The organism is Pseudomonas sp. BB438 (assembly GCF_057180225.1).
This window is the reverse complement of record NZ_CM170001.1, coordinates 3425279-3482287: the sequence shown is the minus strand read 5'-3', so window position 1 is coordinate 3482287 and position 57009 is coordinate 3425279. Positions and strand designations below refer to the sequence as shown.

Genomic DNA, 57009 nt, shown 5'->3' with positions numbered 1-57009 from the left:
CGTGCGTGGCTTGGGCACCGCGGGATTGCCGGGAGTCGCTGCCTCGGCCGGGCTGGGCTTGGGCTTGCGCTTCGCACTGGGCGTCACGGTCGGCGCACTTTTGGTCGGCTTGGCCTTGGCCGGGGACTTGCGCTCGGCCGCCGGCGGTGTCGGCGTCACGGTTTCGCCTTCGTCCTGGTTCGGCACTTCCGGGTCGGCCTTGGGCAGGCGCCCCTTGCGCCGAGGCGGCTCCTGAAGGAGGGCAGGCTTCTCCGGTTCCTTGTCCCCCTCGAAGCGGGGTTTCACCGGATCCTGCGTACCATCGGCATTTCCCGCCTCGGTTTCGGCGAGGCTGCGCGCCATGCGCCAGTGGCGGTCATGCTGGCCTTCCGGGCGTCCCTCGGACTCCCAGATCTGGTAGGCCAGTTCGCGGACTCTTCGCTCGTCGACCTTCATCGTTCACCTCCGGATATGAGCAGGTTGACCGGAACCTCAGCCAGCAACTCGGCCAGGCGGGGTTCCCCGTTGTGCGGTTCGACCGTGCCTGCCAGACCGTTCCAGCGGACAGCGGCCAGTGAGGAAGGCAGGTGCAGGCGTGTGTCCATCCAGCGCTCTGGCGGTACCTGCGGCAGTGGAGAATCGCCCAGCAGTGCGGCGACGCCGCGCGGCACTACCACCAGCAGGTGCTGGCCGGCGTGGCTGCGGACGAAGGCGACGACCTGCGCGGCGTGCTCGCCTCGCACCTCCAGCGGCAGGTAGTCGCCAGCCGCAAAGAGCGCCGGCCAGCGCTTGCGCAGCCCGAGGGCCTCGGCGAGCAGCGCCTGCTTGATGCGACCCGTGCGCCAGTCCTGGAGCAGCGCGGGCCAATCCGGCGGGCCGTCCAGCGCGGCGTCCAGGCTGGCGAAATCAGGGATGCGCCGGTTGTCCGGGTCCACCAGGGTGAAGTCCCAGAACTCGCAGCCCTGGTAGAGATCCGGGACACCCGGCGTGGTGTTGCGCAACGCGCACTGCGCCAGTCCGTTGAGCGCTCCGGCGGGCATCAGGCTGCGGGCGGCTTCGGCAAGGGCCGTGCGCAGCGGCGCATTGGCCTTGTCCAGCAGGATGCCGGCGAGGAAGTCGCCGCAGGCGCGTTCGTAGGTGTCGTTGGGCGCGCTCCAGTCGCTGTCCAGCTTGGCCTCGCGAATCGCTTTGCGCTGCCACTGCTCGATGCGCCGGTGATACTCGCGCATCCCGTCCGCGTCATCGATGTCGAGCTCCAGCGGCCAACTGCCGAGCAGACACTGATAGAGGATCAGTTCATCGCCGCCGCTGGGCGCCGGGCCGCGCTCGACGTGCTGGCGCAGCGGCGCGGCGAGTTTCCACCAGCTCCAGACCTGTTCGGCGAACCACTCGGCGCGTTCGCTGAGCACCGCCAGGCGAGCCCGGCAATCCTCGCCGCGCTTGTGGTCATGGGTCGCGGTGGCCAGCATCGCATGGGGAAAGTCGCGCAGGCGCTTCAGGCAGGCGCCGTGGAAGGCGTCCGCATCGCACCCCAGCGTCTGCGGATCGAAGCCGACATCATTGCGCCCCAGGGCTGCCGCCGAGCGGTAGCACGCGGTGTCTTCCAGGGACTTGGCGGCGATCGGGGGCGTTAGCTGCTGGAAGCGGTCCAGTGCCAGTTTGCGCAGCTGCCGCATCGGGCCGGGCGGTTGGCGACGCAGCGCCTCGCCGCCGAGCATGCGATCAAGCCAGCCGAGGGTGCGCTGGTCGCCCGGTTCCAGGTGTTGCCGGGCCTGCTCCAGCGCCTGGCTGAAGTAGTATTCGTCCTGCTCGGAGCGGCCCAGCGCGTCGGCGTACGTGCGATAGACGGGGAAGGCGACGAGCAACTGGAACAACGCGCGGCGGATCGAGCCCAAGGGAATGTCGCGGCTGGCCAGGGTGAACCGGGCGATGTGCCAGAGCTGCTGCGCAAGGCCCTCGACGTCGCCGGCGAACAGCGAGGCCAGCACATGTTTGCGCGCCTGGCGGACTTCCTCGGCGAAACCGTCCTGCCGGCCGCTGAGCTCCAACCACAGGTGATGCAACAGCGGCTCGCCACGGGCGTCGTGCAGCAGCTGCGACACCTGGTTCATGAAGTCATAGCCGGTAGTGCCTTGCACCTTCCAGTCCGCCGGTAGCACTTCGCCGGGCCCAAGGATTTTTTCGACGTAGACCGGCGCGCCGCGGGTGGCTCGCCATAGCCGTCGACAGTAGCCGCGCGGATCGGCGAGGCCGTCCACGTGGTCGATGCGCAGGCCGTCGATCAGCCCTTCGTTCATCAGTTGCAGCAGGTAGGCGTGGCTGGCCTGGAACACGTCCGGGTGTTCGGCGCGCAGGCCTACCAGCTCGTTGATGTCGAAGAAACGCCGCCAGTTGATGTCGTCCGCCGCGACCCGCCAGTTGGCCAGGCGGTAATGCTGCTGCTCGATCAGGCGGTGCAGGCTGTGCCAATCCTCGCGGTAGGACGCCAGCAGAGTGGCGAGTCTCCCGCTGTCGGCGAGCGGAGCAGCTGCTTCGCGACAGAGGGCCTGCGCCAGATGGCGACCCAGTGGATGGTGGTGCAACTCGACGAAGCGCGGCGCCAGGGCCAGCAACTCAGGGCATTCGGTGTGGCAGAGGATCATCCCGTAGCTGGAGGGGCAGACCGGGAAGCGTTGCTCGCCGTAGCGCAGCAGGAAGCGGGCGCTGGCGTTGTCGTAATCCAGGTAAATGCGCCCCGAGGTCACCTCGTCGATATAGTCCTCGCCCAGGCACGGCAGCAGCACCTGCTGGTCCAGCAGCGGGTCGTCACTGTGCCAGCGGATGTCGAAGAAGTGTGCGTAGGGACTATCCAGGCCCCACTCGAGTACGTCTTGCCACCAGGGATTGGCGTCGCCGACACGCATGTGGTTGGCCACGGTGTCGACGATCAGTCCCATGCCATTGTGCCGAAGGCCCGCCACCAGCCGGCGCAGTGCCGGCTCGCCACCCAGCTCCTCGCTGATGCGGGTCGGGTCCACGGAGTCGTAACCGTGCATCGAGCCTGGCTGCGCGGCCAGCAGAGGTGAGGCATAGAGGTGGCTGATGCCGAGCCGGGCGAAGTAGTCCAGCCAGGGCAGGGCGTCGTCCAGGGTAAACTCGCGGTGGAACTGCAGGCGAAGGGTGGCGCGGATCTCAGTCATGTTCGCGCCCTCCGTCACGTGCACGACGCAGGCGTTCCAGGCGTGCACGCACTTGCGGGTCATCGAGCATCTCTCCGGCGTTGCGCTCGAAGCGTCGTCGCCAGTTCGGATGCGCATCGCCGGGCCCTGGCAGGTTGGGCTGTTCGGTGCAGGCCAGGGCATCCTCCAGGGGGAGCAGGACCAATGGCGCAGGCGTTGCCCCGAGGAGCTCGATGGCGCCGTCCAGTACCGGGTCTGGCTGGATGTGGTTTTCGCCCAGCGCCCGACGCAGGGCGAACGCTTCGTGCTGGCGAGCGTTGCGCTCGTCGGCAGCGGCTTCGCGGGTGCGCTGGCCGAGCTGTTCGCGCCAGTCGATGTCACGGCCTTTCTGCCAGCCCTCCAGGGTCGGCAGGTCGTGGGTGGTGCTGGTGGCCAGGGCGCTGTCTGGCCACTGTGCCGGTGCGATGAAGCGGCCCTGCTGTTGCTCGAACAGCAGCACACGCATGCCCAGGATGCCCCGCTCGGCCAGTGCCTCGCGCAGTCCCGGTGGCACGGTACCGAGGTCCTCACCGATGACGATTGCCTGGGCGCGCTCGGCTTCCAGGCAGATCAGCCGCAGCAGGTCCTGGATCGGGTAATCGAGGTAGGCGCCGTCCTGCGGCTCCGCACCGGTGGGAACCACCCAGAGTCGGCGCAGGCCAAGGATGTGGTCGATGCGCAGGCCGCCGACATAGCGCAGGTTCGCCCGCAGCATTTCGATGAAGGCGCGGAAGCCGTTGCGCCGCAGGCCGTCCGGGGAGAAGGCGCAAATGCCCCAGTTCTGCCCGGTGCGGTTGAGAATGTCCGGCGGGCAGCCGACGCTGACGCCGGTCAGCAGTTCGTCCTGACGCATCCAGGCCTGACTGCCGGAAGGCTCGGCCCCCACCGCGAGGTCGGCGATCAGGCCGATGCCCATGCCGGCGGCCTTCGCGTCGTTCTGCACCTGCTGCAGGCCGCGGGCGATCAGCCACTGGCCGAACGCCTGTTGGCTGATCGCCTGTTCTTCGTCGACCATGAAATGGCCGAGTTCGGCGCTCCCGGCGTTACGGTAAGCCTCGGGCCAGAAGCGCCAGTCCTGGCCGTCGCCAGCTTCGACCCGGCGCAGCTGCAGGACCTGGAAGCAGCAATGCTGCAACAATTCGGCGCCACCGAGCTGGCGGAACGCGAGGAAATCGTCGTGCAGTTCGCCAGCCTCGTGCTGGAACTGTCCGTAGAGCTGCGCCAGCAGTCGGTCTCGCAGGTGGGCGACACCCAACCAATCGATCAGCGGTAGCGCTTGCAGCCGCGCCAGCTCGGCTTCCAGCCCGGCGCCAGCCACCGCCTGGCGCACCGGTTCGTCGCCCAGCACAAGGCTCGGCGCGGCGTAGAGTTCGTTGAACAGCAGCCGGCTGGACGGGGAATACGGGCTATAGATCTCCCGTGATGCCGGGAACATCGCGTGCACCGGGCTGATGGCGATGGCATCCGCACCTTGTCCGGCTGCCGCACGGACCAGCTGGGCGAGGGCGGCGATGTCGCCGGCACCACCGTCCTGCTCGCGGCGCAGGGAATACAGCTGCGCGGCAAGGCCCCAGACGCGCTGCCGTCCACCGCAGTACTGTGCCACCGACGGACAACGCGGGGGCGCCACGGCCAGGATGATCTCCCGCTCGCCCAGATGCAGCGGGTAGTAACCAGCGTGTTCGATCGCGGGTATCTGACCGTGTTCGTCGACGCGGCCTTCGCCGTGCCCGCTGTCGTCCTCGTTGAACAGTTTGTAGCGAGTCCCGGGTGGCACCGGAACGGCAATCGGCTGGCCACGGTCGGCGGTGATCAGCGGCGGCAGTTCTGCGCGGCGCTGCTCCAGCGCATCCAGGCTCTGGCGAATCTGCTCCGGGCTCTGCGCCGCAAAGCCGAGCGCTTCCAGCACAGCGCGCTGTACCTCGGCGGTCAGCCGCTGCGGTCGGTTGTCGGCATCCATCCAGTCGATGGCCAGGCCCGCTTCGCCTGCCAGGCGTTCCAGCTGCGCATCGCTCATCAGGTTGTCTCCAGGCTGGCGACCAGCGCGGCGGCGCCCAACCAGCCGTGGCGGTAGTGCGCCACACCCTGGCCACAGCAGAACAACACCTGGGCGCCTTCGCCCGGCGGTTCGATGGCGACGTCGTCCGAGCCGAGGTTGAGGTCGATGCGCCAGAGGCTGCCGTCGCCGAGCCGCCATTTCGCGCTCAGTGCACGCTCGGCCAGCGGTTGCGCATCCAGTGCGCAGCTGCCGGGCAGGCGGGGTGTCAGCCAGCGCTGGCGCAGCTCCAGCAACTGCCGGTAGTGTGCACGCCAGGTGTCATCACCCTGCTCGGGTCGAGGCCGGGAGGCCACGAAGGTCTGGTAGTCATTGGGATCGGGAATCCAGGCGGCTGCGCCCGGTGAGGAAAATCGACTGAAGCGCCGGAACTCTTCGCGTCGGCCTTCGGTGACAGCCCGCGCCAACTCCCCCTGATAGTCGGTGAAGAACAGGAAGGGCTGCTGCTCGCCCCATTCCTCGCCCATGAACAACATCGGCACCATGGGGCCGAGCAGTACCAGTGCACTGGCGGCGCGCAACGGATCCCGGTGGGCGAGGGTGGTGAGGCGCTCGCCCAGCGCTCGGTTGCCGACCTGGTCGTGGTTCTGCAGAAAGGCTACGAAGGCTTGTGGACTGAGCTGGCCGCTGGGTTCACCGCGCGCGATGCCGCGGTAGTCAGTCTCGCCCTGGAAGGCGAAGCCCTCGCGCAAGCAGCGGCACAACTGCTCGATCGGGGTGTGCGAGTAGTCGACGTAGTAGGCCTCGTCCTCCCCGGTGAGCAGGACGTGCAGGCAGTGGTGCAGGTCGTCGTTCCACTGGGCATCGAATCCACGCTCGCCCTGCAGCAGGCTGGCCTCGTTGTTCTCGTTCTCCACGATCAGGTGCAGCTCACGGCCTTCGGCGGCCTGGTGGGCGCGTTCGGCCAGTTCTCGCAGGAAGTCCTTGTCGGAGATGGCGTGCACGGCATCGATTCGCAGGCCGTCCACGCGGTACTCGCGCACCCACATTTCGGCGTTGCCAATGAAGAACTCGCGCACCGCCGGATGACGGAAGTCGATGGCCGGCCCCCAGGGCGTCTGCTGGTCGGCGCGAAAGAAGGCGCTGGCGTAGTGGCCAAGGTAATTGCCCTGCGGGCCGAAGTGGTTGTAGACCACGTCGACAAACACCATCAGTCCCAGACCGTGGGCCGTGTCGATCAGTCGACGCAGGTTATCCGGGTCGCCATAGGCGCAGGAGGGGGCGTACGGCAACACGCCGTCATAGCCCCAGTTGCGCCGGCCGGGGAAGGCATTGAGCGGCATCAGCTCGATGGCGGTGATGCCCAGCGCCGCCAGCTCTTCCAGTCTTCCCTGGAGTGCGGAGAAGCCGTCGAACAGTCCGACATGGACTTCGTAGATCACCGTTTCGTGCCAGGGCCGGCCGCGCCAGTCCGGGTACTGCCAGCGATAGGCGCCGGGATCGACCACCCGGCTTTCGCCTTCAACGCCGCCGGCCTGGTCCCGCGAGGCGGGGTCGGCCACCAGCAGTTCGTGGTCGATGCGGTAGCGGTAGGTCTGCCCGACGATGGACGGCACCTCGGCGCTGAACCAGCCATCATCGGTCTTTTCCAGGTCGTGGCGTTTGCCACCCCCCAGTTCCACCTCCACTCGCTGTGCAGTTGGCGCCCACAACGAAAACCGCACCTTGCCATCCGGCAGGATCACCGCGCCGTGCTGCAACGTCATCGCACGGCCTGCGCCGGCACCCGTTGAAGCAGGCGCTGGTAGAGGGACGTATAGGGACGCACGGCTTCGGCCCAGGGCAGCGGCGACTCCATGGCCTTGCAGCGCATCGCGTGCAGCAGTTCGGGGTAACGGTAGATGTTCAGTGCGCGGCGAACGGCGTCGAAGTAGCTTGCCGGGGTTTCGTCGCGGAACAGCAGGCCTGTGACGCCATCGATGATGGTGTCGGCCAGTCCGCCCGTATGCCGGGCGATGGGCAGAGAGCCAAAGCGCTGGGCGTACATCTGACTGAGGCCGCACGGCTCGTAGCGCGAGGGCATGAGCAGGAAGTCACTGGCAGCGTAGATGCGTCGCGCGGTGGTCTCGTCGAAACCGACCTGCACGCCGACCCGGCCCGGATAGCGCTCGGCCAGATCGCGCATCGCCTGCTCCAGCTCCGGCTCGCCGCAACCGATGGACACCAGCCGGCCACCGGCGGCAACCATCTCGTCGGCGATCGCCAGGGTCAGGTCGATACCCTTCTGGTGGACGAGGCGCGAGACCACCGCAAACAGCGGGCCGCGTCCAGGGAGCAGGCCGAACTGCTTCTCGACGTACTCGGCATTGCGGCGCTTGCCGGCCAGGCGCGTGGCATCGAAGCCTTCGATCAGGTGCGGGTCGGTCAGCGGGTCCCAGCCTGCGTCGATGCCGTGAGTGATGCCGCTGAGTTGGCCGCGATCACGGCGCTGTGCAAGCACGCCGTGCATGCCGCAGCCGAACTCCGAACCCGTGATCTCACGGGCATAGGTTTCGCTCACCGTGGTGATGTGACTGGCATGGCTGATGCCGGCCTTGAGGAACGACAGCTTGCCGTAGAACTCCATGCTGCCCGGTGACCCCGCGGCATCGGGCAGGCCCAGCTCGGTGCAGCAGCTCAGCGGACAGGAACCCTGGTAGCCAAGGTTGTGGATGGTCAGGACGCTGGGTGTGGCCTGACCGCGCCAGGCCATGTAGGCAGGAGCCAGCGCGGTGGGCCAGTCATTGACATGGAGCAGATCCGGGTGCCACGCCAGCTCGCTCATGCCGGCAGCGATGTCGGCGGCGGCCAGGCTCAGGCGAGCGAAGCGGATGTGATTGTCAGCCCATTCGTGGCCGTTCTGGTCGACATAGGGCGTGCCGGGGCGGTCGTACAACTCGGGGCAGATCACTGCGTACACCACCAGCCCGTCGGCCAGCTTCAGCTCACCGATATCGCAGGCCGGCAGCGCGGCGAGACCCGGCAGGCGCCCGACGATCTCGCAGGCAATCGCGCCCTTGAGTACCTGCGGATAGCCAGGGATCAGCACTCGGATATCGTGGTCGGCGAGCAGTGCGCGGGGCAGGGCGGCTGAGACGTCGCCCAGGCCGCCGGCCTTGACGAAGTCGCTGAATTCCGAGGTGGCGAAGAGTATCCGTTTGCGCCCTTGGGGTGGCGTACCATCGGCCGAGGGAATAGCAGTGAGGTTGACTGTGGCTTCTTCCAGGCGCACATCGGCCAGCTGGTTGCGCATCGGTAACTCCTCGTTTTCGTCAGGGGGACTGGCGTTTCCTGCCAACCCCGTGGTTCTCCGTGGTGTGTGTCCTGTCCTGTGGGGGACCTGCCCCCAACGAAAGACGCTTTGCATTTCTGCCGACGCGCGCTACCGACGTGGCGGAAACCCGGTTGGCGCGGGAGCCGCTCTGATCAGGGCATCAGGCAGGGCAGAAGGTGTGGCCGAAAACACGGCGGCCGACAGGCATTACTGCAAGCAGGGTCCGTACCAGCCTTCGATATCGGCGTAACTAATTGATCGACAAGGCAATTCAGAAGCGAGCGTGGCGATGTGCAACCAGCAGAATGCACGATGGGCCTCTGCGCCGGTTGCAATACGCCCTGCCGCTACGCTTCGCGGCGGGGGTTGCGCTTGCCCTTGTAGTCCAGCTCCTGGGCGCGCTCGACGGGCAGCGAATGGCCGAGATGCTCCTCGGCCATCTGCCAATGGCGAGCGGCCTGGCCGGTTGGTTTGCCTTCGGCGACCCACAGGTCGTAGGCCTTCTGGCGGATCTGTGCTTCCCGGTCCTGATCGCTGCGGCTCTGATTCATGGTCGGCTCCAGCAGTTCGTCATCTGTGTAGAACCGATGACCGCTCTGTCAGTCAGGTTGTTCATACAGCCTGACCGAGGGACGTTCCATGAACGATGCCGATCGCCCACGACTGCTCGTGGCCTGCTCGCTCGACCCGGATGCGCAGCCCGCCGACCGCCAGACCCATGAGGCGCTGAGCGCCTGGCTGGCGCAGATACAGGGCCTGGATTTCCGCGCCGAGCCGCCCTCGCACCGGCAGCCGGGCCAGCAGTTCTATTGGGTACCCGACGCTACGGTGGTGGGTCGCGACCAGGCAGGGGAGTTTGGCATCCATGGCCCTATGGACCTCTTCGGGGGGTATGTCCCATACGGTTTTCAGGCGGGCAAGGCCATTGTCCATCCGCTCTTCGATCGACCAACCCTGACCCCGCGCGGCTGGAGCGACGCATTTGCCGAGCGGGTCAAGCCGCTGGTGCTCGATGGCCACAGCGTGTTCTGCCACCACGACGCCGTGCGCTGCACCAGCGCCCGTCTGCAGCGAGGGCCGCAGCGACTGAAGCCGGCAGGCAGCCGAGGCGGGCAGGGCCAGCAGGTCGTGGCGGACACGGCGCAACTGGCAGAAGCCCTGGCTCGCTATGGGGACGGTGATTATCACGAAGGACTGGTGATCGAGGACGATCTCGACGAGCCGCAGACCCACAGTGTCGGCCAGGTGATGATCAATGGCGTTCTGCTCAGCTATCACGGCGTCCAGCAGCACAATCGCAACCCCCGTGGCGAGCTCGTTTACGGTGGAAGCGACCTGCTGGTGGTGCGCGGCAACTTCGACTGCCTGCTCGCGTTGGACCTGGTGGAGTCGGTGAAATTGGCGATCCAGCAGGCGGTACAGTTCGACCGCGCCGCGCACCAGTTGCTGCCGGCCTTTTACGCTTCGCGACGCAACTATGACGTCGCCCAGGGCCTGGACGTCCGCGGCCAGCGTTGCTCCGGCGTGCTGGAGCAGTCCTGGCGCATCGGCGGGGCCAGCGGGGCGGAACTGGCGGCGCTGGAAGCCTTCGTCGCCGATCCGGCGGTGTGCGTGGTGCGCGCCTCGACGTTCGAAATCTTCGAGGACAAACCCCTGCCGGACAACGCTCGCGTGCTCTATCGCGGACCGGACGAGCACGGCGATTTCCTCATGAAGTACGCAATGGTGGCGCCTTATGTCTTCCCGTGACGAGCTGTTTTCCCGTGAGTTTTCCAGTGACGAACGCATCGATATCGATGTCGGCAGCCTGCGCCTGCAGGGCAATTTCCTCAGCCCGCGCACCCATGTGCCGGGCGTGCTCTTCGTGCACGGCTGGGGAGGCAGCCAGGAGCGCGATCTCAATCGAGCCCGGGGCATCGCCGGGCTTGGCTGCGTCTGCCTGACTTTCGATCTCGCCGGCCACGGCGCGGGCGAAGCGCTGCAGGCATCCATTACCCGCGAGGACAACCTGCGCGACTTGCTGGCCGCCTACGATCGGTTGGCGGCGCATCCGCGAATCGATTCGAGCGCCATCGCTGTGGTCGGCACCAGCTACGGCGGCTATCTCGCGGCGATCCTCACCGAGTTGCGCGCCGTGCGATGGCTGGCCCTGCGCGTGCCGGCGATCTACCGCGACGAGGACTGGGACGTGCCCAAGCGCGAACTGCCTCGGGATGACCTGATGGCTTATCGCTCCAGCCTGATTCCGCCGGCCAGCAACCGCGCTCTGAAGGCCTGTTCCGCATTTCACGGTGATGTGCTGCTGGTGGAGTCCGAACACGACAGCTACATCCCGCACCCGACCATCATGAGTTACCGCGCAGCCTTCCAGCGCACGCACTCGCTGACGCACCGGATCATCGACCAGGCCGATCATGCGCTGAGCAGCGAGACGTCCCAGGCGGCCTACACCGACATCCTGGTGCGCTGGATCACCGAGATGGTGGTCGGCGAACGGGCCAACCGTCTGGTTGTCGGCTGATCGTCAGGGCACCGCGAGTCCATCAAGGAATTCACCGAAACCCCGCCGAGCGCGGCAGTCCCTGCGGGCGCTGGTGGTGACGCACGTCTGGTGTGTCCAGACGATGCGCGCACCGCTGCGCTCCAGGTCGCGGACGAGGTGCACGTCCTCCTCCGACGCAAGCGGGCGGAAGCCGCCTGCTCGCTGGTAAGCGCGGGCACAGACGCCCAGGTTTGCCCCATGGATATGGCGGTGGTCCTCGATGTACTGGTAATGACTTTCGTAGATCAGGCGAACCTGATCGGCGCGCGGCGACCAGTCGGCAACACGAACGGTGCCGCAGACCGCCTCGGCGCCGAAGGCCAGTTGGCGCACCAGCCAGTCGCCGTCGACGCTGCTGTCGGCGTCGGTGCATGCCAGCCAGCGGGCTCCCAGTTCCAGCAGATGAGCTGCTCCGGCGCGGCGGGCATGGCCAACGTTGCGCTCGTCGACTCGAAGCACAGCGGCACCCCATGCGCGCGCGACGGCTTCGCTGCCGTCGGTACAGGCGTCCAGCACGACAAGGATGCACACCGCTTCCTCGTTCAGCGCCGGGTGCCGTGCCGCCTGTTGCAGCGACGCCAGACAGGTGCCGAGCAGTTCCGCTTCGTTATGCGCCGGTACCAGTACCCCGATCATGCCGCAGCCTCGTCGAACCACAGCTCCAGGCGAAAATCCGGCTCGACATGGCTGATCCTGGGTGCAGCAGCCATTGCCCGTTCCAGGCATTCATGCACCGCATCGCCCGCGAGTGCGCAGCCCTCTATGGGATGGCGCCAGTGACAGGCGACCAGCACACCTGCGGGCCCCAGACTGGCCGCCGCGCGTTGGCAGAGGGTGGCCCAGTCGCCCGGCGCCAGGTAATAGCCCATCTCGCCCAGGACGATCAGGTCGAAACGTTGCTGCGGCCACTCGGCCGGCAGGCAGTGCCTGGCCAGACGCACCTGTTCCAGCCCAGCCAGGCGCCGGCGGGCGAGGGCGAGTGCCTCGGCGCTGAAGTCGCTGCATAGCAGCGAGTCGACCCGGCCGGCGAGTTCGGCGCTGGTCTCGCCATTGGCGCAGGCCGGCTCGTAGCCGCTGGCAAAGCGTGAACGTGGCAGGCTGGCAAGGATCAGATCGCGCTTGCGGCGCTCGTACCACGAGGAGCGGAACGACCAGGGATCCGGATTGCCACGGTACATAGCGTCGAAATGCTCGGAAGTCAGTGATCTCACAGGAAGTACACCTCGAAGGGTTGCAGCAGGGTCTCCAACAGGCGCGCATCGAGGATCGGCCGGGGACCTTCGAGCTGGCTGGCATGGGCATGGACCGCCCGTCGCTTGCGTTGTAGCGCCGCGTCGTCAAGATCCAGCCGGTGCGCCCTGGCCCAGGGCAGGCGCGGGTCACCCGGCACGGCCCAGTGCCAGGCCCAGATCGGCGCTTCGATGTGGCGCGCGCCGCAGCGGGAGGCAAGCTGGGCGCAGGCCAGTCCCGCGGCCTCGTGGTCGCGGTGGCCATCGCCGCGCCAGGTGCTGATCAGCCGGTCATCCGGTCGTATCCAGTCGGCCAGCATCTCTGCCAGGGTGTCGGCGTGTACGCCACTGTCCGGCAAGTGCAGGCGTTGCCATTGCCATGCGGGCCGACCGAGACCCAGTTCGGCCAGCGCCTGACGGCTTTCTTCCAGCCGCGTGGCGCGCAGGCGCTGCGGTGTCCAGTGTGGTGAATCCGGGTGACTGCCTTCGCCGTCGGTGACGGAGATCAGCAGTCCCTCGCTATCGCCGGCGAGACTGGCCAGCAGCCCTCCACACGCCAGCACTTCATCATCGGGATGCGGTGCAACCACCACCAGCCGCCGGCCCGACGGCAAGAGTTCGCGGTGGCTGATGCGCGGAAGCCGGTCCAGTTGCAGGCTGGCACGCCACGCCGAGGCAGGCGTACCGGCCGTTCCGGCGATCAGGTCGACGGCCTCGCTCACAGCGCCCACCGTTCCTGGCGCTGGTTGGCCAGGTGCAGCCCGAGGTGCGCCAGGTCCCGCTCGCCGTGGCTCTGTCGGAGAAACACCGGCAGGTCGGCGGCAAGCCGGGCGAAGCGCCTGTCTCGGCAGAAGGGTGTGGCGCCCAGGGCATGGCCGACGTGCCACTGCACCGCCTCGACCGCGCCTTCGACCTGGGCACGTACGCGGCGCGCGGGCAGTTCAGCGTTGGCCTCCGGGTTGTCGTCGATCCAGTTGGCGCACTCGCGCAGTGCGCCCGCGGCGCCTGCCAGGGCAGCATCCACTGCGCCCAGGTGAGCCATGGCGTGCGGGTCGTCGGGCCGGCCATTGCGCAGGTAGCTGGCCAGGCGGCTGGCGGCGCCGTACCAGCAAGCGGCTATACCGGCGCCGCCGTGCCAGAAACCGGGGCGCTGCAGGTAGGCGCGCGGAGACCCCACGCAGCGCGCCTGCGCCCCGTCGAAATCAACCGTGGCGCTTCGGGTTGCCGCCATGCCGACGGCGTTCCAATCGCCATCGCCAATCGTCACGCCTGCCTGGTTCAGACTCACGGCAATCAGTTGGGGACGATCCTGCTCATCCTTGGCGGTCACCAACGCGTGCTCCACCAGGGCGGCACCCGAACACCAGGATTTGCTGCCGCTGATGCGCACGAACCCTGCCTCGTGGTCGACGATCTTCACGCAGGCTCCCGGCGGCTCGGCAGCCCAGACCGCCCAGGTGCCGGGACGGATTTCACCCTCCAGTTCGTCAAGGATGGCCAGCGCATCGGTATGCCCCTCGTACAGCTTGAGCAGCGACAGATCGCTGCCGGCGACCGCCGCCAGTGCCTGCCAGCGCCGCAGCGTGGCGCCGCTGCCCGGGCCCGGCAACTGGTCCAGGCCGCTGTCGCTCAGGTGGCGCAGAGCCTTGCCGAGTGTGGCTTGCCGCTGGTCGGTGTCGAGCGGGAGTTCGAAGTCCTGGAGCAGGTCGCACAGTGTATTCAGGCCGTCCTGGGTCATGGCGATGTCCGATGGTGAGGGGCTTACTCATCCGGACAGGCTTTGCCGCGCTTGGGTTCAAAGCCTCTGCGAGCCGTTCGTAGGGAAGCCGGCCACGGTGAAAGACAGGCCTCGCCGTTGACGAATTGTTCTGAACCCGTCCCGCCAGAGCCTGTCGGTCGAGACAGGGGCGCAATGCCTGCGCCGCCGCGAATCCAATGGAGGAGCGCATGTCCCAGACCGTCGCCGACCAACTGCTCGAACGCCTCACCCAATGGGGCGTACACCGCGTCTTCGGCTATCCCGGGGACGGCATCAACGGGATCATGGGCGCTTTTGGCCGGCACGCCGACGACTTCGACTACATCCGCGTGCGCCATGAGGAAATGGCTGCTTTCATGGCGGGTGCCCACGCCAAGTTCACCCGTGAAGTAGGCGTCTGCCTGGCGACCTCCGGGCCGGGCGCCATCCATCTGCTCAACGGCCTTTACGACGCGCGCATGGACCATCAACCGGTGCTGGCCATCGTCGGCCAGCAGGCGGTGACTTCCCTCGGCAGCGACTACCAGCAGGAAGTTGACCTGCACACGCTGTTCCGCGACGTGAGCAATTACGTCGAGACCGTGGCCAATCCGAGCCAGTTGCTCCACGTGCTCGATCGGGCGTTGCGGGTCGCCTGCAGCGAGCGTCAGGTCGCGACCGTGATCATTCCCAACGACGTGCAACAGATGCCTGCGGAGAAGCCGCCGCACAAGCATGGCCATGTCTATTCGGGAGCCGGCTTCATTGCACCGCGGCCCTACGCTCGCGAGGAAGAGCTGGTGGCCGCCGCGGACATCCTCAATGCCGGGCGCAAGGTCGCCATCCTCGTCGGTGCGGGTGCGCTGGGTGCTCACAAGGAAGTCGAGGCGGTGGCGGAGGCGCTTTCTGCGGGAGTCGCCAAGGCGCTGCTGGGCAAGATGGTGGTCGCCGACGACCTGCCGTACGTGACCGGCTCGATCGGTCTGCTCGGCACCCGTGCCAGCGCCGAGCTGATGGAGCGCTGCGATACGCTATTGATGATCGGCACTACCTTTCCCTACAGCGAGTTCCTGCCCCGGCCGGGGCAGGCCAGGGCGGTGCAGATCGACCTGCAGGCGCGCAACGTCAGCATGCGTTACCCCATCGACCAGGTGCTGCTGGGCGACGCCGGGGAAACCCTGCAGCGCCTGTTGCCGCTGCTCAAGCCCAAGCGCCATGGAACCTGGCGCATTCGCATCGAGAAGGCGGTGGAGGACAGCTGGCAGGCATTGCGCGAGCAGGCGATGAAGCCTGCCGAACCGATCAACCCGCAGCGGGTGTTCTGGGAGCTTTCGCCGCTGTTGCCAGACGATGTGATCCTGGCGGGCGACAGTGGCTCCCACACCAACTGGTATGCCCGCGACCTGCGTGCGCGTCCCGGCATGCTCGGCTCACTTTCCGGCAAGTTGGCCAGCATGGGCAGCGGCGTACCCTACGCGCTCGCGGCCAAGCTGGCGCACCCCGAGCGTCCGGTGATCGCCATGGTCGGCGATGGCGCCATGCAGATGAACGGCAATGCCGAACTGGTGACGGTCAAGCAGTACCACAACCGCTGGAAGGACAACCCAACCTTCATCGTGCTGGTGCTCAACAACGGCGACCTCAACCAGGTCACCTGGGAGCAGCGTGCTCTGGCTGGCGACCCGGAGTTCGCCGCCGCCCAGGAGGTCATCGACTTTCCCTATGCGCACTATGCGGAGCTGCTGGGTTTTCGCGGCATCCGCGTGACCGACCCCACGCATCTGGCCGCGGCCTGGCAGGAGGCCTTCGAGGCCGATCGCCCGGTGCTGCTGGAGGTGCTCACCGACCCTGACGTGCCACCACTGCCCCCGCACATCAGCTTCGAGCAGGCGCGCAACCTGCTCGGTGCCTTGCCCGGCGACCCACGCCGCTGGGGCGTGCTGCGCCAGAGCGCCCGGCAGTTGCTGGCACGCAAATGATCCAACCCGAGCTGATCCCACCAGAGGAGAGCGCACCATGAACAAAACCAAACTCGCCCGTCCCTTTGCCGCCGTCCTGCTGGCCTGGCTGTCCGTCGGACTGCTTCCGGCCTACGCCGCCGAGGCGACCAACCAGGTACCGACCAACGAAAAACCCCACGGCCAGAGCCCTGGCCAGGCGCCCACACCGCCGGCCGCGCAGCAGAAACAGAAGGATGAGGGGCGCACCGATGACAACAGCCAGGTGCAATCCCAGGAGAGCAAGGACAAGCAGAAGAGCAAGAGCCACGACAATACCCAGAAGAAAGGCACTACCCCCGACGCGTATTGAGCCGGGTGTGCATCGCAAGCGATCGCGGCCGGAGGGCGCCCCTGTCTCCCGGCCACGATATTTATGAACTCGCCGTACGGGCGCCGCCTCTACCGTACCGGTACGCCCATCGTGGAGAGCGCAGCATGACCCTTCCTCGAACTGTTCCCACCAATAAACCCAACAGTCGGAATCTCAAGGTCCTGGAGAAACCGACGCCGCCGCGCAAAGTCACCATCACCGTCCCTGAGCGCACTGCCCATGTCGAGCGCGACGAGTAAATCCTCCACTGAGAAAAAGAACGGCGCCAGCTTCTCGCGCTTCGCCCAGGCCCTGTCGCAATGGGCGGGGCGTCCACTGACCTTCGCCCTGGCTTGCGTGCTGCTGGTGGGGTGGGCGCTGAGCGGGCCGTTCTTCCATTTCAACGATACCTGGCAACTGGTGATCAATACCTCGACCACCATCATCACCTTCCTCATGGTGTTCCTCATCCAGAGCACCCAGAACCGCGACACCGACGCACTGCACATCAAGATCGACGAACTCCTGCGCACCACCCATCACGCCCACCGCGTGCTCATGGGGCTGGACGACATGGGCAGCGAAGAACTGCAGAAGCTGCGCAAGACCTACGAGGAAATGGGCGAGGAGCACAACGCCGCGGAAGGCTCGCCGCAGAAGGTCGCCACCCAGGAAGAGCAGGAAGAGCGCAATCCGGGGCACTGAGAACCGGCCATTCGTCGCGACGCCCGGCTCAGCGCGAATCATCGGGTCAAGGGTCGCGCCAGGGGGGCAGATGCACGAGATCGTCGGCGCGCAGATTGGCGCCGAAGCCTGTCAGTGGACCGTGCGCTCCTGAACGTGCACTCAGGGATAGACCGTTGCGACGGAAACTTCGAACGTTCGCCGCGATTGTCTTTCCACCGAACGACAGCCACCAATGAGGAGGACATATCATGAGAGACCACGCCCGAAGCGACCGCTCGGCCGAGCGCAGCGCCATGGCCGTACGCGAGATCATGAGCCGCGAGGTCCGCACCATTTCACCGGACACCACGCTGCAGGAGGCTGCGCTGTTGATGCGGCAGGTCGATGTCGGCGCCTTGCTGGTGAACGACAACGACCACCTCAGCGGCATTCTCACTGACCGGGACCTGGTCGTGCGCGCGCTGGCGGACGGCCTGAACCTCAGCACGCCGGTGAGCGAAGTGATGAGCGGGGATGTCTGCTACTGCTTCGACGACGAATCCGTCGACCACGTGGCGAAGAACATGGCGCAGATCGAGAAGCGCCGCCTCGCCGTGGTCAACCGCGAGAAGCGCCTGGTGGGCATCGTCTCGCTGGCCAACGTGGCCAGCTGCAATGCCGACAAGCTCAGCGCCAATCTCCTGCGCTCGGTGGCGCGGGCGCATTGATCCGCCGCAAACACAACCCATCCGCGAGCAGAACGCCCGGCGGCGTCCTGCTCCAGAGGAGACATAGCCATGACCGATAATCTGCAAGGCAGGAACGTCCTGATCATCACCGCCAACACCGGCATCGAACGCGATGAACTGCTCGAACCGATGCGCGCGCTGAAAGCCCAGGGCGCCACCGTCACCCACGCCAGCGTGAAGGGCGGCCCGGCGCAGACCTGGGTGCAGGACAGCGAGAAGGACGTCCAGGTGGACTCCGACACGAAGATCGAGGGCCTCAAGGCCGGCGACTACGATCTGCTGGTCATCCCCGGCGGCACGGTGAATGCCGACACCCTGCGCCAGGACACTGACGCGCAGCGGCTGGTCAGGGCATTCAGCGAGGCTGGAAAACCCATCGCCGCCATTTGCCACGGACCCTGGCTGCTGATCGATGCCGGTGTGGTCTCCGAGAAGTCACTGACGTCCTATGCCAGCGTGCGCACCGACCTGGTAAACGCCGGCGCCGACTGGCGCGACGCCCAGGTGGAAGTCTGCCCGGCCAAGGGCTGGACCCTGATCACCTCGCGCACCCCCGATGATCTGAAGGCATTCAACGAGGCGCTGGGCGAAGCGCTCAGGGTCGCATGATCGAAGCTACGTGACGGAATGCGATCACCCCAGGCCTGATGACTGGTGCGCCACACAGGATCAGGGCGAGATCGGATCGCTCGCCGGGAAGGTTTCTTCCAGGGCGTGATCAATGCGGGCTTCGGAAACCGTCGAATCTGCCACGCCAGGGGAGGGCACCACGGCGGCCAGTTCGGAACGCAACGGTTCCAGCACGGGCTTGTTCAACGCTGCCTTCACCTGGCAATGCCCGCTCAGACCGCGCTTGGCCGCCAGAACTCCAGCCCCCACGCGCACCCAGCCGCCCAGCCCGCCACGTCGTACTCCCAGGCCGATAGCAGCAATACCTGCGGCGATGGAGGCCGCGCGTTCCCATCCGCTCAGATTCTGTTCGCTCATGTCACTCTCCTGCTGCTGAATTTCAAGGCGCCAGTGCACCCGGTATTGCATAGGCAGATGTCCGGGAGGTTTGGTTCGAGTTGACTCGCAGACGGTCGACCCGCCTGTCGCACCGCAGGCATCTGATCGGGCGGGGCGGCTGTCGCGGCAGGCCGGGAACGATGATTCCCCTGAACTCGCTTGCTGCCAGGCCAGTCCATTGCCAGAGAACCTTCGGAGGCGAGGATGAAAAGGCGCTACCGCGTGCCCCTGGCAAGCATCCTGGCGATCATGCTGTTGCTGCTGATCGCGCATATCGCGTTGCCTTACGTGATCCGCGACTACCTCAACGGCAAGCTGGAGCGCATGGGCGACTACCACGGCCAGATCGCCGACGTGGACCTGGCGCTCTGGCGCGGTGCGTATCGGATCAACGGGCTGAAGATCGTCAAGGTCAGCGGCAAGGTGCCGGTACCGCTGCTGGACGCCCCGGTCATCGATCTCGCCGTAAGCTGGCATGCGCTGTGGCATGAGCATGGGATCGTGGCGCGGGTGGTGTTCCTGCGTCCGGAGCTGAATTTCGTCGATGGTGGAGGCCGCCAGGAGTCGCAGAGTGGCGCCGGAACCAATTGGCACGAGCAACTGGAAAAGCTGCTGCCGATCACTCTCGATGAGCTGCGCATCGAGGACGGCCGTATCCGCTTCCACAACTACCAGTCCAAACCACCCGTGCACCTGACCGCCAGCGCGGTCGAAGCGAGCCTGTACAACCTCACCAACGTGGCCGACGACAAAGGCGAGCGAGTGGCGCGTTTCGAAGGCCGAGCCCGACTGTTCGACCAGGCACCCATGGAGGTCGAGGCATCATTCGACCCCTTCACCGATTTCGAGGACTTCACGCTGCGCCTGCGCGCCAGCGATGTGGAGCTGCGTCGGGTCAACGACTTCGCTTCGGCTTACGGAAAATTCGACTTCAATCGTGGCCACGGCACCCTGGTGATCGAGGCCCGGGCGGACGGGGGCCGCCTGAGCGGCTACATCAAGCCGCTGCTGCGCGATGTCGATGTGTTCAACTGGCAGCAGGATGTGGAGGAGAAGGACAAGGGGCTGTTCCGTTCGATCTGGGAAGCCCTGGTCGGTGGTGGCGAGACCGTGCTGAAGAACCAGCGCAAGGACCAGTTCGCGACCCGTGTGGATCTGAGCGGCAATATTCACCGCCAGGACATCAGCGCCTTCCAGGCCTTTCTCGGCATCCTGCGCAACGCGTTTATCCAGGCGTTCAACGCCCGTTACGAGCGTTCGGCGCCCGACGACTGAAATTGCCCCGCTAATGGCTGGTGCCGCGGGGCGCGTCTTCTCCGCGCTGCGCAACGAACGCTCCCCGAGCAGGATCGCGCAGATCGCCAACAACTCCGACAGTGTGTAGCTCGCGCACCGGGAAGGCGAAATCGACGCCCAGCTCCTGCATGCCGCTGAGCAAGCTCAGGTTGATCCGCTGCTGCACGTCCATGTACCGGTTGTAGTCAGCCGTCTGCATGATGTAGACGACCTCGTAGAGCAGGCGGCTCTCGGCGAAGGAGAAGAAATGCGCGCGGTCGAACGTTGCCTCGTCGATATCGTCGATGATCTGCCGGACCCGCTCGGCAACCGCCTTGGCCTCCTCCGCCGAGGTCCGGTAGCTGATGCCGAACTGGAACACGATGCGGCGGGTGTTCATCCGCTTGTAGTTGTGCAGCGTCTGCTTGAGCAGTTCGGCATTCGAGCAGACGATCTGCTCGCCGCTCAGACTGCGGATGCGCGTGGTCTTCAGGCCGATGTGCTCGATGGTCCCGGCCACGTCACCGAACACCACGAAGTCGCCGATCTCGAAGGGTTTGTCGAAGCCGATCGACAGCGAGGCGAAGATGTCGCTGAGGATGGTCTGCACCGCCAGCGCCACGGCGATGCCGCCGACGCCGAGGCTGGCGATCAGCGCGGTGATGTCCACGCCAAGGTTGGCCAGGATCGACAGCAGCATCACGGCCCAGACCACCACCAGCACCACCACCGAGACAATCGTTGCCATCACCGGGTTCTGGATGCCGCCGAAGCGCGAGCGGGACAGGTTGTGCGTCCACAGGCGCACACAGGCATCCAGCCACCAGGCGACCTGCAGCGCGAGCACGACGAACCAGGCGTGTGACAGGGCTGCGCCCCAGTTGTCTGGGAGGGTGGTGAGCTTGAGGGCGAGCATCAAGGCGAAGACGAAGACCAGCACGTTGCTGGTGCGTCCGGCGATTGCCGCGGCGTAGCGCGCCCATTGACTGGTACGCCCTTCGAGGCGCTTGCGCGCCAGGCTGATGAGAAAGCGCAGGATGAGAAACCCCGCGGCGGCGGCCGCCACTACCAGCAGCAAACGTCCGAGCTGGCTGAGGTCCAGCCAGGCATACAGCGACTCCATGGTGACTCCTTATCGCGAATGACAGGAGTAGGTTTGGGGACAGTCACGAGGTAGAAGTTCAGCTTCGACGCATGAGCGGTGGCGTCACGCAGAAACGCAGCGGGAGGGCAGGCACCCTCCCGCGTGCCCCTCACTGGGGCTCAGTGCCAGAACAGCGCGATCAGGATGATGATCGGGATCGGTACGCCGAGGAAGTAGAGGAGGATCGAGCGCATGGTGAGTCTCCTGTCAGCGAATGGAGTGGGTGTGGGGGGTGGAGTGCACGTGCTGGGCGACCAGCAGGTCGGCGTCACGGCGACGGCCGCCGTGGATGGCCATGAAGCTGGCGAAGAACGCACCGCACAGCAGGGCGGCGAACATCCACAAGGCCGAGCCGGCTGCAACCTTGCGGGCAGTGTCGGCGGCCTGTAGCGCCTGTTGTTTGGCCTCCTGTGCCTGGGCGAACACGGTGTCGATGCGCTGCTCGGCCTCGGCCTGGCTGATCTCGGTGCGCTGGGCAATCACGCGGGCAAGGTAGGTGCGGTCGCCTGCGCTCAATCGTCCTTCGGCCAGGCCCCGCACGAAAATGCGGGAGGCGACCGCATGGGCGGCGTCGTCGCTGACAGCGACCGGACGACCGTCACGGAACAGGGTATCGATGAAATAGGCCGCTTCGTTGTCGTCCTTGCCGGATGATGCGCTGCTGGCACTCGCTGCCGCGCCCGCGGCAACCGTAGCACCCGCCTGCAAGCCACCACCCACAAGGCTGCTGACCGAGCCGATCACCAGAGTGGCGGTGACCAGCGTCGCGATGGCCCAGGCGAGGAAGCCATGAGCGGTGTCGCGGAAGTAGACCTCATCGCCATGCAGGCCGGCCCACTTCACCCGCAAGCGCCCGGCCAGGTAACCGCCCAGGCCGGAAGCGAGCACCTGGGTGACTGCCAGCCAGATGAAGGTGGAGATGCTCATTTGCTTGAAGCTGCCACCGTCGCCAGGCCACGGCGACACCGCGGAGAAGCCGAGGCCGAAGCCCAGGACAATGAGGATCAGCGACAGTGCTGCGGCGGCGGCCGCGCCGGCGAATATCGCCGGCCAGGCGACGCCGGAGTGATCCTGGGTGCTGATGAGAGGGGTATCGGTCATGGGCGGTGCTCCTTTGGCTGGACCTGAAGCAGCCGTTGCACCGCGCGTGCCAGTTTGTTTCAGAATATTATTGTGTTTATTTTCAATTGGTTATGACTTTGTCCGAATAACCCCGTGATGCAGAACGCAAGGTGAAGCCAACCCGCGCTGGCAGATTGCACGATCCCTCCTCGTGGGCCGCACGCCATTCGAACCCAAACGGGAGCGACGCGGTCTTCTACAACAAGACGCCGATTGGCACGGTTTTGGCTGGGACGGGCGTTCCAGGTCGCGCAGGCGTCGTGTTGAGGCGGCAAAAATGCCGCGCGGGTGGTCGGATTCAGCGCCCGACGCTGCTAGGCTTCGCTTGCCGCCGACCCGGCCGAATGACTCCAAGGAACCAGAGCCATGAGTGAAGAGATTCCCGCCGCCGAAGGACTGAAGCTGAAGGTGCAGCCCAGCCACCTCAACTTCCCCGTGATCGGCATCGGAGCGTCGGCGGGTGGTCTGGGGGCGTTGCTGCGGTTGTTCGAGAACATGCCGAACGACAACGGCATGGCCTTCGTGGTGGTGATGCACCTCTCGCCCAACCATGAGAGCAGCGCGCACCAGATCCTGCAGAAAGTCACCAAGATGAAAGTGCAGCAGGTCAGTGTGCCGACGCCCATCGAGCGCAACTGCGTCTACCTGATCTCGCCAGCCATGCAGCTGACCATGAACGACGGCTACCTGCGTGTGACCGAGCTCAACCCCGCCCAGCCGCGCCACATCGCCATCGATATCTTCATGCGCACGCTGGCGGACGCCCACGCCGAACACGCGGTGAGCATTGTCCTGAGCGGCAACGGCAGCGACGGTTCGGCCGGACTGTCACGGGTGAAAGAGCAGGGCGGGGTGACCATCGCCCAGTCACCGGACGACGCCGAGTACGACGAGATGCCGCGCAGCGCCATTGCTACCGGCCAGGTGGATTTCGTCCTGCCGGTGGGCGACATGCCGCAGAAACTCATCGACCTGTGGCAGAGCATGCGCAACATGCAACTGCCCGCAGACGCCGACGTAGCGACACCCTTCCGCTCCATCGAGGACCCGGAGCAATCGCGCGTTGCCGAATCCGCTCTGAAGGAGATCCTGAGCCTGCTGCGCACCCGTACCGGTCACGACTTCAAGCATTACAAGCGCGCCACCGTGCTGCGCCGTATTGAGCGGCGCATGCAGGTCAACCGACTGGGCGATCTGCCGTCCTACCGCGCCTTCCTCCAGGGCACGCCGGAAGAAACCAGTCACCTGCTGGCGGATATGCTGATCGGCGTCACCAACTTCTTCCGCGACCGGGAAGCCTTCGAATCGCTGGAACGGGACATCATCCCACGCCTGTTCGAGATGCCGGAGTCAGGCGATGCGCCGGTGCGCGTCTGGAGCGCGGGCTGTTCCTCCGGTGAGGAGGCGTATTCGCTGGCTATCCTGCTGGCCGAGCACGTGGACTACCGGGAGATCGACCGGCAGTTCCAGGTGTTCGCCACCGACATCGACGAACACGCCATCTCCATTGGCCGTAGCGGCGTCTACCCAGAAGCAATCCTTCCCGACATCACGCCCCAGCGCCTGCGCCAGTACGTGATCAAGGAGCAGACGCGCTACCGGGTGAAAAAGGAAATCCGCGAGCGCGTCATGTTCGCCATGCACAACCTGCTGCGCGATCCACCGTTTTCCAAGTTGCACTTGATCAGTTGCCGCAACCTGCTGATCTACCTCGACCGAGAAGTGCAAGCGGACATCCTGCAGATGTTCCACTTTGCACTGGCGCCCGGCGGCTACCTGTTCCTGGGCAGTTCAGAATCGGCCGACGTCTGTCAGGAGCTCTTCACCCCGGTGGACAAGAAGAACCGCATCTACCGCGCCAAGGCCGGCGCGGTCATGGCCCGGCCCACTTCACCACTGCCGGTGATGCCCCTTGCCGATACGCCGCAGGCGAGCAACGAGCGCCCGGCCGAACGTCGCCGTGTGTCCTTTGCCGACCTGCACCAGCGCGTACTGGAGCAGTACGCGCCGCCCAGCGTGGTGGTCAACCATGAGTCGAGCATCGTACACATGTCCGACCAGGCCGGGCGCTACCTGCGCTACGTGGGCGGAGAGCCGTCGCACAACCTCCTGTCCCTGGTCCATCCGTCGCTGCGGCTGGAGCTGCGCACCGCACTGTTCCAGGCCTTCCAGACAGGAAAGAGCGTCGAGGCGCGGCGGGTCAGGCATGAGCGCGATGGCACCACGTCCTACATCAACATGGTCATCCGGCCGTTCCGCGACATGGATTCCGACTTCGCCCTGGTGATCTTCGACGAGGTCGAAGAGACCATGAGCAGCGACGCCAACGGCCATCAGCAGAACGTCAAGGACAGCGTGCTCTCGCAGCTGGAGAGCGAACTTCAGCGCAACAAGGAACAGTTGCAGGCAACCATCGAGCAGGCGGAGACGTCCACGGAGGAGCTCAAGGCGTCCAATGAAGAACTGCAGGCGATCAACGAAGAGCTGCGTTCGACGACCGAGGAACTGGAGACCAGCAAGGAAGAACTTCAGTCGATCAACGAGGAACTGATCACGGTCAACCAGGAACTCAAGACCAAGGTCGAGGAAACCGGCAAGATCAACGACGATCTGCAGAACCTGATCGCCTCCACCGACATTGCCACCGTCTTCGTCGGCCGCGACATGCGGATCAAATCCTACACCCCGCGTGCCACGGAGATTTTCAGCATCATTGCAACCGACACTGGACGTTCGTTGCTGGATATTACCCACCGGCTGGATTACCCGGACCTGGCCCGCGATGCGTCCAGCAGTTTCGAGTCCCTGCGAACCATCGAGCGCGAAGTTTCCAGCCAGGATGACAAGCGCTACCTGGTGCGGATGCTGCCGTACCGGACAACCGACAACATCATCGACGGTGCGGTCCTGACATTCATCGACGTCACCGAACGACGACTCGCTGAAAACAAGGCCCGGGAAAGCGAGGAGCGGCTGCGACTTGCGGTGGAAAGCACCCAGGACTTCATCATTGTCACCCTGGACCGCAACGGCAGTATCACGGGTTGGAACAAAGGCGCCGAACGTGCCTACGGCTACCGCGAAGCCGACGTGATAGGGCAGAGCCTGGATATCCTGCATAGCGAGGATGATCAGCGTTCCGGCGTGCTGCGCGAAGAACTGCGTGTGGCGCGGCAGGTGGGGAGGGTAGAGACCGATCGCTGGCACCTGCGGAAGGACGGCAGCACCTTCTTCTGCAGCAGCGTGACCACTGCACTGCCCAATGGCGGTCCACATGGCTACGCCAAGATCGGCCGTGACGTGACCAGCAAAAAGCGCGCGGAAACGGAACAGGAACACCGGCTGCAGCAGAACCAGGCAAAGATTCGCTTGCGCGATGAGTTCTTCGCGATGATGTCCCATGAACTCAAGCATCCGCTGAATATCATCCAGCTCAACGCCGAGCTGATCGCGCGTCTGTCCGCGGTGCGCTCGCACGCAGTGGCGTCCCGCGCCATCGAGGGCATCCAGAGCTCGGTTCGCAGCCAGGCCCGAATCATCGATGACCTGCTGGACCTGTCACGGGTCAATACCGGCAAGCTCAAGCTCAATCTGGCGCCGGTCATCCTGCAGAGTGTGATCGAGGAAGTGGTTGGCGCCTTGTCCGCGGAGGCTCACGAGAAGGATCTGCTGATCGATCTGCAGATGCCCGCGCGTGGCAATGATCCACTGGTGGCTGAGGCAGACCCGGTACGCGTAGAGCAGATCCTCTGGAATCTTCTCAGCAACGCAGTGAAGTTCACCCCGGCGAGCGGCCATATCCAGGTTTCACTCGACCAGGAGGATGGCATGTTGCGCATCCAGGTCATGGACAATGGCCAAGGTATTGCGGTGGAGGATCTGCCTCGCATATTCGAGTTGTTTGGCCAGGCCAGCAATGAGCAGCAACGAAGTCACAAGACGGGGCTGGGTATTGGCCTGGCACTGGTACGCGAGTTGGTGGAGGCGCAGCAAGGGCGAATCGAAGCGTCGTCCGCAGGGCGAGGGCAGGGCGCGGTATTCACTGTGTGGCTACCGCAATACCGTCAGTTCGATCTACCGATAGACACCTTGCAGGAGTCAGCCGGACCCTTCGCTGGAGCCCGGTTGTTGCTGGTGGATGATTCACCGGATATCCGCTTGATCATGGAGCAACTGCTTACGATCGAAGGCGCGGAGGTAACGACCGCCGAGGATGGACCAACAGCGTTGCGATGCCTGGAAACCTCGTCCTTCGATCTGATCCTTTCGGATATCGGGATGCCTGGCATGGATGGTCATGAGCTGATGCGCAGAGTCCGCCAGTTGCCGCAGCACGCAAGAACACCGGCTGTCGCGCTGACTGGTTATGGTGCCGCCGCGGATGCCGAGGAAGCCCATGCGGCCGGCTTCAACTCGCATGTCAGCAAGCCGGTCTCGTTGGAAAGACTGCAGCAAGTCGCTCGGGAACTCGGAATCAGCGGCACATCGGGGCTCATGTCCGAGTAGCGAGCGATACAACTCGATCGATTAGAACCCCTCGCGCCGGGGCTGAACCGAAAATAAACAATGCGCGGTGCCACAAAGCCGATGCCGTAACAGTTCTGCGGCTGCGCCAAAGAATCGGAGCTGAAATGGCCCATCGTTATTGTGTCCGTGATGCTGTGGCAGATTCACCACGATGCAGGGAGGTCGTTTCTGGTGTTGATTCTGATGCCCCCTCGGGCACCGCTTCCCATCCAAAGCTTCGCATAATGTATATTATGTTAAATTACATATCGCTTCATGCCGGCCAATCCGGGGGGCTCTCGCGACTGCGTAAAATTGAAACAAGCTGCCCTCTGCAACCTACTTTTCGCAGTGCCTGAAAGCTAAATTTGAAACTCGATAGCTAACGCAAGCCAGCTAGTGAGACATACCTAGCTGCGCGTATTCCCTGAGCACTGCACGGTCATCGATGGATACTTGGCCGTGCACGGGTTCCTCAAGTCCTATGCCGGCAACCAGGCAACCTACCACTCATACCGGACTCACGTTGAATGCCTTCTTCTATGGTCGGCGTTGATCGTCGAGAAGCCGCTCATCGAGCTACGCCGCCGCGATGCCGAAGCGTTCATGGAGTTTTATCTCCATTCTCCCGCTGATTTTTGCTGTGTGCGGTAGTTTCTTCCAGCACGCGATAGACGAAGGATTCACCGAGGTCACCCCCCTCTATCTGCACCTAGGCAAGCTACGCATATTCCTGCTTGCCATCGCCATTCACGTTAGCTAGAGCCACTCGGGCGCGCCTCACTCTGCGTTAACTTCCGACGATCATCCGTATAAAGATGATCGCGATGCAACGTATGGCAAGAAGTCGTGTCAGTTAGAGCGTAGAGCCCCGGAAAGGAGCGGGCGAGCTTGAGCAACCCGCGCCGTTATTCAAACCATGGGGTAACGCTTGAACACATCGGTCTGTTCAAGGCGCGTTGCATGAGCACTGAGGCTGGGGAAGTCGCTCGCCTTTACAACCTCAGGGATCATCAGCTGGATGAACGACCATGCAACAGCACTGCTAATTGCGACCTGGTCCAGCCGTTTGGTCTCTGTCTGCTCAATCTCGAAATGTTTTTCCAGCTCGCCACAAGCAGCCAACAACTGCGCCGTAACTCGAGTAAGCCAGGCTAGCAGCCCCCCTCCCCTCACAATGGGAGGGCTCCCAGGCCACCCTTGGGGGTGTGCGCTCCGGCACTTTCGCGTTTCACTTCGTCCATCACCGCCCGCTCTTCCATCACGGAGTCTGCGGGCGATTCTGGACGAGGACGCCATGGCCGCCGGACTGCTCAACGAACGCGATATAGAATTCCTGCTGTACGAGCTGCTAGACAGCCAGGCGCTGCTGCAGCGTCCCCGTTACGCCGAGCATGATATCGAGGTATTCCGCGCCACGCTGGACACTGCGCAGACCATCGCGCTTGAGTATTTCGCCCCGCATTACCAGAGCGCCGACGCCGAGGAACCGACCTTCGACGGTCAACGGGTACGCCTGCTGGAAGACACCCGCAGAGCCTGGGATGCTTTCGCTGCCGCCGGCTTCGGCGCCGCGCACCATGACGCCAGCGATGGCGGCCTGCAGTTGCCGGAAGTGCTGCTGCGAGCCTGCATGGCCTATTTCAATGCAGCCAACGTGGGAACCTCCGCCTACGCCTTTCTCACCATCGGCGTTGGCAATCTGGTGAAGAGCTTCGCCGCCGAAGAGCTGCGCCAGCGATTCCTGCCGCCGCTGCTCGATGGCCGTTTCAGCGGCACCATGGCGCTGACGGAGCCTGGGCAAGGTTCTGCGCTGGGCGACCTGCGCACGACCGCGCGTCCGGTTGGTGACGGGACCTACCGCGTCTTTGGGCAGAAGATGTTCATCTCTGGCGGCGACCACGACCTGACCCAGAACATCGTCCACATGGTCCTGGCCCGGATCGACGGCGCGCCGGCTGGCGCCAAGGGTATCTCGCTGTTCCTGGTGCCGAAGCTGCTGGTCAACCCCGACGGCAGCCTGGGCGCGCGCAACGATGTGGCGCTGGCCGGCTTGTTGCACAAGATGGGCAACCGCAACACTACTTCGACGGTGCTGAACTTCGGTGAAGGCGAAGGAGCCGTCGGCTATCTGGTCGGCGAGACCGGCCAAGGTCTGGGTTACATGTTCCAGATGATGAACGAGGCGCGCATTGGCGTGGCGCTGGCCGCCGCCAGTCTCGGCTACCAGAGTTTCAACCATGCCCTGGACTATGCCCGTGAGCGCCCGCAGGGGCGCCTGCCCGGCGTCAGGGCAGAAGGCTCCCCCCAGGTCCGCATCATCGAGCACGCGGACGTGCGCCGCATGCTGCTGCAGCAGAAGGTCTATGCCGAGGGCAGCCTTGCGCTGTGCCTGTATGCCAGCAGCCTGGTGGAAGACACGCATACCGCGCCGTGCGCAAAGGCGCGCAGCGACGCCGGCGAGTTGCTGGACCTGCTGACGCCGATGGTCAAGTCCTGGCCTTCGCGTTACGCCACCCAGGCCTCTGATATCGGCATCCAGGTACTGGGCGGTGCCGGTTACACCCGCGAGTACCCGCTGGAGCAGCTCTACCGCGATAACCGCCTGAACCCCATTCATGAGGGCACCGAGGGCATCCAGGGCATCGACCTGCTCGGGCGCAAGCTTGGCCCGCGCGGTGGCGACGGTTACCGGCTGTTCCTCGACCGTGCCTTCGCCACCCTGGCCGAAGCGACCACCGACGCAGTCTGTGCGCCTCTGGCGATGCAGCTGGGCGAGGCCCTGCAGCATCTAGAAGACGTCACCCTCGAACTGCAGGCACAAGTTGCCGAAGACGCCCAGCACGGGCTGGCCAATGCCACCGTCTACCTCGACCTGTTCGGTCGAGTGGTCGTCGGCTGGCTATGGCTGCGCATGGCGCTGCTGGCCGGCCGTGCGCTCGCTGCTGGCGTACAGGGCCCTCAGATCGATTTCTACCGGGGCAAGCTGCAGGCAGCGCGCTACTTCATGGACTGGGAATTGGCACCGCTGGAAGCCCATTCACGCCTGCTGCTGACCGGCAATCGTGTGAGCCTGGACATGCGTGACGCCTGGTTCTGAGTCCCCTTCCCTATCACCACTTCCCGGAGCCACGATGAATTCACTGATTCGCTATCAGGTCGAGGACGGCCTGGCCCTCATCGCCCTCGCCCGCCCGCCAGTCAACGCCCTCGGCCAGACATTGCGCGCCGCCGTACTCGATGCCTGCCAGCGTGCCGCAAGCGATGCGAGCGTGCGCGCGATCATTTTGCATGGCGACGGCAAACTGTTCAGCGCGGGCGCAGACATCAGCGAGTTCGGCAGCGCGGCGTCGTTCGCTGCGCCCTCGTTGCCCGATCTGCTGAGTCGCCTCACCCAGTTGGACAAGCCGCTGATTGCCGCATTGTCCGGCCTGGCACTGGGAGGCGGACTTGAACTCGCCCTCGCCTGCGGCTACCGGATCGGCGAACCCTCACTGCGTCTGGGCCTTCCGGAAATCAGCCTGGGCTTGCTGCCCGGCGCTGGGGGAACCCAACGCCTACCGCGTCTGATCGGCGTCGCGCCAGCATTGGACATGATGATTTCCGGCCTGCCAATCGACGCCAACCGGGCTCTGGAACTGGGCTTGCTGGATCGACTCGCCGCCAGTGCCGACACACTGGTCGAAGCCGCTCGCGCCTTTGCCCTTGATCTGCTGGGCGACCTGGCCCCAGCCCGCCCGCCGACACCCTTCGCCGAGCCTGCCGCGAGCGTGGCGGAGGACTTTTTCCAGCAGTACCGGCAAACCCATGAGCCGCGCTGGAAGAACCGCCTGGCACCGCGCCTGGTGCTTGCCGCGGTGGAAGCCGCTTGCGTTCTGCCGTTGCAGGCAGGGCTGGAGCGAGAGCTGGCACTGTTCAAGCAGGCCGAAGATTCCGCGCAATCGGCAGCCCTGCGGCACCTGTTCTTCGCCGAGCGCGAAGCGGGCCGGATTCCCGGCATCGCCGAGGATATCGCCCTGAGGCCAATCGCCAAGGTCGCGGTGATCGGCGCCGGCACCATGGGTGGCGGCATCGCGATGAACTTTGCCAACGCCGGCATTCCCGTCGTGGTCCTCGAGCAGAAGTCTGAAGCTCTCGAGCGCGGCCTGGCCAACGTTCGCCGCAATTACGAGAGCAGCGTCTCGCGTGGCAAGCTGAATGCCGAACAGTTGGAGCAACGCATGCAACTGCTCGTCGGCACGTTGGACTACGCCGATATCGCCGATGCTGACCTGGTGATCGAGGCAGTGTTCGAGAAGCTCGAGATCAAGCAGCAGGTGTTCCGCACTCTTGACGAGGTGTGCAAGCCCGGTGCGATTCTCGCCAGCAACACTTCGAGTCTCGATGTCGACGCCATCGCTGCGGTGACGCGCCGGCCGCAGGACGTGATCGGCCTGCACTTCTTCAGTCCGGCCAACGTGATGCGGCTGCTGGAGGTGGTGCGCGCCCGTGAAACCGCGCCCGATGTATTGGCGACCACACTCCGGCTGGCCAAGCGCATTGGCAAGGTGGCGGTGGTGTCCGGAGTGTGCTTCGGCTTCATCGGCAACCGCATGCTCGAACCCTACAACCGCGAGGCGCACCGGCTGGTACTCGAAGGCGCGACGCCGGCGCGGGTGGACGGTGTTCTCACCGACCTCGGGCTGAACATGGGCGCGCTGACGATGACCGACCTGGCCGGGATCGATGTGAATTTCCTGGTGCGAGACTCCAACCGGGCGGCCTTCGCCGACGACGCGAGCTACTACCGAGTTGGCGACGCGCTCTATGGCCTAGGCCGCTACGGACAGAAAACCGGCCGCGGTTTTTTTCTCTACGAAGGCCGCCAGCGCCGTGACGATGATGAAGTAGTAGCCCTGGCTGAACGCCTGGCAAGTGAACTGCAAGTCGAGCGCAGGTTGATTGGCGATGCGGAAATCCATGACCGCTGCCTGTTCATGCTGATCAACGAGGGCATTCAGCTGCTCGACGAAGGTATTGCCCTGCGCGCTGGCGACATCGACCTGGTTTGGACCAACGGCTACGGCTTCCCCGCCTGGGTTGGCGGGCCATTGCACTATGCCGAGCAACTTGGCCTGGACAAGGTGCTGGACGGCATCCGCCGCTATCGCGAAAGCCTCGGCAGCTATGGCCAGCGCTGGTTCCAGCCCGCGCCGCTGCTGGAACGCCTGGTCGCCGCCGGCAAGACCCGCATCGAGAAAATCTGACTGCACGGCCGCCTTGGGCGGCTGGCGCCCCTTCGCCTCAGGATCAGCCATGAAAGAAGCCGTGATTCTCTCCACTGCCCGCACGCCCATCGCCAAGGCATTCCGCGGTGCCTTCAACGCCACCACAGCCCCGAGCATGACGGCCTTCGCCATCCGTGCGGCGGTCGAGCGTGCCGGTATCGATGCCGGCGAGATCGAAGATCTGGTGCTGGGGACGGGCATGCCAGCCGGCACTGCCGGCTGGAACCTGGGGCGCATGAGCGCGCTGGCTTCCGGGCTGCCCCTGTCGGTCAGCGGCCAGACCCTCGACCGCCAGTGTGCCTCGGGCCTCATGGCCATCGCGACCGCTGCCAAGCAGATCATGGTGGATGGCATGCAGGTCACCATCGGCGCCGGCCAGGAACACATTTCCCTGGTGCAGAACCGCCATATGCAATGGGTCGGCGAGTTCCATGACAACCAGGTACTGCAGCATGAACCCTGTGCCTACATGCCGATGCTCAACACCGCGGAGCTGGTCGCGCTGCGCTACAACATCAGCCGTGAGGCGCAGGACGAGTATGCGCTGCAATCCCAGCGGCGCACGGCCGCTGCCCAGGCGGCAGGCCTGTTCGAAGGCGAGATTGTCCCGGTCAGCGTGACTCGCCAGGTCGTCGACAAGGCCAGCGGTGTCACCAGCCTGGAACAGGTGGAGTTGCGGCTCGACGAAGGCAATCGCCCGCAAACTACCCTGGACGATCTCCAGGGTCTCAGTCCTGTGATCGAGAATGGCAGCATCACCGCCGGCAACGCCAGCCAGTTGTCTGATGGCGCCAGTGCGTGCGTGCTGATGGATGCGCGCCTGGCCGAGCAGCGCAACCGGCAGCCACTGGGCGTCTATCGGGGTATCGCCGTGGCAGGCCTGGCACCGGAGGAAATGGGCATCGGCCCAGTGCTTGCCGTGCCGAAGCTGCTCAGGCAGCACGGCCTGAAAGTCGACGACATCGGCCTGTGGGAGCTCAACGAGGCCTTCGCCTGCCAGGTGCTGTATTGCCGCGACAAGTTGGGCATCGACAATGACCGGTTGAACGTCAACGGCGGCGCCATCGCCATCGGCCACCCCTACGGCATGAGTGGCGCACGCATGGTCGGGCACGCCCTGCTCGAAGGCAAACGCCGCGGCGTGAAGTACGTGGTGGTGACCATGTGCGTCGGCGGCGGCATGGGTGCGGCCGGCCTGTTCGAGGTGTTCTGATGCGGGAGGACCTGTTTTCGCTGGCCGGCAGAACCGTGCTGGTCACGGGCGCCTCCAGTGGCATCGGCGCACACCTGGCGCGAGTCGCCAGCCAAGCGGGCGCCCGTGTAGTGCTCGCGGCTCGTCGCGTCGATCGGCTTGAACAACTGGCCGCCGACCTGGGCTGGGAAGGCGGACGCGCCATTGCGGTCGCCATGGACGTCACCAGCCGGGAAAGCGTCGAGTCAGCCTTCACCGCTGCCGAGGAGGCTTTCGGTGTGGTCAACGTGGTGCTCAACAATGCCGGTATCGGCAATGGCCAGCGCGCCCTGGAGATCAGCGAGGAAGACTGGCGCGCGATGCTCGCTACCAACCTCGATGGCGTCTGGCGCGTGGCACAGTGCGCAGCTCAGCGCATGGTGCATGCGGGTGTGCCGGGCAGTATCGTCAACATCGCTTCGATGCTCGGCCTGCGTGTCGGGACCGGCTACAGCCACTACTGCGCGGCCAAGGCCGGCGTGGTGCAACTGACGAAATCCCTGGCACTGGAGCTGGCGCGCCACGGCATACGCGTCAACGCTCTCGCACCGGGCTATTTCAAGACCGAGATGAACGATACCTACTTCGACAGCGAACAGGGCCAGGCCTACATCCGCAACGCCGTACCGCTGCGCCGCCTGGGCCAGTTGGCGGAACTGGAAGGCCCGTTCCTGCTGCTGGCCAGCGACGCCGGCGCCTACATGAGCGGTGAGGTGATTGCCGTGGACGGCGGACAGTTGGTCGGTTCGCTCTGACGAGGCGTGAAGCAGGGTTGGCGCCGGAAGGCAAAAGCCTGGCGCCTTCGAGCGATATGCCCACGCACCTCAACTGCCATCGTTTCGTCACGGCGCCTGCAAGGCGAACCCTACATGACAACGAGGCCTGCAATGCACGATATTCCGCAAGACGAGCAACCCACTGGCGTCAGTCGCCGCACGTTCATCCGTAACGCTGGAGTGGTCAGCGCCGCCGGAGCAGTGGCGGCCCTTGGCGCAAACGCCACCCTCGCAGCGACGCAGGACACTGCGCGCCCGCTGCGTGCCAAGGACTGCGACTACGATGTCATCGTCATCGGTGGCGGGTTCGCCGGCGTTACCGCTGCACGCGACAGCCGCAAGCAGGGCTATCGCACGCTGCTCCTGGAGGCGCGCAACCGCCTTGGCGGCCGGACGTTCAGCAGCCAGTTCGCCGGGCACCACATCGAACTGGGTGGCACCTGGATCCACTGGACGCAGCCTTTCGTCTGGAGCGAAGTGCAGCGCTACGGGTTGCAGCTCAAGGAAACGCCTGAGCCTTTCGTTGAAGACAAACAGGTCATTTACGTCCAGCACGAAGGCCAGCGCGTTGAACTCAAGGGCGCAGACCTGGTGACCGTCGCCGAGGCGGTTCAGGCCTACTTTGCCGAAGGCAGGCGCATGTGGGAGCGGCCGTACGATGCCGCCCACACCTGGGAGGCGATCAGCGCCGCCGATGCCATGACCGCGGCCGACCGCTACGACGCGCTCAAGCTCACCCCGCTGCAGCGCACCATCGTCGATGCCTATGTCGGCGGCGCCGCCCATACCTCCAGCGACAAGGCCTCCTATGTCGATGCCCTGCGCTGGTGGTCTCTGCCCGGCTGGGACCTGTCGCTGTTCATCGATTCGCTGGGGCACTACAGCTTCAAGGACGGCACGATCAGCCTGATCAACGCCATGCTCGAGGAAGGTAAGCCCGAGGTCCGCTTGTCCACCCCGGTAAAGCACGTCGAGGACAAAGGCGACCGCGTGCTGATCACCACGCAGCAGGGTGAAACCCTGAGTGCCGGTGCGGTCATCGTGGCCGTGCCGATGAACGTTCTGCCGCGCATTGGCTTCTCCCCTGCCTTGGACCCGGCGCTGGTGGAGGCCGCCAAGGAACGTCACTCCGGTAGTGGTGTGAAAGTCTTCATCAAGACCCGTGGCAAGCTGCCGGTGGAAGGCAAGATGCTCGGCATCGCTGACTCGCACAAGCCGCTGAGCCTGCTGGTGACCTATGCCAAGGCCGAGGACCACACGATTTTCGTCGGCTTCGGCAGCGACCCGGAAAAGCTCGATATCCAGGACCGCGACGCGGTGCAGAAAGTCGTCGATGGTTTCTTCCCTGGCATGCAGGTAGAAGAGTGCTACGGCTACGAATGGACCCTCGACCCCTACTCCCTCGGCACTTACTGCAGCTACAAGCCCAAGTGGTTCGGCAAGTACTACGACCACTTCCAGCAGGATCGCGGCCGCGTGCTGTTCGGCCAGGGCGACCATGGCGAAGGCTGGCGCGGCTTCATCGATGGCGCCATTGCCGCCGGTGGCAAAGCGGCGCTGCGGGCGCACAAGCTGCTCGGCTGAGGCACGCCCAGTGATCGCCTGTACAAGGCGATCACTGGGAACTCAACTGCGTGTGGCCTGCTGGCGGAATTCCCGCGGCGTGAAGCCGGTCCAGCGGCGAAATGCGCGGGTGAAGGAGCTGGATTCGTTGTAACCCAGCCGCGTGGCAATTTCCGTGAGGTTGGCCGGGGAGCGACGCACCAGGTCCACAGCCAGGGCCTGGCGAATCTCTTCCACCAGATCGTTGAACTCCAGATCAAGCTCGCGCAGGCGACGTTGCAGGGTGCGCTTGCTCATGCACAGCTGGCCGGCGATGTCGTCCAGGTTGATGCCGCTTCCCAGGCACGTCTCTATCGCCAGTCCCAACCGAGCGGTCAGGTCAGTATCAGCCAGGCGCTGCCGGCGGGCCTCTTCCAGGCCCGGCTGCAAGGCCTGGAACAACCGGGGGTCGGCGCTCAGCAGCGGCTCGTCGAGCATTGCCGCAGGCCACAGCATGAGGTTATCCGGCTGGCCGAAACGCACCTGGCAGGGGAACGACCGCAGGTGCTCGCTGATGTCGTCCGGTTGCTCGTGGGCAAAATCGACGCGGCACACCTCGTACTTGCCGCCCGTGACCTCGCGCATCCGGTTGTAGAGCGCGCCGAAGGCATATTCGGCGTCCTGCCGGCGTTGGGTGATGCTCGGGTCGCTGATCCGGTAGCGGATTGCCAGGTGCTCGCCGAGTGTCGACCAGCTCACTTCGTTGGCCTGCGCATGCACGACCAGGTAGCGCTCCGCGAAGTCGAGCATCGCACGCACGTTGGCGGCCGCGCGGATCGCATGACCGAAACCGCCCAACAACGTCGCGTTAGGCGTGGTGTTGAAATGGCCCAGACCGAGCTTGAGCCCCAACGCGGGGTCCAGCTCCCGGGCGGCGATTTCCAGCAGCTGCACGTAGTTGCTCAGCGGAATCTGCCGCTCGGGGTGGTCGAGCACGCCCTCCCCCAGCCCTGCCGCTGCGAGAAAGGGCCGAAACATCGCCGCGTGGGTCTGCAGCAAAGCCTCGGCATAGATGGTGTGTTTCAGTCGAGACATGAGGCGTCGCTCGTTGTTGTTCTTGTCCAGGCCAGTGCGAGGTGTTCCCTCGCGGTCCTTCATTGTCCCTTACGCCCGGACAAAGAGCAGCGGCACTTCGTCGATTGGCGTGCAAGGACAATATGCTGACACGCTAGGACGATATGCATACCCCCCGTTCTGGGATCGTTTGGCCTCATCCGGCAAGCCATCCCGAGGAACGCCATGACCCGCCAGTCGCTGCTGTGCCTGCTCGTCTGCATGCTGATCTGCCCCTGGGCACTCGCTTCGCCCACCGACAAGCCGAACATCGTGCTGATCCTGATGGACAACCTCGGCTACGGTGAGGTCGGTGCCTATGGCGGCGGCGTGCTACGCGGCGCACCGACTCCACGCATCGACCAGCTCGCCGCCGAAGGCGTGCGCCTGACCAACTTCAACGTCGAGGCGCAATGCACACCGTCGCGCTCGGCCCTGATGACCGGCCGCTATCCGATTCGCTCCGGCACCTCGCGCATCCCCTCGGGCGGTGCGCCGGATGGGCTCACCCTGTGGGAAGTAACCCTGGCCGAAGTCCTGTCCAGGCGTGGCTACGCCACCGGTATCTGGGGAAAATGGCACCTGGGCAGCAGTGAAGCCCGCTTCCCGACCCACCAGGGCTTCGACGAATGGTACGGCGTCCCGCGCACCTACGATGAGGCGATGTGGTCCGGCTCCGATCACATGGAGGGGCTGACGCCGGCCATTGGCAGCCAGCAGGGATGGAGCCCGTCGCTGGTGCCACCGCAATACATCTACGAGGCGCGTGCGGGCGAGCCAGCGAAGAAAGTGGCAGAGCTGACCTTGCAGACACGACGCACCCTGGATGCCGAGATCACCCGCCGGGCAACCGACTTCATCCAACGCAACGCCAAGGCAGGCAAGCCGTTCTTCGCTTACATCCCCTACTCACTCGTACACATGCCGGTCATGCCCAATCCGGCTTTCGAAGGGCGCACCGGTAATGGCTCCTGGGCCGATGGTCTGGCGGAAATGGACGACAACACCGGACGCATCCTCGATGCGCTGCGCGAGGCTGGTGTGGCCGACAACACGCTGGTGATCTTCACCAGCGACAACGGTGGCGAGGCGACCAGCCCGTGGGAAGGCGCCAACGGTCCCTGGCGCGGTACCTACTTCACTGCCATGGAGGCCTCGCTGCGCGCACCCTTCATCCTCCGCTGGCCTGGCAAGGCGCCCGTTGGCATGGTCAGCAACGACATCGTGCAGATATCCGACCTGTTCACCACCCTGGGGCATGCAGCAGGCGCCGAGCTGCCCAGTGACCGCCCGATCGATGGGGTCGACCAACTGCCCTTCCTCACCGGGCAGCAACCGCACTCCGCGCGTGACAGTGTTCCGGCCTATGTGGGCGAGCGTTTGTACGCGGTGAAGTGGCGCAACTGGAAGGTCCATTTCATCTGGCAGGAAAACATGTACGACCCGCCTCAGCAGCTGCCAGTACCCAAGATCATCAATCTGCTGACCGACCTGCGCGAAGAGCACAACGTCGCCGCCACCAATTCCTGGGTCGCTCACCCGGTAATGAAAATGATCGGCGCGCTCAATGCCAGCCTAAAGCAGTACCCGCCGATTCCCCCTGGCAGTCCTGATCCCTATCAGCCTCCCCGCTGAACCGAGAAGGTGCTGCTCCTTTGGGCCGGGCTTTGCCCGGTCTTTTTTTGCCTGCACGTCGTCTCCGCAAATTGGCACCCAATGACAAGACGGTGGCGTGCTTCAGCGATCCACCCGGGCACCGGAACTGCGATTTTTCAGGCGACGGCGTTCACAGCGCCGCACTCCCCTGAACCTCCTGTCGCGCGCCAAGGCGCGCAGAGCCCTGATGACAATGCCCAGAAACCTTTCACCACTGGCTCTGACCAGTCTGTTCGCGGGAGCACTGCTCCTGGCTGACCTTGCGCAGGCCGCCAACTGCGATGCCACCCCAGGCCAGCGGGTCTTCGAAAACAAGTGCAGCGCCTGCCATGCCCTCGGCGAGGACCGCGTGGGCCCGCACCTTTCCGGCGTGGTCGGCCGGCGAGTCGGATCGGTTGCCGGTTACACCTATTCGGCCGACCTGGCCGCGGCCGGTACCGACTGGTCGCTGGAACGCCTCGACCAGTGGCTGAGCAGCCCCGCCCGACTCTACCCCGGTACGGCAATGGCCTTCGGCGGCATCCGTAATCCAGCCGATCGCCAGGCCCTGCTGTGTTTCCTCCAGCAACAGCACTGAGCCTTTACCTGCACTTCCTCACCCGTATGGCATGACAACAAGGAAAACAATCAATGCACGCCAACACCTTCACCCGTTGCCTGCTGGCCGGCGCGGTCTCCCTCGCCGCGGCCGGCCAGGCCGGCGCGGCCGCCTTCACGCTGGGCGAGATCAAGGGCCAGTTCGACTCGAGTCTGTCCATCGGCGAGAGCTGGTCGACGGCCAGCCCCGACAAGAAACTGATCGACGTGAGCAACGGCGGAACCGGTCACTCGTCCACCGGTGATGACGGGCGCCTGAATTTCAGCAAGGGCGACGCCTTCTCGAAAATCTTCAAGGGCGTGCACGACCTGCAGCTCACCTACGACGACACCAGCTTCTTCTTGCGCGGTAAGTACTGGTACGACTTCCAGCTGAAGGATGAGAACCATCCTTTCAAGGAAATCAGCGACCACGGCCGCGAGATGGCCTCGCGATCCTCCGGTGCCGAGTTCCTCGACGCCTACGTTTCGCAGAAATACGAGCTGGCGGAGCGGCCAGGTAACGTGCGCCTGGGCAAGCAGGTCATCAGCTGGGGCGAAAGCACTTTCTATGGCAACTCGATCAATGCCATCAACCCGCTGGATGTCGCCGCCTTGCGCCGCCCCGGCGCGGAACTCAAGGAAGGGCTGATTCCGGTCAACGCGCTGTATGTCTCGCAGAGCGTGAACGAAAAGGTGAGCGTGGAGGGCTTCTACCAGTTGCAGTGGAAGCCCTACGCCTTCGACAACTGCGGCACCTTCTTCGGCAGCGATGTAGTCGCCAAGGGCTGCAATACCAACATGACCGTGGGCTTCGCCGATGCCGAGGCGCTCGAAGCCCAGGCGGCGGCCCTTGGCCTGGGCTTCGGCGTCAACGGTCGCGAAGGCGTCTACGTGCCACGGGAGAAGAACCGCGAGCCCGGCGACAGCGGCCAGTATGGCCTGGCCATGCACTGGCTCGACGATGGCGCGGAGTACGGCGTCTATTACCTCAACTACCATTCGCGGATTCCCTTCGCCAACACCCGCACAGCCAAGGGCGTGGTCGGCCAGCTCGATTCCCTGCTCGCCGCCGATCCCAGCGGCGAGCTGGCCATCGCCAGCACCCTGGGCAACAGCAGCTATTACCTGGCCTACCCGGAAGACATCCACCTGTTCGGTGCCAGCTTCGCCACCACCCTGCCCACCGGCACGGCCTGGAGCGGCGAGATCAGCTACCGCCCCAACGCTCCCGTCGACATCAACGGCACCGACGTCGGCGCTGCGGTACTCAACCCGGTCTACACCGCACTGACCGGCGCCGCCGCGGAGCCGACCGTTCCGAGCGTCGAAGGTCAGGTCAACGAAGGCTACAAGCGCAAGGAAGTGACCCAGCTGCAGAGCACCCTGCTGCACATCTTCGACCCCATGCTGGGCGCGGAGTCCCTGGTGCTGGTTGGCGAGGCGGCCATCACCCATATCGGTGGCCTGGAATCCCTGGACCGCCAGCGCTACGGCAGGGACTCGGTGTACGGCGATGTCACCAACTCGCGCCACGGTTACTACAGCGCGACCTCCTGGGGCTACACGGTCAGCGCCCAGCTCGACTACAGCGACGTCTTCGCTGGCATCAACCTCAAGCCCAACCTGGGCTGGAGTCACGACGTGCATGGCTACGGCCCGGTGTTCAACGAGGGATCGAAAGCCATCAGCGTCGGCGTCGACGCGGACTACCGCAGCACCTACACCGCCAGCCTGGCGTACACCAATTTCTTCGGCGGCGACTTCAACACCAACGTCGACCGCGACTTCGTCTCGCTGAGCTTCGGCGTGAACTTCTGAACAGGAAAACGAGCAGCATGAAAAACCGCAAACTGATGCAAACCGGTACCCTCGCAGTCGCACTCTCACTGTTGGCCAGTAGCGTGATGGCGGCCGTCAGCCCTCAGGAAGCCGAACTATTGGGCACCAAGCTGACGCCGATTGGCGCGCAAAAGGAAGGCAATGCCGACGGCAGCATTCCCGCCTGGACCGGCGGCCTGCCGAAGAGCGCGGGGCAAGTGGATGCCGGCGGTTTCCTCAGCGATCCCTTCGCCGCTGAAAAGCCGCTTTTCGTCATCACCGCTGCGAACGCCGAGCAGTACAAGGACAAGCTCAGCGCCGGTCAGTTGGCGATGCTCAAGCGCTATCCGGACAGCTACCGGATCCCTGTGTATCCGACCCACCGCAGTGCCGCGGTTCCACAGCAGATCGCAGCCCTGGCCAAGCAGAGCGCGCTCAAGACCCAGTCGATCAATGATGGCAACGGTCTGGCCGAGTTCTCCAGCACGGGCTACTACGCCTTCCCTATCCCGAAGAACGGCGTCGAGGTGGTGTGGAACCACGTCACCCGCTACCTGGGCGGCAGCTTCAAGCGCAGCTACATCCAGGCAACTCCCCAGGAAAACGGCGGTTTCACCCCGGTGCGTTTCGAGGAGGAGCAGGTCTTCCCGCCACAGATTTCCGGCCTGCCCAAGGACGAAGCGGACAACCTTCTCTACTACTACAAGCAGTGGGTCACCGCGCCGGCACGCCTGGCCGGCACCGTGGCAGTGGTGCATGAAACCATCGACCAGGTGAAGGAGCCGCGCCTGGCCTGGGTCTATAACGCTGGCCAGCGCCGGGTAAGACGCGCGCCACAGCTGGCGTATGACGGCCCGGGCACGGCCTCGGACGGCCTGCGTACTTCCGATGACCTGGATATGTTCAACGGCGCGCCGGACCGCTACGACTGGAAGCTCGTTGGCAAGAAGGAAATGTACATTCCCTACAACAGCTACCGCCTGGAGTCGCCGCAGCTGAAATACGACGACATCGTCAAGGCCGGACACATCAACCAGGACCATACGCGCTATGAGCTGCACCGGGTCTGGGAGGTAGTCGCCACGCTCAAGCCCGGCGCCCGGCATCTCTACTCACAGCGGCACTTCTACCTCGACGAAGACACCTGGCAGATCGTCGAGGAAGATCGCTACGACGGCCGCGGCCAACTCTGGCGCGTTGGTGAAGGGCATATTCTCTATCGCTACGACCAGCAGGCTTCCTACGCAGCGGCGGAAACGCTGTATGACCTGCAGTCCGGACGCTACATGGTGGTGGGCCTGCGCAACGAGGAACCGCGCAATACCCAGTACGGGTTCACCGCCAAGGCGTTCGACTACACCCCCGCTGCCTTGCGCAACGATGGCCTGCGCTGAACCAGTGAAGGACCTGGAGAGCGGAGCCCGGTGGGCACCGCTTTCTGTCCGGGCAGCGGGTGCGCCTTGGGGAGCTTCCAGTTGCCGTCGGGCAGTTCGCCCTGGGGCCGATGCAGGTGCACCCGGTAGTTCCAGCCCGGAGTGGTCGGCAGGCAGCTCGCCTGCTTGCCTCCGCAACCGCCAGACAGCACCTGCACCGAGCCATCGCCAGCCCGTTCAGCCGTGAGGTTGTTCAGGGTCCAGGCGTTCTGAGTAGCCGGGGCTTGTACACGCTGATCGTCCAGAAGGCATCCACCGGCACCCTCCCCATCTTCAGCGCATACCGTGCGGTGTCATCGTTGTGATCGGGTGTCACGTTCGCGGGCGGCGAGTTCCGCTCGGGATCGCCGCCCAGGGCAGAGGCGCTGCCAATCCGATGGCGCGCCGGATTGCACCGCGTGCGGTACAACCGCCCAGTGTGTCGGAATGCCGGGAATGTTTGAATCCGTCTACTTCGCCGGATCGATGGCCGGAGCTTCCGGTTTCCAGGTACGAATCCGCCGGGCTGCCTCGCCCTCCTCGCGGTAGGCATGGCAGGTATTGAGGACCCAATGGCTTGGCATCTGGAACGACGGATCGGCCGCCGCGCGTTCGCGCAGGCGCTGCTGCTGCAAGGGGACCAGCGTCTGGATGGCGGTCGTGGCCATGGGGCCGAGCAGTTCAGTGAGGTGCGTGCAGCCGATGGTGCCGCCGACTCGTTCGGCGACCCGACGCTTGAAGCCGGCGCCGATACGGACACCCGCCAATGCGCGATAGGCCTCGGTCACCTGGCCGCACTCGGGCGTCGGAGCCTGCTCGGTGACGGCTTCGACGCTCTGGATCACCAGGTCCCAGTCCAGCACCATCACCAGGCGCATCTGGTGCAGCACGCCGCTGGCAGCCACCTTGCCGTAGATGAATTGCGTCTCTTCGCCCTTGGTGTCGATCAGGCAGCCTTCGATTTCGAACAGGCCGTCTTCGCGCTGGTAGCCACGGCACTGCACCTGGCGGTCATGCAGCAGGCGACGTGGCGGTCGAGAGTCTTGCATGGCAATGTCTCCGCTTGAGCAAAAGAGCAGGGGCGCCGTGGCGCCCCTGAGTTTCACACGGTTCCCAGACCGCCACCGCAGACCAGAACCTGCCCGGAGACATAGTCGGACTCCGGTATGCAGAACAGGTACACCGCATCGGCTGCCTCGTCCGGGGTGCCGGGGCGTCCCAGCGGGATCAGCGTCTTCGAGGCCTCGACGGTTGCAGGGCTGATGCCCACCTTGATCTGCCGGCCCTCGATCTCGATGAACTTCGGATCGCCTTCCACCGGCAGGGTCTGGCGGGTCTCGATGTGGCCGAAAGCCACGGCGTTGACGTTGACCTTGTAGCGCCCCCACTCCTTGGACAGGGCCTTGGTCATGCCCAGCACGCCCGCCTTGGCGGTGGAGTAGTTCATCTGGCCCGGGTTGCCGGCGGCCGATACCGAGGAGATGTTCACCACCTTGCGGTTGACCACCCTACCCTCCGCCGCTTCCTGCTTGGCCAGAGCGCTGATGATCGGCTGGGCCGCGCGCAGGATGCGGAAGGGCGCGGTGATGTGGCAGTCGATGATGGCGTACCACTGCTCGTCGCTCATCTTCTGGATCACACTGTCCCAGGTGTAGCCCGCATTGTTGACGATGATGTCCAGCGTGCCATAGGCGTCCATGGCGGTCTTCACGAAGCGATCGGCGAAATCCACGGCGGTGACGCTGCCGACGCAGGCAACGGCATCGCCGCCTTCACTGCGAATCTGCGCGACGACTTCCTCGGCGGGTGCCGCATCGAGGTCGTTGACCACCACACGGGCGCCCTCGCGGGCCAGCTTCAGCGCAACGCTGCGGCCGATACCGCGACCGGAGCCGGTGACCAGCGCCACCTTGCCTTCGAGTTTCTTCATCGGGGTTTCCTTGTTTCTTGTCATTGGAATCAGGCCAGCGCGACGACTGCCTCGCCGACCAGCTTGTCTTCGCCGTACTGGTTGCTGCAGCGCAGCGCCAGGCGCACGCGGCATTCACCGTCGGCCTCGTACTTGTCGATGATTCGCCCGCTGCAGGTGGGGACATGGCCCAGTTGGGTAATGCCGGTGAAACGCACCGACAACGCGCGGATCTGCGTCTGCGGCACCCAGCGGGTCAGCATTCGGCCCAGATAGGCGACCGAGAGCATGCCGTGGGCAAAAACGTCGGGCTGACGCGCGCGGCGGGCGAAATCGAGGTCGATGTGCACCTGGTTGTGGTCGCCGGAGGCGCCGGCGTATAGGGCCAGCGTGGTGCGATCGACTGCAGGAAGCGTCAGCGATGGGATTTCGTCGCCAACCTGCAGGTCGCTGTAACTGGGTTGCTGCATGGTTCTCTCCTCAGCGCTGTACCAGGGACGAACGGATATCCGCGACGTGTTCGCCGCGCTGGTTGGTGACGCGGGTCTCCTGGACCACGAAAGTCAGCGCTCCACCCTTCTTCTCGTACACATCGACGACACGGGTATCGAAAGTCAGTCGATCGCCGGCATAAGCCAGGCGGTGGTAAACGAAGCCCTGCTCGGCATGCAGGATGCGGCCGAGGTCGAAGCCGAAGATGTCTTCGACGATGTGGTCGCTGTCGCGCCCTTCGCACTCCAGGCACATGAGAAAGCTCGGCGGCACCGGCAGCGATGGATGCCCAGCGGCAAGCGCTGCGGCTTCGTCGGTGTAGACCGGGTCGGTTTCACCGATAGCCTTGGCGAAGAAGCGCAAGCGGCCTTTCTCCACGTCGGTCTGGGTGACACCCAATGACTGGCCGATCAGGCTCTTGTCTGGCATCTGCAAGTTCCTCCAGATGGAAACGCCCCCGTGCGATGGCGACGGAGGCGTTCGATGGGTCAGCCGCGGCCGAACAGGGTGACGATGCCCGCACCGCCCAGGCCGAGGTTGTGCTGCAGTGCATGCTGCAGGCCCTCTACCTGGCGCGCACCAGCAGTGCCTCGCAGTTGGTTGGTCAACTCGTAGCACTGCGCAAGACCGGTAGCGCCCAGCGGGTGGCCTTTGGAGAGCAGGCCGCCGGAGGGATTGGTGACCACGCGACCACCGTAGGTGTTGTCGCCGTCGAGAACGAACTTCTCGCCTTCGCCTTCGGCACAGAAGCCCAGGCCTTCGTAGGTCAGCAGCTCGTTCTGGGCGAAGCAGTCATGCAGCTCGCAGACGCGGATGTCCTCGGGACCGACGCCGGCTTTCTCGTACACCTCGCTGGCAGCCTGGCGAGTCATGCCGACGCCCACCGCGCTGATCATCGACGGCGGATCGAAGGCCTCGGGCTGGTCGGTCACCAGGGATTGCGCGAGGATGGTGACGTCGGTGCGCAGGCCATGCTTCTTCGCGAAGCGCTCGGAGACGATGATCGCCGCAGCGCCACCGCAGGTCGGCGGGCAAGCCATCAGACGGGTCATCACGCCGGGGAAGATCACCTGGTCGGCCATGACGTCCTCGACGCTGACCACCTTCTTGAACACGGCAAGCGGGTTATTCGCCGCATGGCGGCTGGCCTTGGCGCGGATGGCTGCGAAGGTTTCCATCTTCGTGCCGTACTTCTGCATATGCTCCAGCCCGGCGCCGCCGAAGAAGCGCAGTGCGTTCGGCATGCCAGCGCCTTCCGGGAAGACGATGTCGGCAACTGCATTGCCCTTGCCCACGGTTGCCGGTCGATCGGTCCAGTGGTCCTTCAGCGGGCCCGGTTGCATCTGCTCGAAGCCAAATGCCAGCGCGCAATCCACCGCGCCACTTTCCACGGCCTGGCGTGCAAGCCAAAGCGCAGAGGAACCACTGCCGCAGTTGTTGTTGACGTTCAACACCGGGATGCCGGTCAGGCCGACCTCATAGAGCGCCGACTGGCCGCTGGTGGAGTCGCCGTAGACATATCCGGCATAGGCTTGTTGCACCAGGCGGTAGTCGATACCGGCGTCCTGCAGGGCCAGGCGCACGGCCTGAGCGCCCATTTCGATGTAGCTGGCGCTGGCGCCGGGCTTGGCGAACTGAATCATGCCGACACCGGCGACGTAGGTTTTCTGCGACATCACTCTCTCCAGAGTCATTGGACGGTGGCCAGCCGCCGCGGCGTGCGGCGAATAGGCCAGGCTGGATTCGATGGTTGCGCAGTGCATGCGGGGCGCCATCCCCTCCCCTCGCCGATGGCGCCCCCTCCCGACGAGGGGGGAACCGTTGGAAGGCGCTACAGGCGCTCTCGCTGGTCACCCCCCCATCAGGGAGGGGGGGCTCGGCTCCTTCGAGGGGAGGAGGTAGCTACCCGGCAGGTACAGGATGAGTTCGCCGTCACAGGACGGCGCATGCCACAGCAGCCGGGCTGCGGTGGCCACGCAAGCGCCTCAGCGACTACCAGCCCGGCACTGTTCACGCCCATGTCGGATCGGCCTCGGACCGCCCTCGACGTCGGGAAACACGCACTGGAGAACCGCATGACAATAAGAAAAACCGGAATCTTCCAACCTCACCTGCTCGCCACCGCCGTCGCCCTGGGCGTCGTCACGCAGGCAGGTGCCGTCGATTTCAACATCGGCGACATCGAGGGCAAGTTCGACTCGTCGCTATCCATCGGCGGCAGCTGGTCGACCACGGGCGCCAACCCGAACTTCATCTCCAACTTCAACTCCCAGGGCGCCAAGGGCAAGGCTGCTTCGCGCACCGCCGACGATGGCCGCTTGAACTTTCGCTCCGGCGAAAACTTCTCGACCCTCTTCAAGGGCATCCATGACCTGGAACTGAGGTACGGCGACAGCGGCGCTTTCCTGCGCGGCAAGTACTGGTATGACTTCGAGCAGACCGATGGCAGCCAGCATTTCTACGACATCGACAACAAAGGGCGCGACGAAGCGGCACGCACCAAGGGCGGTCAGTTCCTGGACGCATTCGTCTACCACAACTACAGCCTCGGCGACCTGCCGGGTAACGTGCGCCTGGGCAAGCAGGTGGTGAACTGGGGCGAAAGCACCTTCATCCAGAACGGCATCAGCGTGATCAACCCGGTGGACGTGGCAGCCCTGCGCCGGCCCGGCTCCGAGGTCAAGGAAGGCCTGGTCCCGGTGAACATGTTCTACCTGTCCCAGGGCCTGAGCGAGAACATCACCGCCGAAGGCTTCTACCAGATCGAGTGGGACCACACCGTGGTCGACAACTGCGGCACCTTCTTCGGTGCCGACGGTATCGCAGCGGGCTGTTATGACCGCCTGGTGGTCACCGGCGACGACCTGGCCCCAGGACAGGCAAACAACACCGGTGGCCCGGCCACGCTGGTACGTGGCGGCACCGACGACGCCTACATCCCGCGCAGCAAGGACAATGACGCCCGTGACGGCGGCCAGTACGGTATCGCCTTACGCTGGTTCGTGCCCTCGCTGAACGACACGGAGTTCGCCGGCTACGCGATGAACTACCACAGCCGCTCGCCGTTCCTCAGCCTGACGACGGCCACCAACCTGTCCAACCAGTTGGCGGCGATCCGCAGTGCCCGCTATTTCATCGACTATCCCGAGGACATCCGCCTCTACGGCCTGAGCTTCGCCACCAACCTGAATGGCGTCTCGCTGGGTGGTGAACTGAGCTTCCGGCCGAACATGCCGCTGCAGATCAACACCGCCGACCTCAACCTGGCGGCGCTAGGCAACGCGGCCTCGCCGATCTACGTCAGCGGCCAGCAAACCCTGCAGCGCGGCGCCGAGATTCCTGGCTACAAGCGCATGCCAGTGACCCAGGCACAGATCACCGCCACCAAGTTGTTCAACCAGGTGCTGGCCGCCGAGCGCCTGACCGTGGTCGGCGAGGTCGGCTACAACCACATCGGCGGCGTTGGCGACGCCGACGGCAGTGACATCCGTTTCGGCCGCAACCCGGTGTTCGGTGCCGGCCAACTGGCCAACCAGGCCGTCTGCCGGGGCAGTGCCGTGGGCACGGCCAATGCCAGCAATCCGCAACAGGAATGCAACGACAACGGGTTCTACACCAGCAGCTCCTGGGGATACCGCGTCCGCGCCCAGCTCGACTACCCCAACGTGTTCGCCGGCATCAACCTCTCGCCGAATCTGGCCTGGTCCCATGACGTGGACGGCTACGGCCCGAACTTCGAAGAAGGACAGAAGGCCGTCAGCCTTGGCCTGAACGCCGACTACCAGAGCACCTACACCGCGAGCCTGGCGTACACCGACTACTTCGGTGGCCGTTACAACACCCAGACCGATCGTGACTTCGTCGCCCTCAGCTTCGGCGTGAACTTCTGACGCAGGTACCCAGACATGAAGACTTCTACCCTGATGAAATCCGCAACGTTGGCGCTCAGCCTGCTCGCCTCCGGCGTCATGGCCGCTGTCTCTCCCCAGGAAGCCGAGCATCTGGGCACCACGCTGACGCCGCTGGGCGCGCAGAAGGAAGGCAACGCCGACGGCAGCATCCCGGCCTGGACCGGCGGGCTCAAGTCCGATGCAGCGCCCGTGCAGAATGGCTTCCTCGGCGATCCCTTCGCCGGTGAGAAGCCGCAGTTCGTCATCACCGCTGCCAACGCCGAACAGTACAAGGACAAACTCACGCCCGGGCAACTCGCCTTGTTCAAGCGTTACCCGAATACCTACCGGATTCCGGTTTATCCGACCCATCGCAGCTTTGCCGCCCCACAGAACATCTATGACGCAGCTAAAAAGAGCGCTACCACCACGCAACTGATCAATGATGGCAACGGGCTGAGCAACTTCGTTGCCCGCTACTACGCCTTCCCGATTCCCAAGAGCGGTGTCGAGGTCGTCTGGAACCACGAAACCCGTTACAAGGGCACCAATTACACCCGCACCTCGGCGCAAGCCGTTCCCCAGGCCAATGGCGACTACATGCTGGTCGGTTTCCGCGAAACTTCGGCCACCCCGCAGAACCTCCCGGACGCCGATCCGCAGAAGACCGCCAACCTGCTCTACTACTTCAAGCAGGAAATCATTGCCCCGGCGCGCCTGACCGGTACCGTCAACCTCGCCTACGAGACCATTGACCAGCTCAAGGACCCGCGCCAGGCCTGGACTTACAACGCTGGTCAGCGCCGCGTACGCCGCGCCCCGGAAGTCGCCTACGACGGTCCTGGCACCGCAGCCGACGGCATGCGCACCACCGACAATACCGACCTCTACAACGGCTCGCCGGATCGCTACACCTGGAAGCTGGTCGGCAAGAAGGAGATGTACATTCCGTACAACAACTACCGGCTTTGGTCGCCCACGGTGAAATACGCCGACATCATCAAGCCCGGGCACATCAACCAGGACCTGACTCGCTACGAACTGCACCGGGTCTGGGAAGTCGAGGGGACGCTCAAGCCCAACGAGCGGCACATCTACGCCAAGCGCCACATGTACTTCGACGAGGACACCTGGTCGCTGGTCGAGGTGGATCACTACGACAGTCGCGGCCAGCTCTGGCGCGTAGCCGAAGGGCATCTGGTGAACGACTACCAGCATGGCATTCCGCTCTATGCCGCCCAGACGCTGTATGACCTGATCGCCGGCCGTTATGTCGTGATGGGCCTGATCAACGAGTCCAAGCAAGGCGCCCAGTACGACCAGAAGTTCACCCTGAACGACTTCACGCCTGCGGCGCTGCGCAACGCCGGCATCCGCTGAGTTTTCCCCGCTCCACTGCACACGCCCCGCATTGCGGGGCGTACTGCTTTATCCGTCCTCGTTCGTCAGCAGTACGTGCAGCATGCGCGCAAGCATCAAGGCACTGTCCTCTTCGGTCAGGTACTGCGGACGCTCGAGGCGCATCGCCCGCGGCAAGGTGAGCAGTGTCTGGTGCACCAGGAACTGCGCCTTCTCGCGGTTCTTCACGCGGATCTGCGCGTCGAAGCGCTGGAACAACGCGGGCGTCGCACCGGCGGACCAGCATTGCGCGGACTCCACCAACTCCAGGCGAACCAGCTCGTCGTAACGGGTCACCCGCTCACTGAAGTCCGGATCAAGGCGCGACTTGCGGTGATGGACCTCCAGGCCCAGGCGCAGCACCAGCAGCAGCCCCTCGAACAGGGTCGCTTGTGGGGGCAGTGCTGCGATCGCGGATAGAAGCTGCGCGCCAGCCTCGCGGCGGTAATCCTCGAAAACCGCCGCGATCAGCGACTCCATCGCCGGAAAATATTCGTAGATCGAACTGATGGCCACGCCGGATACATCCGCCAGCCTCCAGGCGGTGAGCGCCTCGCGCCCCTCCTCCTCGAGTATCTGTCGGCCGCCTTGCTTGAGTGCCTCGACCAGGGCAATCGAACGCGCCTGGCGGGGCTGCTTGCGCGGTTGCGCAGGCATGCCCAGTGGCTTCAGCGCAGGCTCGCTTTCCGGGTGTTCTCTGTCTTTCGGCGGTTTGTCCATAGCCTTCTCCTTCCGGCAGGCTCGGTACCCAGCAGGGCCTGAGCATGCTGGCAGTCGGGGGCGGCTGCAAGGCTTTACAGCACCGCCTGGTACAGAGCCAGGGCTGCGTTGAGACTGACCTCTCGAGGGTTGTTTGCGAGCAGTCGGGTCTGTTTCAGTGCGTCTTCGGCCAGCCCCTCCAGATCGCTCTCCGCAACCCCCACCTCCCTCAGTCGGGTCGGCAGGCGCAGGCGCACGGGTAGATCGGAGAAGTACTGGATCAGCGCCTGGGTCTTGCTCCGCGCGTCACCCGAAATGCCTGGCAGCACGATATCTGCCAGTTCAGCGTAGAGCGGCGCAGCGACCTCCTGGTTGAAACGCAGCACACCGGGCAGCATCAGCGAGTTGGACAAACCATGGGGGACATGGAACCGCGCCCCCAGCGGATACGCCAGCGCATGTACTGCCGCGACGGGGGCGTTGGCGAACGCCATGCCAGCCAGGCAGGCGCCCATCAACATGTCTTCGCGGGCCTGGATGTCCGCGCCATGGGCGCAGGCGCGCTCAAGGCTTGCAGCCAGCAGGCGCAGGGCTTCCCGGGCGAGACAGTCGGAAATCGGGTTCTTGCGGTGGCGGCTGGTGAAGGCTTCGATGGCATGGACCATGGCGTCGATGCCCGTGGCCGCCGTGACGTGCGGCGGGAGGCCGACGGTCAGGTCGGCATCGAGCACCGCCAGGTCAGGCAGCAGCAACGGCGAGATGACCACGCTCTTCTGTCCATCGCCGCTGGTGACGACCGATACGGCCGTTACTTCGGAGCCCGTTCCTGCCGTCGTCGGCACGAGGATCAGCGGCAGGCGCGGCCCCTGCGCCACGTCGATGCCGTAGGCGTTGGCCAGCGACTCGCCGCTGCGCGCCAGCAGTGCCGCCAGCTTGGCGGCGTCCAGCGAGCTGCCTCCGCCCAGACCTATCACACAATCGGCCGCGCACTCCTGTGCCGCGCCGACCGCCGCCTCTATGACGCTTTCCGGCGGGTCTGCCTGAACCTCGGCGAACACCCGCAATGCCAGCTTCGCACGCGCGAAATCTTCGATCACCGGTTGCAGCAGCCCGGCGCCCAGTACGCCGGGATCGCTGACCAGCAGGACAGACCGGCAGCCCATGCGGCGTACGCGTTCGGCCAACCGTGCGGACGCGCCGCGCTCGATGAGAATGGAAGCAGTGGTATTGAAAGTCAGCGTCGCCATGGTGTCTTCGCTCAGGCTCGTGAATCGTTTTGCGAAGGCACCAGGCGCGAAGCACTGGACAGCACACTTCGCTCCCAGCGCAAGCATAGGGATCTCCCCCCGCCCTCGGTCCCCCTCGTCAAGAGGGGGCGTATACGCCCGGGAAGACAAATCCAGAAACCCTCTCGAGTAACGTCCAGGCAGGGCCTTAAAACACTTTAAAAACAAGGTATTGCGGATACTTACCGAATCCGGAATCCGGAACGTGGAAGCCTGATTGCCTCCCTATACTGGCCCCACGGTCCAGCCGTGATCGATCACGGCCTGCAGGCACCGCACGCTCCGGCGCCCTTCGCCGGCCCTGCCACTGGAGTAGCGAGTCCATCGATGTCCGCATCGCCAGAACAAAAAACACAGCTGCTGCTGAACGATCCCGTCGCCCTTGCCGGGTATTCCTGCCAGACCTGGAGCCACTTGCCGCGCGAAGAGATCGATGCCCTGCAACTCGCCGGGCTGAAGCTGCGTTTCGCCCAATTGCGCGAGCACATCCCGGTGCTGAAGAAACTGGCCGATGGCGAAGGGCTGGAGCGCATCGATGCGATCGATGACGTAGTGCCCCTGCTCTTCGAGCACACCGTGTTCAAGTCCTACCCGCCATCGCTGCTGGAGAAGAGCAACTTCGCCGCGATCAACAAATGGCTGGCCAAGCTGGTCACGCCCGAAATCGGCGCGGCGATCTGCGCCGTGGACGTCAGTGCCTGCCAGGGGCTCGATGACTGGTTCGAGACCATGGATGCCGCCCTGCCACAGCTGTGCATCAGCCATACCTCCGGCACCTCGGGCACCCTCTCCTTCCTGCCCAACAGCACCCGCGAATTCGAAAAGGCCTGCGCGGTACGCAGCCTCTTCGCCTGGAACCTGCAGGGCCCTGATTCCCCGCGCCCGGAGATGCATACCGCCTACCCCTACTACCGCAAAGGCTACCTGAGTCACCTGCGCGGCAACGTGGCACTGATGAAGCAGTTGCTGCCCAGCCAGGACAACTTCCATTGCGCCTATCCCGACACACTCTCCAGCGACGTGCTGCATCTGGGCGCACGGGTTCGCGCCGCCCAGGCCCGCGGGACCCTGGACCGCCTGGTGATCAATCCGGCGTTGCTGGCCAAGAAGAAGGCCTTCGATGAGCAGCAGGCGCAGATGCCCGCGCACCTGGCGGCCTTCTTCAATCGCATGGCCGGCGAACTCAAGGGCAAGCGCGTGTACATCGGCGGCACCTGGAACCTGCTCCACAACATGGCCAAGGCCGGCCTGGAACGGGGGCTGGAAGGTGTCTTCCACCCGGACTCCTACATCGCCACCACCGGCGGCGCCAAGGGCGTGGTGCAGCCTGACGGCTGGCGCGAGGAAGTGCTGCGCTTCACCGGCGCCAGACGCATCAACGAGTCCTACGCCATGTCCGAAGTGGTCAGCGGCTCACACCTGCGCTGCGAACAGGGCAACTATCACTTCGCTCACACGGTGATCCCCTTCGTGCTCGATCCGCAGACCAGCGAACCGTTGCCGCGCAGCGGACGGCAAACCGGCCGCGCGGCCTTCTACGACCTGGGTGCCGACGTGCACTGGGGCGGCTTCATCACCGGTGACGAAATCACTGTCGAATGGGATCAGCCCTGCGCCTGCGGTCGCCCCAGCCGCTACGTGGTCGGTGCGATCCAACGCTACAGCGAGAAGAACGGCGGCGACGACAAGATCACCTGCGCCGCGTCGGACAACTCGCATCGCGAGGCCATGGACTTCCTGAACTCCCTCGAGGGCTGAGCCGATGAGCAAACCCATTGCGCCGATGATCATTCGCGGCGAAGTCATTACCGACAATCTGGTCGAAGTCGGTGGCCGTGGTGGCGACCTGAGCTTCCTGACGCCGGACGCGCACCACTACATCGACAGGCTGCCGCTGGGGAATCCGGCCAGGCTGGCCGATCTGTATCAGCTCAGCTTCGACGACATCCTCGACTACGCCGGTGCGTTGGCCGAGCGGCTGAACCTGGCCAGCAATGCGTTTCTCCAGGAAGCCTGCGAGCTGTCCTACCTGACCGCGCCGGTGACACCGACCATGGTCAAGGCCGCCTATATGAGCCTGCCCCAGTACCTGGATCGCCAGTTCATCGCGGAGATGGTCGAGAGCACCGTCGGCATCAAGTATCTGGAAGGTTGGGTGAAACAGAAACTGCTGGACGGGACCGAGCTCGAGACACGCTGCTTCGGTTCGCGCACCCTGCATATCGTCGCTGGCAACGCCGCGCCGCTGTCGCTGGTGACCATCCTGCGCAACATGGTGTTGCGCAGCGACGCCATCATCAAGGCGCCGTCCAACGACCCGTTCACCGCCCTGGCCATCGCCCGTACCATGGTCGAGATGGCGCCGGACCACCCACTGACCCGGCACCTCTCGGTGGCCTACTGGAAAGGCGGCGACCAGGCTCTGGAGCAACGCCTGTACCAGCCGCAGAACATCGAGAAGATCGTCGCCTGGGGCGGGTTCGCCGCCCTCAAGCACGTGACCCGCTATATCCAGCCCGGCCTGGAACTGATCTCCCTCGATCCCAAGCGCAGTGCCAGCGTCATCGGCGAAGACGCCTTCGCCAGCGAAGAATGCCTGCGCGAGGCGGCGCTGCGCCTGGCCAGCGACATCGGTGCACTGAACCAGAAAGGCTGCGTCTGCGCGCGGGTGGTGTATGTACAGAGCGGCACTGACGAACAGGGTCTTGAGCGTCTCAATACCTTTGGCCGCTACGTCTACGACGCGATGCTGACATTGCCCAACACCCTGAGCACCGCGCCCAAGCGTTATGACCAGGGCCTGAAGGCGCACGTCGACGCCCTGCGTCTGGATGACGAGTGGTACCGGGTGATCGGCGGCCGGGATGGCGAAGGCGCGATCATCTGCTCGCAGATTCCCGAACCGGTGTCCTTCGCCACCCTGCTCGACGACCGTACCGCCAACCTGGTACCCGTCGATGAGCTGAGCGAAGTGCTGGACGCGGTGGACGCCTACACCCAGACCGTCGGCGTCTACCCCGAAGCGGTCAAGGGCGAACTGAAGAACATCCTGCCGCTGTATGGCGCGCAGCGCATCGTCTCGCTGGGCTATGCGGCGGCGATGAAATGGCAGGCACCACAGGATGCCATCGAGCCAATGCGGCGCATGGGCAAATGGATCTCCAACCAGATCGCCTCGCCGCAAACCACCGCCGCGCCCTGGCTGCGCCCTTCCCTCTGACCCACTTCCGCGAACCCAGCGTGCCCGATGAGCCGGGCACGCGCTTCCCCTGCTGGAGAAACACCATGAGTCACTGCCTGGCCTACGCCGCCCCCGCGGCCCATGCCCCTCTTGCCCCGACACGCCTGCAACGGCGCGAACTGCGCGATGACGACGTGCAGATCGCCATCAGCCACTGCGGCGTCTGCCACTCCGACCTGCACTACCTGCACAACGACTGGAACAGCAGCGTCTTCCCCCTGGTGCCCGGCCACGAGATCATCGGCCGGGTAACCGCCGTCGGGCCGGCGGTCAGCCGCTACCGGGTAGGCGACAGCGTCGCCGTCGGCTGCATGGTCGACAGCTGCCAGCACTGCGCGGCCTGCGACGATGGCCAGGAGCAACTGTGCATCACCCTTCCGACCCCGACCTACAACGGCAAGGACCGGGTGAGCGGCGACATCACCTACGGTGGTTACTCGCAGTCCATCGTCGTCAAGGAGAAGTTCGTCCTGCGCCTGCCCGCCAACCTCGACGCGGCCCACGCCGCCCCCCTGCTCTGCGCCGGCATCACTGTGTGGCAACCACTGCGCAAGTATGCCGTCCAGGCCGGCACGCGCCTGGCCGTGGTCGGCCTGGGTGGGCTCGGTCATCTGGCGGTGAAGCTGGCCCGCGCCATGGGCGCCGACGTCACGGTCATCACCACTTCGCCACACAAGGCCGACGATGCCCGTGCGCTGGGTGCCCAGCACGTCCTGCTGTCGAAGGACCCGGACGCGATGAAGGCGGCCTACGCCAGCTTCGACATCGTCCTCGACACCATCCCCACCCGGCACGACGTAAACCCCTACCTGACCTTGCTGGCCCGGGGCGGGAAACTGGTGTTGATCGGTGCGCTGGAACCGCTGGAGCCCATCCATGGCGCGCTGCTGATGATCAACGATCGCTCCATCGCCGGCTCACTGATGGGCGGCCTGCTGGCCACCCAGGAGCTGCTGGACTTCTGCGCCGAGCACCAGGTGCTGCCGGAGTGCGAGGTCATCGCCATGCAGGACATCAACACCGCTCTGGAGCGCCTGCAGAAGAATGACGTGAAGTACCGCTTCGTGATCGACATGGGCTCCCTGCAGGGAAGCACCGAGGGCTGATTTTCAGCCAGGAAAAAGGCCACCCGGAGGCGGCCTTTTTTCTACCCGTAAGGGTCAGGGCGTGGTGATGTTGAAGTCCGGTGAGAATGTGTCGAGTAGCCCCATCAGCTCACCCAGCTTGCGCGGATCACCCTCAACCTTTGCCAGGCCTTGCTTGAGCGCGGCGGGGAAGTCCAGCTCCTTCAGGCTGATGCGATCCAGGGTGGCCTTGTCGATGCTCAGCGTAGCGTCGGGATGGGCATGGCGGCTGTTCTCCCGGTAGGTCAGCACGCCGTTGCGCAGGGTCAGGGCAAAGGTCTGCTTGCGGTCGGTGAAGGTCCAGTTCAGCTGCATGTCGTGGCCTTGGGCACGCTCGGCGTTTAGGCGCACCGCCAGGTAGTCGAAGAACATCGCCGGCTCCAGGGCCCGCACCAGGTCCGCCGAGGGCTTGCGCAAGCTCGCCGGGCGCACGCCATTGCGAAGTTCCACGGCCGCGGAGAGGTACATGTTGCGCCACAGCGAGTTCTCCGCCTGATAACCCAGCTGTTCCAGCGCATCAGCCTGTGCTTCGCGGGCTGAGCGATTATCCGGCTGGGCGAAGACCAGGTGATTGCCCAGCTCCACGGCCCAGCGGTAATCGCCCTTGGCCATCGAGGCGCGCATCAGCTCCAGCACATGGTCAGCGCCACCCAGCGCCTCGACGTATCGAGCGCCGGCGTCCTGCGGCGGCAATGGATCTAGGTTGGCCGGGTTGCCATCGTAGAAGCCCATGTAGCGCTGGTACACCGCCCGCGAGTTGAAGCTGAGCGAACCGTAGTAGCCACGGGTGTACCACTTGCGC

Annotated in this window: 47 protein-coding genes and 1 pseudogene (2 of these 48 only partly in view); 25 read left to right on the top strand and 23 right to left on the bottom strand. The window is 64.9% G+C overall.

Annotated features, from left to right (window positions below; translation table 11 throughout):
- From AC1ZV1_RS15890 to AC1ZV1_RS15865, 6 genes are all read right to left on the bottom strand, one after another.
- On the bottom strand, positions 1-435 hold the 5' portion of the coding sequence (locus AC1ZV1_RS15890; protein WP_484292538.1) for a DUF2934 domain-containing protein. 18 nt of this gene lie to the left of the window's left edge; 435 of the gene's 453 nt are visible here — the first part of the coding sequence; its start codon is at positions 433-435; its stop codon lies off the left edge, out of view.
- Positions 432-3158: a malto-oligosyltrehalose synthase gene (gene treY / locus AC1ZV1_RS15885; protein ID WP_484292537.1), complete on the bottom strand. Its 2727-nt coding sequence runs from the start codon at positions 3156-3158 to the stop codon at positions 432-434. The genes AC1ZV1_RS15890 and treY overlap by 4 nt, the downstream gene beginning before the upstream one ends.
- Positions 3151-5193, bottom strand: coding sequence for a 4-alpha-glucanotransferase (gene malQ, locus AC1ZV1_RS15880; protein WP_484292536.1), 2043 nt, complete (start codon positions 5191-5193; stop codon positions 3151-3153). The genes treY and malQ overlap by 8 nt, the downstream gene beginning before the upstream one ends.
- Complete coding sequence (treZ, locus tag AC1ZV1_RS15875; protein ID WP_484292535.1) at positions 5193-6938, bottom strand: malto-oligosyltrehalose trehalohydrolase; 1746 nt, start codon at positions 6936-6938, stop codon at positions 5193-5195. The genes malQ and treZ overlap by 1 nt, the downstream gene beginning before the upstream one ends.
- On the bottom strand, positions 6935-8464 hold the full coding sequence (gene glgA, locus AC1ZV1_RS15870; RefSeq protein WP_484292534.1) for a glycogen synthase GlgA: 1530 nt from the start codon (positions 8462-8464) through the stop codon (positions 6935-6937). Before glgA ends, treZ begins: the two co-directional genes overlap by 4 nt.
- A gap of 368 nt (positions 8465-8832) precedes the next feature.
- Entirely contained in the window at positions 8833-9036 is a 204-nt protein-coding gene (locus AC1ZV1_RS15865; RefSeq protein WP_484292533.1) for a DUF2934 domain-containing protein, read from the bottom strand.
- 88 nt (positions 9037-9124) lie between these two features.
- On the opposite strand from AC1ZV1_RS15865, the gene AC1ZV1_RS15860 reads away from it, so the two are divergent.
- Together AC1ZV1_RS15860 and AC1ZV1_RS15855 are read left to right on the top strand one after the other, a co-directional pair.
- Positions 9125-10234, top strand: a complete 1110-nt coding sequence (locus AC1ZV1_RS15860; RefSeq protein WP_484292532.1) for a DUF3182 family protein — start codon at positions 9125-9127, stop codon at positions 10232-10234.
- A complete protein-coding gene (locus tag AC1ZV1_RS15855; RefSeq protein WP_484292531.1) occupies positions 10221-11006 on the top strand; it encodes an alpha/beta hydrolase family protein in 786 nt (261 codons plus the stop codon). Before AC1ZV1_RS15860 ends, AC1ZV1_RS15855 begins: the two co-directional genes overlap by 14 nt.
- 3 nt (positions 11007-11009) lie before the next feature.
- Here AC1ZV1_RS15855 and AC1ZV1_RS15850 read toward each other — a convergent pair whose 3' ends face one another.
- From AC1ZV1_RS15850 to AC1ZV1_RS15835, 4 genes are read right to left on the bottom strand one after another with little or no spacing between them, the layout of a single operon-like run.
- Positions 11010-11663: a glycosyltransferase family 2 protein gene (locus AC1ZV1_RS15850; protein ID WP_484292530.1), complete on the bottom strand. Its 654-nt coding sequence runs from the start codon at positions 11661-11663 to the stop codon at positions 11010-11012.
- Positions 11660-12238, bottom strand: a complete 579-nt coding sequence (locus AC1ZV1_RS15845) for a methyltransferase domain-containing protein (RefSeq protein WP_484292529.1) — start codon at positions 12236-12238, stop codon at positions 11660-11662. The genes AC1ZV1_RS15850 and AC1ZV1_RS15845 overlap by 4 nt, the downstream gene beginning before the upstream one ends.
- Positions 12235-12978, bottom strand: a complete 744-nt coding sequence (locus tag AC1ZV1_RS15840; protein ID WP_484292528.1) for a PIG-L deacetylase family protein — start codon at positions 12976-12978, stop codon at positions 12235-12237. The genes AC1ZV1_RS15845 and AC1ZV1_RS15840 overlap by 4 nt, the downstream gene beginning before the upstream one ends.
- Positions 12975-14000, bottom strand: coding sequence for an acyl-CoA dehydrogenase (locus AC1ZV1_RS15835; protein WP_484297576.1), 1026 nt, complete (start codon positions 13998-14000; stop codon positions 12975-12977). The genes AC1ZV1_RS15840 and AC1ZV1_RS15835 overlap by 4 nt, the downstream gene beginning before the upstream one ends.
- Before the next feature lie 203 nt (positions 14001-14203).
- On the opposite strand from AC1ZV1_RS15835, the gene AC1ZV1_RS15830 reads away from it, so the two are divergent.
- The 6 genes from AC1ZV1_RS15830 (at position 14204) to AC1ZV1_RS15805 (ending at position 18328) form a co-directional block, all read left to right on the top strand.
- On the top strand, positions 14204-15973 hold the full coding sequence (locus AC1ZV1_RS15830; RefSeq protein ID WP_484292527.1) for a thiamine pyrophosphate-requiring protein: 1770 nt from the start codon (positions 14204-14206) through the stop codon (positions 15971-15973).
- Between the two features lie 37 nt (positions 15974-16010).
- A complete protein-coding gene (locus AC1ZV1_RS15825; protein WP_484292526.1) occupies positions 16011-16304 on the top strand; it encodes a hypothetical protein in 294 nt (97 codons plus the stop codon).
- Positions 16305-16429: 125 nt separating this feature from the next.
- A complete protein-coding gene (locus tag AC1ZV1_RS15820; protein ID WP_484292525.1) occupies positions 16430-16564 on the top strand; it encodes a hypothetical protein in 135 nt (44 codons plus the stop codon).
- The gene (locus AC1ZV1_RS15815) at positions 16545-17009 is read left to right on the top strand and encodes a low affinity iron permease family protein (protein ID WP_484292524.1); all 465 of its coding nucleotides are present in this window, start codon (positions 16545-16547) and stop codon (positions 17007-17009) included. Before AC1ZV1_RS15820 ends, AC1ZV1_RS15815 begins: the two co-directional genes overlap by 20 nt.
- Positions 17010-17284: 275 nt before the next feature.
- Positions 17285-17698 carry a CBS domain-containing protein gene (locus AC1ZV1_RS15810; RefSeq protein WP_484297575.1) on the top strand — a complete coding sequence of 138 codons (414 nt, stop codon included), beginning with the start codon at positions 17285-17287 and terminating at the stop codon, positions 17696-17698.
- Positions 17699-17767: 69 nt separating this feature from the next.
- The gene (locus tag AC1ZV1_RS15805; protein ID WP_484292523.1) at positions 17768-18328 is read left to right on the top strand and encodes a type 1 glutamine amidotransferase domain-containing protein; all 561 of its coding nucleotides are present in this window, start codon (positions 17768-17770) and stop codon (positions 18326-18328) included.
- Positions 18329-18388: 60 nt separating this feature from the next.
- Here the strand turns inward: AC1ZV1_RS15805 and AC1ZV1_RS15800 are convergent, their stop codons facing one another.
- The gene (locus tag AC1ZV1_RS15800; protein WP_484292522.1) at positions 18389-18706 is read right to left on the bottom strand and encodes a hypothetical protein; all 318 of its coding nucleotides are present in this window, start codon (positions 18704-18706) and stop codon (positions 18389-18391) included.
- Positions 18707-18931: 225 nt separating this feature from the next.
- On the opposite strand from AC1ZV1_RS15800, the gene AC1ZV1_RS15795 reads away from it, so the two are divergent.
- On the top strand, positions 18932-20002 hold the full coding sequence (locus AC1ZV1_RS15795; RefSeq protein WP_484292521.1) for a DUF748 domain-containing protein: 1071 nt from the start codon (positions 18932-18934) through the stop codon (positions 20000-20002).
- A 10-nt stretch (positions 20003-20012) separates the two neighbouring features.
- Here AC1ZV1_RS15795 and AC1ZV1_RS15790 read toward each other — a convergent pair whose 3' ends face one another.
- Positions 20013-21125 carry a mechanosensitive ion channel family protein gene (locus tag AC1ZV1_RS15790; protein ID WP_484292520.1) on the bottom strand — a complete coding sequence of 371 codons (1113 nt, stop codon included), beginning with the start codon at positions 21123-21125 and terminating at the stop codon, positions 20013-20015.
- Positions 21126-21353: 228 nt separating this feature from the next.
- Positions 21354-22247: a hypothetical protein gene (locus AC1ZV1_RS15785; RefSeq protein WP_484292519.1), complete on the bottom strand. Its 894-nt coding sequence runs from the start codon at positions 22245-22247 to the stop codon at positions 21354-21356.
- Between the two features lie 387 nt (positions 22248-22634).
- Here AC1ZV1_RS15785 and AC1ZV1_RS15780 point away from each other — a divergent pair, with 387 nt between their 5' ends.
- Together AC1ZV1_RS15780 and AC1ZV1_RS15775 are read left to right on the top strand one after the other, a co-directional pair.
- Positions 22635-26774, top strand: a complete 4140-nt coding sequence (locus AC1ZV1_RS15780) for a CheR family methyltransferase (RefSeq protein ID WP_484292518.1) — start codon at positions 22635-22637, stop codon at positions 26772-26774.
- Positions 26775-27188: 414 nt separating this feature from the next.
- Positions 27189-27474, top strand: a pseudogene (locus AC1ZV1_RS15775) (hypothetical protein); the annotation flags it as partial.
- 212 nt (positions 27475-27686) lie between these two features.
- Here the strand turns inward: AC1ZV1_RS15775 and AC1ZV1_RS15770 are convergent.
- Positions 27687-27899 (bottom strand): glutathione S-transferase family protein, encoded by a 213-nt coding sequence (locus tag AC1ZV1_RS15770; protein WP_484292517.1) that lies wholly within the window; start codon positions 27897-27899, stop codon positions 27687-27689.
- Positions 27900-28071: 172 nt separating this feature from the next.
- Between AC1ZV1_RS15770 and AC1ZV1_RS15765 the strand changes: the two genes are divergently transcribed.
- From AC1ZV1_RS15765 to AC1ZV1_RS15745, 5 genes are all read left to right on the top strand, one after another.
- A complete protein-coding gene (locus tag AC1ZV1_RS15765) occupies positions 28072-29874 on the top strand; it encodes an acyl-CoA dehydrogenase (protein ID WP_484292516.1) in 1803 nt (600 codons plus the stop codon).
- Between the two features lie 34 nt (positions 29875-29908).
- The gene (locus tag AC1ZV1_RS15760) at positions 29909-32020 is read left to right on the top strand and encodes a 3-hydroxyacyl-CoA dehydrogenase NAD-binding domain-containing protein (RefSeq protein ID WP_484292515.1); all 2112 of its coding nucleotides are present in this window, start codon (positions 29909-29911) and stop codon (positions 32018-32020) included.
- Between the two features lie 49 nt (positions 32021-32069).
- Positions 32070-33254 (top strand): acetyl-CoA C-acyltransferase, encoded by a 1185-nt coding sequence (locus tag AC1ZV1_RS15755; RefSeq protein WP_484292514.1) that lies wholly within the window; start codon positions 32070-32072, stop codon positions 33252-33254.
- On the top strand, positions 33254-34027 hold the full coding sequence (locus AC1ZV1_RS15750) for an SDR family NAD(P)-dependent oxidoreductase (protein ID WP_484292513.1): 774 nt from the start codon (positions 33254-33256) through the stop codon (positions 34025-34027). Before AC1ZV1_RS15755 ends, AC1ZV1_RS15750 begins: the two co-directional genes overlap by 1 nt.
- Positions 34028-34159: 132 nt before the next feature.
- Positions 34160-35632, top strand: a complete 1473-nt coding sequence (locus AC1ZV1_RS15745) for a flavin monoamine oxidase family protein (protein ID WP_484292512.1) — start codon at positions 34160-34162, stop codon at positions 35630-35632.
- A 42-nt stretch (positions 35633-35674) separates the two neighbouring features.
- Here AC1ZV1_RS15745 and AC1ZV1_RS15740 read toward each other — a convergent pair whose 3' ends face one another.
- The gene (locus tag AC1ZV1_RS15740; protein WP_484292511.1) at positions 35675-36685 is read right to left on the bottom strand and encodes an AraC family transcriptional regulator; all 1011 of its coding nucleotides are present in this window, start codon (positions 36683-36685) and stop codon (positions 35675-35677) included.
- A 204-nt stretch (positions 36686-36889) separates the two neighbouring features.
- Here AC1ZV1_RS15740 and AC1ZV1_RS15735 point away from each other — a divergent pair, with 204 nt between their 5' ends.
- From AC1ZV1_RS15735 to AC1ZV1_RS15720, 4 genes are all read left to right on the top strand, one after another.
- Complete coding sequence (locus AC1ZV1_RS15735) at positions 36890-38338, top strand: arylsulfatase (RefSeq protein ID WP_484292510.1); 1449 nt, start codon at positions 36890-36892, stop codon at positions 38336-38338.
- A gap of 208 nt (positions 38339-38546) precedes the next feature.
- On the top strand, positions 38547-38936 hold the full coding sequence (locus AC1ZV1_RS15730) for a c-type cytochrome (RefSeq protein WP_484292509.1): 390 nt from the start codon (positions 38547-38549) through the stop codon (positions 38934-38936).
- Between the two features lie 53 nt (positions 38937-38989).
- Positions 38990-40756 (top strand): DUF1302 domain-containing protein, encoded by a 1767-nt coding sequence (locus AC1ZV1_RS15725; protein WP_484292508.1) that lies wholly within the window; start codon positions 38990-38992, stop codon positions 40754-40756.
- A gap of 17 nt (positions 40757-40773) precedes the next feature.
- Positions 40774-42150 (top strand): DUF1329 domain-containing protein, encoded by a 1377-nt coding sequence (locus AC1ZV1_RS15720; protein WP_484292507.1) that lies wholly within the window; start codon positions 40774-40776, stop codon positions 42148-42150.
- Positions 42151-42638: 488 nt separating this feature from the next.
- On the opposite strand, the gene AC1ZV1_RS15715 is transcribed toward AC1ZV1_RS15720, so the two are convergent.
- The 5 genes from AC1ZV1_RS15715 to AC1ZV1_RS15695 are packed head-to-tail and all read right to left on the bottom strand — an operon-like array spanning position 42639 to position 46245.
- Positions 42639-43217: a DUF2889 domain-containing protein gene (locus AC1ZV1_RS15715; RefSeq protein ID WP_484292506.1), complete on the bottom strand. Its 579-nt coding sequence runs from the start codon at positions 43215-43217 to the stop codon at positions 42639-42641.
- A gap of 53 nt (positions 43218-43270) precedes the next feature.
- A complete protein-coding gene (locus tag AC1ZV1_RS15710; protein ID WP_484292505.1) occupies positions 43271-44098 on the bottom strand; it encodes an SDR family NAD(P)-dependent oxidoreductase in 828 nt (275 codons plus the stop codon).
- A 29-nt stretch (positions 44099-44127) separates the two neighbouring features.
- On the bottom strand, positions 44128-44547 hold the full coding sequence (locus tag AC1ZV1_RS15705; protein ID WP_484292504.1) for a MaoC family dehydratase: 420 nt from the start codon (positions 44545-44547) through the stop codon (positions 44128-44130).
- A 10-nt stretch (positions 44548-44557) separates the two neighbouring features.
- Positions 44558-44998, bottom strand: coding sequence for a MaoC family dehydratase N-terminal domain-containing protein (locus AC1ZV1_RS15700; RefSeq protein WP_484292503.1), 441 nt, complete (start codon positions 44996-44998; stop codon positions 44558-44560).
- Between the two features lie 59 nt (positions 44999-45057).
- Positions 45058-46245 carry a lipid-transfer protein gene (locus tag AC1ZV1_RS15695; RefSeq protein ID WP_484292502.1) on the bottom strand — a complete coding sequence of 396 codons (1188 nt, stop codon included), beginning with the start codon at positions 46243-46245 and terminating at the stop codon, positions 45058-45060.
- 399 nt (positions 46246-46644) lie between these two features.
- Here AC1ZV1_RS15695 and AC1ZV1_RS15690 point away from each other — a divergent pair, with 399 nt between their 5' ends.
- Together AC1ZV1_RS15690 and AC1ZV1_RS15685 are read left to right on the top strand one after the other, a co-directional pair.
- Positions 46645-48459, top strand: a complete 1815-nt coding sequence (locus AC1ZV1_RS15690) for a DUF1302 domain-containing protein (RefSeq protein WP_484292501.1) — start codon at positions 46645-46647, stop codon at positions 48457-48459.
- A 15-nt stretch (positions 48460-48474) separates the two neighbouring features.
- A complete protein-coding gene (locus AC1ZV1_RS15685; protein ID WP_484292500.1) occupies positions 48475-49839 on the top strand; it encodes a DUF1329 domain-containing protein in 1365 nt (454 codons plus the stop codon).
- Positions 49840-49887: 48 nt separating this feature from the next.
- Here AC1ZV1_RS15685 and AC1ZV1_RS15680 read toward each other — a convergent pair whose 3' ends face one another.
- Both AC1ZV1_RS15680 and AC1ZV1_RS15675 read right to left on the bottom strand, forming a co-directional pair.
- A complete protein-coding gene (locus AC1ZV1_RS15680; protein ID WP_484292499.1) occupies positions 49888-50577 on the bottom strand; it encodes a TetR/AcrR family transcriptional regulator in 690 nt (229 codons plus the stop codon).
- 74 nt (positions 50578-50651) lie between these two features.
- Positions 50652-51803 carry an iron-containing alcohol dehydrogenase gene (locus AC1ZV1_RS15675; protein WP_484297574.1) on the bottom strand — a complete coding sequence of 384 codons (1152 nt, stop codon included), beginning with the start codon at positions 51801-51803 and terminating at the stop codon, positions 50652-50654.
- Positions 51804-52169: 366 nt separating this feature from the next.
- Between AC1ZV1_RS15675 and AC1ZV1_RS15670 the strand changes: the two genes are divergently transcribed.
- The 3 genes from AC1ZV1_RS15670 (at position 52170) to AC1ZV1_RS15660 (ending at position 56189) form a co-directional block, all read left to right on the top strand.
- Positions 52170-53600, top strand: a complete 1431-nt coding sequence (locus AC1ZV1_RS15670) for a hypothetical protein (RefSeq protein ID WP_484292498.1) — start codon at positions 52170-52172, stop codon at positions 53598-53600.
- Positions 53601-53604: 4 nt separating this feature from the next.
- Positions 53605-55062, top strand: a complete 1458-nt coding sequence (locus tag AC1ZV1_RS15665; protein ID WP_484292497.1) for an acyl-CoA reductase — start codon at positions 53605-53607, stop codon at positions 55060-55062.
- A gap of 65 nt (positions 55063-55127) precedes the next feature.
- Positions 55128-56189, top strand: a complete 1062-nt coding sequence (locus AC1ZV1_RS15660; RefSeq protein ID WP_484292496.1) for an NAD(P)-dependent alcohol dehydrogenase — start codon at positions 55128-55130, stop codon at positions 56187-56189.
- Between the two features lie 54 nt (positions 56190-56243).
- Here the strand turns inward: AC1ZV1_RS15660 and AC1ZV1_RS15655 are convergent, their stop codons facing one another.
- Positions 56244-57009 carry the 3' end of an alkyl/aryl-sulfatase gene (locus AC1ZV1_RS15655; protein WP_484292495.1) on the bottom strand. 1235 nt of this gene lie beyond the right edge of the window, so the window shows 766 of its 2001 coding nt (coding positions 1236-2001); its start codon lies off the right edge, out of view — the gene reads right to left on this strand; it ends in the stop codon at positions 56244-56246.

Excerpts from the sequence above, each read along its gene's own strand:
- glgA (WP_484292534.1), bottom strand. The coding sequence starts at position 8,464 with ATGCGCAACCAGCTGGCCGATGTGCGCCTGGAAGAAGCCACAGTCAAC.
- AC1ZV1_RS15675 (WP_484297574.1), bottom strand. The coding sequence starts at position 51,803 with ATGGCGACGCTGACTTTCAATACCACTGCTTCCATTCTCATCGAGCGC.
- AC1ZV1_RS15750 (WP_484292513.1), top strand. The coding sequence starts at position 33,254 with ATGCGGGAGGACCTGTTTTCGCTGGCCGGCAGAACCGTGCTGGTCACG.
- AC1ZV1_RS15855 (WP_484292531.1), top strand. The coding sequence starts at position 10,221 with ATGTCTTCCCGTGACGAGCTGTTTTCCCGTGAGTTTTCCAGTGACGAA.
- AC1ZV1_RS15830 (WP_484292527.1), top strand. The coding sequence starts at position 14,204 with ATGTCCCAGACCGTCGCCGACCAACTGCTCGAACGCCTCACCCAATGG.
- AC1ZV1_RS15725 (WP_484292508.1), top strand. The coding sequence starts at position 38,990 with ATGCACGCCAACACCTTCACCCGTTGCCTGCTGGCCGGCGCGGTCTCC.
- AC1ZV1_RS15715 (WP_484292506.1), bottom strand. The coding sequence starts at position 43,217 with ATGCAAGACTCTCGACCGCCACGTCGCCTGCTGCATGACCGCCAGGTG.
- malQ (WP_484292536.1), bottom strand. The coding sequence starts at position 5,193 with ATGAGCGATGCGCAGCTGGAACGCCTGGCAGGCGAAGCGGGCCTGGCC.
- treY (WP_484292537.1), bottom strand. The coding sequence starts at position 3,158 with ATGACTGAGATCCGCGCCACCCTTCGCCTGCAGTTCCACCGCGAGTTT.
- AC1ZV1_RS15695 (WP_484292502.1), bottom strand. The coding sequence starts at position 46,245 with ATGTCGCAGAAAACCTACGTCGCCGGTGTCGGCATGATTCAGTTCGCC.
- AC1ZV1_RS15705 (WP_484292504.1), bottom strand. The coding sequence starts at position 44,547 with ATGCAGCAACCCAGTTACAGCGACCTGCAGGTTGGCGACGAAATCCCA.
- AC1ZV1_RS15790 (WP_484292520.1), bottom strand. The coding sequence starts at position 21,125 with ATGGAGTCGCTGTATGCCTGGCTGGACCTCAGCCAGCTCGGACGTTTG.
- AC1ZV1_RS15740 (WP_484292511.1), bottom strand. The coding sequence starts at position 36,685 with ATGTCTCGACTGAAACACACCATCTATGCCGAGGCTTTGCTGCAGACC.
- AC1ZV1_RS15670 (WP_484292498.1), top strand. The coding sequence starts at position 52,170 with ATGTCCGCATCGCCAGAACAAAAAACACAGCTGCTGCTGAACGATCCC.
- AC1ZV1_RS15860 (WP_484292532.1), top strand. The coding sequence starts at position 9,125 with ATGAACGATGCCGATCGCCCACGACTGCTCGTGGCCTGCTCGCTCGAC.
- AC1ZV1_RS15765 (WP_484292516.1), top strand. The coding sequence starts at position 28,072 with ATGGCCGCCGGACTGCTCAACGAACGCGATATAGAATTCCTGCTGTAC.
- AC1ZV1_RS15820 (WP_484292525.1), top strand. The coding sequence starts at position 16,430 with ATGACCCTTCCTCGAACTGTTCCCACCAATAAACCCAACAGTCGGAAT.
- AC1ZV1_RS15800 (WP_484292522.1), bottom strand. The coding sequence starts at position 18,706 with ATGAGCGAACAGAATCTGAGCGGATGGGAACGCGCGGCCTCCATCGCC.
- AC1ZV1_RS15795 (WP_484292521.1), top strand. The coding sequence starts at position 18,932 with ATGAAAAGGCGCTACCGCGTGCCCCTGGCAAGCATCCTGGCGATCATG.
- AC1ZV1_RS15815 (WP_484292524.1), top strand. The coding sequence starts at position 16,545 with ATGTCGAGCGCGACGAGTAAATCCTCCACTGAGAAAAAGAACGGCGCC.
- AC1ZV1_RS15850 (WP_484292530.1), bottom strand. The coding sequence starts at position 11,663 with ATGATCGGGGTACTGGTACCGGCGCATAACGAAGCGGAACTGCTCGGC.
- AC1ZV1_RS15805 (WP_484292523.1), top strand. The coding sequence starts at position 17,768 with ATGACCGATAATCTGCAAGGCAGGAACGTCCTGATCATCACCGCCAAC.
- AC1ZV1_RS15690 (WP_484292501.1), top strand. The coding sequence starts at position 46,645 with ATGACAATAAGAAAAACCGGAATCTTCCAACCTCACCTGCTCGCCACC.
- AC1ZV1_RS15785 (WP_484292519.1), bottom strand. The coding sequence starts at position 22,247 with ATGACCGATACCCCTCTCATCAGCACCCAGGATCACTCCGGCGTCGCC.
- AC1ZV1_RS15720 (WP_484292507.1), top strand. The coding sequence starts at position 40,774 with ATGAAAAACCGCAAACTGATGCAAACCGGTACCCTCGCAGTCGCACTC.
- AC1ZV1_RS15810 (WP_484297575.1), top strand. The coding sequence starts at position 17,285 with ATGGCCGTACGCGAGATCATGAGCCGCGAGGTCCGCACCATTTCACCG.
- AC1ZV1_RS15760 (WP_484292515.1), top strand. The coding sequence starts at position 29,909 with ATGAATTCACTGATTCGCTATCAGGTCGAGGACGGCCTGGCCCTCATC.
- AC1ZV1_RS15660 (WP_484292496.1), top strand. The coding sequence starts at position 55,128 with ATGAGTCACTGCCTGGCCTACGCCGCCCCCGCGGCCCATGCCCCTCTT.
- AC1ZV1_RS15735 (WP_484292510.1), top strand. The coding sequence starts at position 36,890 with ATGACCCGCCAGTCGCTGCTGTGCCTGCTCGTCTGCATGCTGATCTGC.
- AC1ZV1_RS15755 (WP_484292514.1), top strand. The coding sequence starts at position 32,070 with ATGAAAGAAGCCGTGATTCTCTCCACTGCCCGCACGCCCATCGCCAAG.
- AC1ZV1_RS15865 (WP_484292533.1), bottom strand. The coding sequence starts at position 9,036 with ATGAATCAGAGCCGCAGCGATCAGGACCGGGAAGCACAGATCCGCCAG.
- AC1ZV1_RS15730 (WP_484292509.1), top strand. The coding sequence starts at position 38,547 with ATGACAATGCCCAGAAACCTTTCACCACTGGCTCTGACCAGTCTGTTC.
- AC1ZV1_RS15780 (WP_484292518.1), top strand. The coding sequence starts at position 22,635 with ATGAGTGAAGAGATTCCCGCCGCCGAAGGACTGAAGCTGAAGGTGCAG.
- AC1ZV1_RS15685 (WP_484292500.1), top strand. The coding sequence starts at position 48,475 with ATGAAGACTTCTACCCTGATGAAATCCGCAACGTTGGCGCTCAGCCTG.
- treZ (WP_484292535.1), bottom strand. The coding sequence starts at position 6,938 with ATGACGTTGCAGCACGGCGCGGTGATCCTGCCGGATGGCAAGGTGCGG.
- AC1ZV1_RS15745 (WP_484292512.1), top strand. The coding sequence starts at position 34,160 with ATGCACGATATTCCGCAAGACGAGCAACCCACTGGCGTCAGTCGCCGC.
- AC1ZV1_RS15680 (WP_484292499.1), bottom strand. The coding sequence starts at position 50,577 with ATGGACAAACCGCCGAAAGACAGAGAACACCCGGAAAGCGAGCCTGCG.
- AC1ZV1_RS15825 (WP_484292526.1), top strand. The coding sequence starts at position 16,011 with ATGAACAAAACCAAACTCGCCCGTCCCTTTGCCGCCGTCCTGCTGGCC.
- AC1ZV1_RS15700 (WP_484292503.1), bottom strand. The coding sequence starts at position 44,998 with ATGCCAGACAAGAGCCTGATCGGCCAGTCATTGGGTGTCACCCAGACC.
- AC1ZV1_RS15665 (WP_484292497.1), top strand. The coding sequence starts at position 53,605 with ATGAGCAAACCCATTGCGCCGATGATCATTCGCGGCGAAGTCATTACC.
- AC1ZV1_RS15710 (WP_484292505.1), bottom strand. The coding sequence starts at position 44,098 with ATGAAGAAACTCGAAGGCAAGGTGGCGCTGGTCACCGGCTCCGGTCGC.